The sequence below is a fragment of the Paenibacillus sp. FSL R5-0623 genome (genome assembly GCF_037974265.1).
In the GTDB taxonomy this organism is placed as follows: domain Bacteria; phylum Bacillota; class Bacilli; order Paenibacillales; family Paenibacillaceae; genus Paenibacillus.
The window spans coordinates 3402620-3460290 of the sequence record NZ_CP150233.1; the positions used below are offsets into that span (position 1 = coordinate 3402620).

The window sequence follows — 57671 nt, forward strand, 5'->3', positions numbered from 1 at the left end:
AAAGTTGTGAAGGATCGTGTAGCAGGAAAATGGTAATACGAACACTTTAAAACAAACTGTTACATGCGCAGGAGAAGACGAAAGAGCATAAACTCCGGCTTCTCCTCGCATGAATAACAGCACAGGAAAGGAGCAGGTTCATCGTGGAGAAACCTAATGTCTCCCTTAACTCGATGCCTCCAGCCTCGAGTCCGAAGGGAACCAGAGCACACTCGTTCTTTAAGCGACTTGTGCAGCAACGAACGCTTGCCTGGATGTGTATTCCTTTTGTCATCTGGGCTTTTATCTTCAAGTACCTGCCGTTATGGGGATGGACCATGGCTTTTCAGAATTTCAAACCGGCGAGGTCCTTCTCCGATCAGCAGTGGGTCGGCTGGCATCATTTTAGTATCTTGTTTGAGGACAATACCTTCTACCGGGTGCTGCGAAACACACTCGTTATGAGTTCCATCAAACTGGTGTTGGGATTTGTGACAGCAATTACACTGGCCCTTTTGCTGAATGAGCTGAAAAATGTCATATTTAAACGTTTTGTGCAAACCGTCAGTTATCTGCCTCACTTTATCTCGTGGGTTGTTGCTTCCAGCATTGTATTAACAGTCCTGTCACCAGACGGAATTATCAATCTGCTGCTGATGAAGCTTCACCTGATTGACAGTCCGGTACTATGGATGGGGAAAGGTGAATACTTCTGGGGTATTCTGGGGGCAACTGAGGTTTGGAAAGATGTCGGTTGGAACACCATTATCTATCTGGCAGCGATTACGGCAATTGATCCGGCGCAATATGAGGCTGCCGAGATTGATGGAGCCAGTCGCTTCAAACGGATGTTATATATCACCCTGCCCGGCTTGAAACCGGTTATTGTAATCTTGTTGATCATGAACATGGGAAGTATTCTTGAATCCGGATTCGAACCACAATATCTGCTGGGTAACGGGATGAATATGGACTATTCGGAGAATCTGGACATCTTTGTCCTGAAATATGGATTAGGGATGGGGAACTTTTCCTTAGGTACAGCAGCTGGCATATTCAAAACTGTGGTCAGCTTCATCTTCCTTTTCTCAGCGAACTATATAGCGAAAAAAATGGGAGAGAGCAGACTATTCTAAAAGGAGGCCTATGCCATGCGTAAAGGAAACACATCCCGCTTGCGTAATAGCAGCACCGGGGATCGAGCGTTTGACACCATTAACATCATCTTCATGATATGTCTGATGATTGTGACGATCTATCCCTTTGTTAATATGATTGCCGTATCCTTCAATAATGCAAACGATGCCATTCGGGGTGGAATATATCTATGGCCTCGTGTATGGACACTGGACAACTACAAATACATTTTTGGCGAATCTGATATTTATCACGCAACTCTGATCTCGGCGCTGCGTACGGTCATTGGAACCGTGGTGTCCGTCTTCTGTACAGCCATGCTCGCGTATACGGTTAGTCGTCAGGAATTTGTGCTTCGCAAGTTTGTTACGATGTTTTTTGTCTTCACCATGTACTTTAGCGGGGGGTTGATCCCCGGTTATCTGCTAATTCGAGACCTTGGATTGATTGGTTCCTTCTGGGTATATATCATTCCGGGTGTAATTGGAGTCTTCAATATGATTGTCATCCGTTCATTTATTGAAGGTCTTCCTGAAGGCATTCTGGAGTCAGCCCGTATTGACGGGGCAGGGGAGTTCACGACATTTATCCGCGTTGTCCTGCCGCTAACGATTCCCGCAATGGCAACCGTATCACTCTTTGTAGCTGTGGGACAATGGAATTCCTGGTTCGATGTATTCCTGTACAACTCTTCCAATAAAGAATTGAGCACGCTGCAATACGAGTTGATGAAGATTCTGCAAACTTCAACGACCTCAGCGACTTCATCAGCAAGTGATGCTTATCAGTCTGCCGAGAGCAATGCAACGGCGGTCACACCAACCTCGATTCGAGCGACCATGACCATTATTGCAAGTGTTCCTATTCTGATGGTGTATCCGTTCTTACAGAAATACTTTGTACAGGGTATGACGATTGGTGGCGTGAAGGGTTAGTCATGACCTGAATAATTTTATAGAAGTATGAAAACGCAACAAACTGTACCGTAGTAACGTCTATTCATCCATAGAATACAACAGGAGTGAAACCAATGCATGTAAAATGGATGACGATGATTGGTGCCGTTCTTGGCTCTATGCTTATTGGGGTGGGAACGGCAGCTGCGGAAGAAACGTTTGTTGATCTAAAGTATTCCAAGTGGGCAGAGGATGGCATCACGTATATGGCGAAACGGGGAACAGTAGCCGGATATGGCAATGGGATCTTTAAGCCAGAGGCACTTGTGACAAGGGCACAAGCTGTCACTTTTATGGTGCGCGAGCTTTATCCAGATCAGCTTCAAAGAGCAGTGGAAGGCACAACCTATTCGGATGTTCCAACTACACACCCTTTCCATCGAGAAATCATGATAGCTGCTAAAAATGGACTTGCGAGTGGTTTTCCTAACGGAACCTTCCGTCCGGACGCACCACTTAGCCGCGCAGAGACTGCGGCCTTCCTTACACGGGCTTATTCACTAGAGGAAGATAAGAATCCTGCAAAATGGACTGATACGGACAAGCATTGGGCAGCAGCACCTATTCTTATTATGAGTTCAAACGGCTTGGTCGGCGGTTATTCAGATGCCACCTTCCGTCCGAATCAAGCTGTCACGCGCGCTGAATATGCCGTATTTATGGCGAGAGTAATTCGCTTCGAACGTGAAGCGGCCATTCGGACACAAGATTGGGATAAATTGATATCCTATATGACGGTAAGCGAGCAAGTTGGTCAGATGCTTATGCCCGACATTAGGCAATGGAATGGTAAAGCAACAACGACCGTGAATGAAGGACTGAAGCGCACGATCCATGATCAGGACTTGGGCGGACTTATTCTCTTTGACAAAAATATTGTAGACGCGACGCAGCTTACAACGTTCACAAATGATATCCAAAGAGAAGCAGGTGACATTCCTCTATTTCTTAGCATCGACCAAGAAGGAGGCGTTATTAAGCGGATACCAGGAGGCACGAACCTTCCCGGACAGATGGCGCTTGGCGCAACCGGAGATGCAACGCTAGCCAAAGCAGCCGGTCAGCTGACAGGGGAGGAGCTGAAGGCACTGGGGCTGCAGATCAATTTTGCGCCAGTACTGGACATCAACAGCAATCCCGATAACCCCATCATTGGTATACGGTCGTTTGGCTCGGATGCGGATATGGTGACACGGCTTGGTCTGGCAACGATAAAAGGGCTACAGCAATCAGGGGTGATGGCGGCAGTTAAGCATTTTCCGGGACATGGAGATACAACGGTAGATTCCCATCTTGGTATGCCTGTGCTTGCCCATAACCGAGAACGGCTTGATGCGGTAGAATTAAAACCGTTTCGGGCTTCAATCAAAGATGGTGTAGAGATGATTATGACCGCGCATATTGCTTTCCCTGCCATAGACAACGAGCATGTCACTTCCCTCAAGGACGGTGAACGTGTGCCGATTCCTGCCACCTTATCGAAAAAGGTACTGACAGGACTTCTTCGCGGAGAGCTGGGATACGAAGGTCTCATCGTGTCGGATGCCTTTACCATGAATGCAATTGCGGAGCATTTTGGGGAGAATCAATCGGTGGAACGCGCCGTTTCCGCAGGTGTTGATATCATCCTTATGCCAAAAGATTCAGCAGCGGCCCATCAAACGCTGGTGAAAGCAGTCAACAATGGAACGATCAAGGATGAAACCATACATGCATCTGTGAAACGAATCTTGGAGATGAAAGCGAAATATGGTTTATTTGAACGCAGTCAAACTCTTGCGCAAAAGCTAACTCAGCTTAACGGTATCATCGGATCGAAGGCGCACCGAGCAGTGGAGCAGACAATCGCAGAGCGGGCGGTCACTGTACTCAGCAGTCGCGAAGGTGTGCTTCCTGATCCAATGAAGCAAGGCGACCGGGTTGTTATTGTCGCAGCTGAGCAGGAACAGGCGAAACAGCTTGAGAAGCAGCTGTTGCAAGCGGCTAATAATCTGTCGTTAAAAACTGAAATATCACTTGTTGGACAAGGCAACATGAATGAAACACTTCAGGCGATTAGCAAAGCCAATTATGTCATTCTTGCTTCTTACCAGTTCCGCAATGTGGCCAGCCAGTTCGGTTGGGGTGATTATCAAACCTTGATTAATGCGATGAACAAGAGTAATCAGCGATACACGCTGTTCTCACTCGGTAACCCTTACGAGATGATCTATTTACAGAACGTGCGCTCAGGGCTTGCTGTGTATGGAAAGCAGGAGCCCAATACGTCTGCCGGGATCAAAGTATTGCTTGGTCAACTAAAAGCTGGAGGACAGTTGCCCGTGCTAACGGATTAACGTTTATTTAATGAAGAAAAAAACGGATTCCAATATACGGAATCCGTTTTTTATTTCAAACTTTTGTTTTATCGATCTATCTACCATGCCATCACTCGGGTATTTCTTCACTACAAACAAAATGGAGCAGCATCTTCACAAATTGCTCCGTCATTCGCATATCCAATGAATTATCATGAGCAGCACGAATAGTTACCATGCGCTGGAGCATGCCCATCATCGTTGTGAAGATAAACTGAGCCAGATCGAGAGGAGGGGACGGATTCTTAATACTGCCGTCAACAACGCCTTGGGATAAAGCGCCCATCAGGAAATGTTTTTCTTTCCCGTGCTGGTTGAACTTATCATACTTTTCTCTTAATTCAGGACTAAAATCATACATCTCATAGTTGATATCAAATAATTGAATAAACCGGATGTAGTCTGGATGATCCTGGGCAAACACAACCCATGCATTCAACATGACCTTGAGTTGTTCTCGCCCGTTCATGTCCTTCGTTGATGTACGACTAATCTCATTTGTTAAATGTTCGATCAGTTGCATCTGAATGGCTAGAAGAAGCTCATCCATAGACTGAAAATGTTTATAAAAGGTCACTCTACTAAGTTCAGCTTTCGTACATACATCCTTAATCTTCACCTGGAGCAATCCATATTTCAAAAAAAGCTCCTTACCTGCTGCAATCAAATCGTCACGATGTTTATTTCCCAATTGTTGATGCCAGTTTTCATTCACTTGTATACAGTTGTCCTTTCTTCGAACGAAATGCGTTCAAGGTCAGTCCGAGAGAAGCAAGCAGCATAATTGCACCAAAAATATACGGGAAGTTTATGTTTTTGTCAAACAATAGTCCTGCGATCAGCGGGCCAATCACCGTTCCGAGACTGGAAAATGTAGTATTCAGACCGGATGCATAACCTTGCCGATCTCCTGCATTCTTGGATATTAACGTGCTGACCGAAGGCCGCAAAAACGAATTAAAGGCAAAGAATAACGCAGAAGCGAACAACAGAAACACAAGGTTGACCTTAATTAACATTAACAATAAAGCTATGGGTGTGACTATTAAGGAGAGACGGATCAACTTAACTTCACCGATTCTCTGTACGAACCAATCCAAAAGCCAGATCTGCACAACGATACCGATAATCGCGCCCAAGGTAATAATGATGGAGATTGTTGCAGCGTCGAATCCGTATTTTTGCTCTGCAAAAAGAGCAAATACCGTCTCATAACTCATGAGGCCAAAGGTCATGACAAGCAACACTATCAAATATTTGAAATAGGGGACTTTAAAAGAACTCCAGATTTTCTTGCCCAAGTGATCTCCTTTTTGAAGACGGATGGAGACCGTTCTTTTCTCCGGGGGAAGTGTCTCAGGCAATAGCAGTGTCATCAGGGCCGCAATCAGTCCCAGACCCGCTGCGAAGAAATAGGGCATGCGAATGCCCATCTCGGCAATGATACCGCCCAGACCAGGTCCCAGAACCATCCCCAAGTTCATAGCTGCACCGAAATAGCCCATGCCTTTTGCACGTGTCTCTGGCGTTGTAATATCGGCGACATATGCGAGGTTGGCAGGAACCATTAAACCAAGACTGATTCCACCGATAAACCGTGCGACATAGAGGAACGGCAATGACGTCGACAGCGCAAAGATGATATCTGAAATGACTGACAGAAACATACCTGCGATGATCAACTTTTTGCGTCCAAATCGATCAGACAGTTGTCCCCCGAGAGGGGAAAAGAAGAATTGAGCGGCACCGAAGGCTGCAACTAAAAATCCTGCTACTGTGCCTCCCGCATGAAAAAGCTTCAAATACTCCGGCAATATGGGGATAATCATCCCTTGGCCCAATAAAGCGATAAACAGATTTAACATCAGAATGAACAGTGGAAAGCGAACTGATTTTGGTAATGTACTCATGTACGTCATTAATCCCTTCATTTACAACTTGTTAACCTTTACATTGTGTAAACCATTTTAAATGATTTGAAGGAAATATGTAAATCTTTTTTTAGTGAGTAGAGTTATAATTGAATTCATATGGAGGTGCGAACACGTGAATTTAGAGGAAGTGTTTACGGTACATGTGAACATTGAGAAATCATTTGATTTACAGAATAGCGAAGATGATTCGGTTGTCATGATTACTTTTACAGGCAGCGTAACCGGAAAGTACTTTGAAGGAATCGTGCTGGGTGGAGGAGTGGATACGCAGATCATCGGGAAGAATGGTGGTCCGCATACTCTATCGGCAAGATACATGCTCCAAGGCAAGGACTACACAGGGCATACATGCAAAATTTATATCGAAAATAACGGAATCATCGATACAACGCTGAAAACTGCTTTATTTCGTACTTCCCCCAAGATGATTACAGACAGCAAAGCCTTATCCTTCTTGAACCGTGAGACACTTGTTGGAGAAGGTCATCCGACGGAGTCAGGGATAGATATAAAAATATACAGGGCGCCATGATAATGCGAGACATGCGATAACTATTTTGTTCATGTGTCTCGGAGCAAGATAGCCTGTTATGCTGATTCAGAGTCGCTAAATAAGCGGCTCTTTTTGTCGTATGAGACTTTACGTCAATTTTTATATGTATTCTTTTACAATCAATTAACATAGGATGGATACTGCGCAGACACTTCTCACCTATAGTATGATGAGCGAAAATAAAACTAATACGAGCATATCAAGGGAGAAAACGATTCAATATGATGATCAAAAAAATCGGGATTTCAGTAGCATCACTCGCCATGTTAACGTCTGTAAGTGTGTTTGACGTATATGGTGCAGGCTCCAAACGCATGATCGAAGTTTCTGAACAATCGGCTAATGTGGTCGTGAACGGACAAAGGGTGGAAGGAGAGTCGTTTCTCTACAATGGAGTTACTTATGTACCGGCAAGAGCTGTTGGGGAGGCCCTGGGACAAGAGGTAGACTGGGATAACAACACCCAATCGGTATTTGTTGGAGCAAAAATGAACGATGAGCAGGGATACCGCGGTACCAAAACGCCATATCCTTTTAAGGCTACAAGTTATACAAAAGCTCCTAATGGATATGAACCCGTATTTATTAACTACATAGGGAGACACGGTTCCAGACATCTATCCAGTTCCAAGTACGACAAGACCCTCTTTGAACTGCTTGACATCGCTGAGAAGGATGGGCAGATCACTAATCTGGGCAAAGAGCTGATGAAGGAAATTGGCAATCTGATGAAGGTTGAAAAAGACCATTATGGATTGTTATCCACTACGGGTGGAGAAGAACTGAAAGGAATAGGAACCAGAGTGGGGCAGAATTTCAGAGAACTATTTACATCAGATAAAAAAGTAATCGCTCAAGCGACCTTCAAAGATCGAACGCCCCAGAGCAGAGATCAGTTTATTGACGGCTTAGAGGAAAGCTTGGGAGATAACAAGGTAGACATTCTGGCTTCAGCCTTTGAAGAAGGGAAAGACCCCTATCTACGGCCCTACGACCTGGCTACGAAGTATAACGAGTACGTAGAAGATGGAGACTGGGTTGAATTATACGAGGATTATGTCACACAGAGGACTGGAACGCGTTATGCAAAAGAGGTCCTTTTGCAATTTTTCTCTGAAGACTTTTATGAGAGATTGAATTCTGGAGATTTCGAGCTGAAGGATGAGAAGGGAAAAGTGAAGCTTAGCAACCCTACTGAGGCTGCTTCTAATTTATACGAACTGTACATCATTTCTTCAAATATAAAAGGAGAAGGTGACTTCGAATTCGGGCGGTATTTTACAACCAATCAGTTAAGTTGGTACGAGAGCGTTGATAATATCAATGACTTTTATGAAAAAGGTCCATCTTTAACGTCAACAGATCTGCCGCAGAATATCATTGCACCTCTGGTCAAAGAGTTGATCGTGTCTACCGAACAGTCCATTCAGCAGAAAGACACGGCTGGTATATTTCGTTTTGCTCACGCAGAAACCATCATTCCATTATCTTCATTCCTGGATATCGCCGGAGCTAATGTGAGTATTGATAAACCGCAGGACGTGACCCAAAACTGGAATGGCTCGGTTATCTCACCGATGGGGGCAAATATCCAATGGATTCTGTATTCCAATGGTAAGGATATTCTCGTAAAAATGCTTAGAAATGAAGAAGAGATTGCCTTCCCGATTGAAACAAAGACCTATCCGTACTATAAATGGGAAGATGTGAAGACATATTACGAAAACAAACTGCAGAAGGTAGGCGTAAGCTTGGACAGCAGTTTGGAAGACAATATCGAGATTTTACAGAAGAATTTCTAATTGGTTGGATGAAGAAAGCAACTCCTCTCCATGGAGTTGCTTTCTTTTTTTTGCATTTTGAATGAAATGGACCAATAAAAAATCTTAAAACAAAATGTGACCAAATGCCGTCCGTAAGAGTGTTAGAGGTATAAAGGAGGGCATACAACCATGCAGCGATCAGTGCCCCAGCTGGGCGATCATGTGATGAAAGTCTATGAGACATACGCGGATACGCTGTTCCGGATTGCCATGGTGCACCTCGGCAGACGAGAAGACGCGGAGGAAGCCACTCAGGATACCTTCATCAAACTAATAGAAAAAGCACCTACATTCAACGATGCGGAGCATCAAAAAGCATGGTTGATTCGGGTCATCACCAATCATTGCAAATCCTTATTAGGCAGAGGCTGGCGTAAACGGGAGGTTAAGCTGGAGGGAGTCGATCCCCTTACAACAGACAACCCTGAAGATCACGCGCTGATCGAACTTGTGCTGTCACTGCCCGTCAAGTATAGATCGGTGGTTCATCTGTATTATTACGAAGATTATCCGATCCGAGAAATCAGCGAGATCCTGGAGATTAGCGAATCAGCAGTGAAAATGAGATTAAAACGAGGCAGACAGCTGTTAAAACTGGAGCTGGAAGGAGAGGAACTGTAATGAACGAAGAACAATTCAAACAAAACTATAAGAAAGCGGTGGATCATATGAAAGCAAACGAACAAATGAAGAAACGGGTAGAGCAATCCTTAAACACGCAACATCAGGGACCAAAACGTCAACGTAAACCATTATACATTGCAGCAAGTGTCGTTATCGCTGCCAGCATTGGCTTGGCTGCGCCGAGTGTATGGCAACAATTCAATGGACCAGCCGCACCAACTCCACAGGTGGTAGAGGTGACTCCAGGCGCATCGTTCGATCCGATCGTGATTCCGAAGATGGAATTGCCGGATTCACAGGGCAAAGGCGCGATGGCTGATATGGTGCAATTGGTCGTGTATGGAGGAAATGTCTATACACAGTCCCCAACATTGCTTGAAGGCACCAATGCGCTCAGCCTGCGGGGGGATAAACTGGGGACCACCACTGGCGGCATTGATGAGCTGAGCGGCCAGGATAAATACACTGAACTTGCTTCCAACATTGGCGAAGCTGACATCTATGCGGTTAATGGCTACGATAAGGACTTCCGCATCATGTCTTACACCGAGATCGATGGTCAGGTGTATGCTCAACTATTTGACAAGAACAACGGAATCACCATTGGTACGGGTGCCGACCTGATCGGCAAGCTTCATCTCGAAGGCAACATCACTTCTGCGCAATGGGAAACGTTTGACAGCTGGAATAACGGATTGCAGCAGTTTCAGCCGTTAGCAATGGGTGAATCGTTGGAAAGTTTCATCTCGGCGTTATCTGCTGCCAAACCGATTGCAACGAGCCCGGAATTGGAAGAGAATCTCTACGGCAAGGAAAATCGCAAGATCATCTATCTCACGCTGGAAGACAAAACGCAGGTCCCACTGGTTCTGTTTGGTGAAGGTCTGGTTCGTTACGGTAATGTTCCGGCATTCCTGGAAGTGGAGAAAGGCGCATTTCAATCATTCTGGAACAGCTTGGGCGAGTAAGGTGAAGACAGTAATATGGTTTCATGAAGAAGAGCGAACATGGCACGCAAGTGCTTTGTTCGCTCTTTTGATTATTGGTGGGGTTAGATTAATTAGAATTTTTGTAATACACCAAGTGATCGGTCCATTCATTATTTTCGTGTATAAACCCTTTACGTAGACATTCAAATTCCATACCAACACTCTCTGCTAGTTTCATGGAAGGGGTGTTATCCACATTGATATGAGCTTCTATGCGGTGGAATTTCAGATGTTCGAATGCACTCCTCTGTATTGAATGTATGCTCATGGCATAGAACTGAAGTAGTCCATAACCACGCTGCGAAACTCTAAAGCGGCTTTTGAAATATACCTGTTTTTGTGCGAAAGTAGAGCGATTTCCCGAACGAGTCTGTGCTCCTCTACCTGAAGATATCTAATGCACTCATGCGGGTTTCTGGCTGTGCTAGGTATAAACGTGAGACCGATCTCCGCTTCAACAAGGGCTGTTAATCTTGCAGGCTCATCACCTTCATATACATACTTCGGTACAAAACCAACGGATTGACATACGGAATCTACCATATCACGAACCCCATACCCTTGCTTCACCCCAACAAACCGCTCGTCCTTAAGCTCGGTTAATTGAATGCTGCTTCGATCTGCATATCGATGACCCATAGGAACAGCGACTACAATCGGATCGTCATATAGGATCTGACATTCGATATCGTCACCATGAATCGGAGGGGAGGAGAGACAAAAGTCCACCTCGCCCCGATGTAGAAGTCTGGACATGTTTTCTAACGAAACCATTTGCACATGAAATTGAATGTCCGGTTTGTTTTTCCGGAATTCCCGTAGTATACCTGGCAAAGTACTTGCCGTAGTCACCGCCAATTGCAGTGTACCCTGATCCGGGTTGGAGAGGTCAGCGATTTCCCGCTTTCCTTGTTCCAATTCAAATAAGGCTTTTTCAGTTCGCTGAAGAAATGTTCTTCCAAAGTCGTTTAATCGCAGCTTTCTCCCGATTCGATCAAATAAAGGGACTCCGAGGTCGTCCTCTAATCGTTGTATCGTTTTGCTCAGGGAGGATTGCGTGACATGCAGCTTTCCCGCAGCTTCCGTAACATGTTCGCATCGGGCCACCGTCAGGAAATATTTTAGTTGAAGAAGTTCCATTTGCACCATTCCTTCATTCCTTCTAGTTCATCAAATCATAACATATAATGCGTTGGAATAAATGAATGTTTTCAAGTAAGATGACAGCAGAAGAAGGAGTGATGCACCCATGAACGTTCGAAATAAAGGATTGATGTTAGCTGTTGGACTCGGAATTATGTTGAATCCGTTGAATTCCTCCATGATTTCTGTGGCAATCTCCAGGTTACAACAAGTGTATCAACTTAATTTTACAGCCGTCTCGTGGATTATTTTATCATTTTACATTGCCAGTGCTGTCGCTCAACCCGTCATGGGCAAGTGTAGTGATTTGTTTGGCCGCAGGAAGATCTTCCTCATGGGTCTTATTATTGTTTTTGTATCGTCCATGCTAGCTCCGTGGTCTCCCAGTTTTTCGTGGCTCATCGTATTCCGGATCATTCAATCGATTGGCACAAGCATGATGGTGGCCGTCGGAATGGCGATTGTCAGAATTAACGTGACTGACAAGCAAGCCTCCGCCTTGTCCACCTTGGCTATATTCCTTTCTGGAGCGGCTGCGATCGGGCCCTTTATTGGTGGAGTATTGATTCATTGGTGGGACTGGCATAGCATATTCATCGTTAATATTCCGTTTGTCATGGCAAGTTTTTGGTTCGCCTGGAAAACAATCCCGAAGGACGAGCAATCCCCGTCTATCTCTGGTGACATATCCATTCGGAAATGGCTTGCGTTAATTGACGCACCAGGCATCCTGATGTTTACGGTAGCCTTGGTAACTCTGCTCATCGGTTTACGTTCAGTAAATTCCACAGGAGATATTTCAACATGGCATCTGCTGACAGGAGCGATCGGGTTAATCGCACTCGTTATGTTCATTCGACATGAATTAAAAGCGGCCACGCCTTTCATCCCTTTGCGAACCTTTGCCACATATCCCGAGATGACTTGGGTGAATGTGCAATACATGCTGGTAAATATCCTGTTTTACGCACTATTTTTTGGAGTTCCTACGTATTTGAAGCAGATACGACATCTCAATGAAGTTCATACAGGAATGAGTATGCTAGCTTTGGGGTTATGTTCAGTCATTATTGCTCCGATTGCAGGGCGCTGGATTGACAGATCAGGATCACGGCCAGCTCTGATCGTATCCGCTTCTTTAATGACATTTGGCTCTATATTAATCGTTGTTATGAATGAAACTTCTCCAATCTTCATAATCATTGTTGCTTTAGCTTTATTTGGAATAAGTAACGGCCTAAACGCGGTCGGCATGCAAGCAGCACTGTTTAAAAGCACACCGAAAGAAATGATTGGAGTGGCATCGGGTATTTTTAATACATCACGCTACTTGGGGACCATTTTATCGTCGTTATTGATTGGAATTGTTATGGGGGATACATTCAATGTGACAGGATTTCAGATGCTTGGAATCATCCTTACGGTATTAGCTGCATCACTGATCATCATGAGCATACGTCGCGAGGCAGGTTTGGTGAGTCCGGAGCAAGGAAGCAAGTAAAATAGAGAATCTGCCTTGCAATAACACGTTTACACCCAATGAATCAATAGCTCCATTGGGTGTATTTTTTGATTTTCACCAAGTTGTCAGAAAGAGTTGATCCTTTCTTGAACGTTTAGGGTAGAAGCCGTGTCTTTGATTGAATTAGGTAAAAATAAAGATATAATAATTTTGATTAATAGGCTTGGTTGGTACATTAAGTGCATCAATATCAGATTTTAATAGGCACCCAATGCTTCTTATTATCGGGGGCCTACAGGAGTAAACGCATTATAGGTGTGGCAAGATATCGTCATACCTAACTTTGTGAAATTTTTCGCAACTCTGCATTGAGCTTGGCCAAATCTGATATTGAATGTTTCTAAATTGAACAGAGTTTGAAAGGAGGCAACACAAAGAATGGCTATTGATACGGTTTTATGGAGCAGGCTAGTGACTGGTTTGACGCTCGGGTTCCACGTTATTTTTGCAACGCTTGGTGTCGGCGTACCTTTGATGATTGCTATTGCAGAGTTCATCGGCATTCGGAAGAAGGATCACCATTACATACTTATGGCAAAGAGGTGGTCCAGAGGGTTTGTCATTTCTGTGGCGGTTGGTGTTGTGACAGGTACAGCGATATCACTACAGTTGGCCCTGGTATGGCCGAATTTTATGAAGCTGGCCGGGAATGTCATTGCACTGCCACTATTTATGGAAGTATTCGCATTCTTTTTTGAAGCCATCTTCCTGGGAATTTACTTGTATACGTGGGATCGGTTCAAAAATCCGTATATCCACTGGTTGCTGACCATCCCAATTGTCGCCGGGGCAGGCATGTCTGCTGTTTTTATTACAACAGTGAACGGATTCATGAACCAGCCTGAAGGTTTTGTCATGGAAGCAGGTCAATTCATGGCAGTGAACCCCGTGCAAGCGATGCTGAATACGGCGACGTTCTCCAAAGTGTTCCATGTATTAAGCTCGGCTTATCTGACAGGAGCTGCCCTGTTAGCAGGAATAGCAGCCTTTGCGATGTTGAGAAAAGGAGTGTCCGCCTACCACAAAAAAGGCCTGAACCTCATGATGGCCGTTGTGCTGGTATTCAGTTTATTAAATTCCTTAGCTGGAGATGTATCTGCCAAGTTTTTGGCTGAGCATCAGCCGGAGAAGCTCGCAGCTGCCGAGTGGCATTTCGAGACGGAAAGCGGAGCGGATTTGATTTTTTTGGGATGGCTGAATGCTGAACATGAAATTATAGGCGCACTACATTTGCCGAAGGTGCTCAGTTTCCTTGCCTTTGGAGACTTTAACGCCGAGGTAACCGGGCTGAACGAATTTCCACCAGATGAACACCCGCCCTTACTTGTGCATTATTTGTTTGATCTAATGGCTGGAATCGGATTCGCTCTGCTTGCGATCTCATCTCTGTATTTCCTGTTTGTGTTTTGGAAGAAACGTAATCAGTTTAACAAGTGGATGCTTCGTATGGTTGCACTCAGTGCACCGCTCGCTTTTCTGGCCGTTGAGATGGGCTGGTTCTATGCAGAGATCGGGCGGCAGCCATGGATCATCCGAGGTTATATGCGAGTGGAAGAGGCCACTACTTCTTCACCGAGTGTAAGAATTTTATTTTTCGTGTTCTTGCTTCTATACATCGTGCTCGGCGTCATCTGTGTTCTCGTATTGAGACGTCTGTTCAATAATAATCCTGCTGAGCTTGAGATGGAGAAATGGTTGAAAGAGAAGCATGAACAATCAGCCAAGAAAGGGGATCAGGCCTGATGAGTTATGAATTGATTGGTATATCTGTACTCTGGCTGTTCTTATACGGCTATCTGATTGTAGCTTCCATTGATTTTGGAGCAGGTTTTTTCGCCTTTTATGCACGCCTGACAAAGCAGGATCACCTGATTAATCGTCTGATCTCCCGTTATCTATCACCGGTTTGGGAGATCACCAATGTATTTTTTGTCTTTTTCTATATTGGCATCGTTGGATTTTTTCCGGATACCGCTTACTATTATGGCTCTGCGCTGCTTGTTCCGGGAAGTATTGCCGTCATTTTACTTGCTATTCGTGGTTCATTCTACGCCTTTGAGAACTATGGATCCAAAAATAACATCGTATATCTGTTTTTATACGGGGCTACCGGGTTGCTTATTCCAGCGTCATTGTCTGTGGCACTAACATTGTCTGAAGGTGGCTTTATTTTGAAGCAGGCAGATACCGTTTCCCTAGATTACTGGGCGTTATTTACCAATCCGTTATCATGGAGCATCGTTGGACTGGCAATTGTATCCGTATTGTTCATTAGCGGGTCATTTCTCACATTTTACGCTTCTCGGGCAGAGGATCATTCGGCATTGAAACTGATGCGGAACTATGCTTTGTTCTGGAGCACACCGACCATTATTCTCGCGCTGACTGCATTTATATATTTGGGTCAACACAATGAGCGTCATTTTCAAAACATGATGGATTTATGGTGGCTACTGGCGCTTTCCGTTGCGTTTTTCATGATCGCCATGTGGCTGTTATATAACGGACGCCGTTACGGTTTAGCTTTTATATGTATCATGCTGCAATTTTTCACAGCCTTTTTCGCTTACGGGATTGGGCAATATCCTTACATTCTTGATCCATACATCACGATTCAGAGCAGCGCCACATCACCTGCAATGGGCTTTGCACTCGTCGTAGTGTTTATCGGTGGTCTGTGTCTGTTAATTCCTTCTCTGATTCTGGTCTTCAAACTGTTCCTATTTGATGCGGATTATGTGAAAGGGAAAAAATAAAGGAGGAGCGTTCAATGAAGAGGAGAGCCAAATCCAATCTGATCTCGCAGCAAATGTCTTTACAACGAAAAAACAGACTTCTCCTTGCGATCATTTCGCTAGCCCTTGGTGTAGCTATTATAAGCCAGGCCACCTTGGTGGCTGAAGCAGTCCAGCGAATCTTTGTTGAGAAAGCTTCCTTTTCATCAGTGATCCTGTTGCTTGGCCTATTACTGGTTGTTATGGCTGTACGCTCACTGTTGTCGTATGGTAATGGGAAAGTGGGCTTGCATATGGCAGCCCGTGCCAAGACGAATATGCGAGCATCTGTGTTGCAAAATCTGACCCGCGCTTCCATGCCTTCAACCCTTCGTGGGCAGACGGGAGGAAAGGTCAGCGTTGCTTTGGATGCTGTGGATGAGGCTGACAGTTATTTCAGTCAATATATGCCTCGAATGATGGAAGCTGCGATGATCCCGATTCTGATTCTGGTTGTTACGTTTACGCAGCACGCCAACACAGGCTGGATTATGCTGTTTACGGCACCGTTTATCCCGCTGTTCATGATCCTGGTTGGGCTCCAGACAAAGAACAAATCAGAAGAGAAATACGCGCAACTTGCCGAGTTTTCCGGTACATTCCTGGATTCGCTTCAAGGGCTGGTTACGTTAAAAATATTCGGACGGGCTAAACGTCAGCAACAGGAGATTGAACGCAGCAGTCTGGGGTATCGTGATGCCACCATGGGCATTTTGAAGATTGCATTTACAAATACGTTTATGCTGGAATCGATCGTGATGTTAAGCATTGGTATCGTCGCGCTTGAACTGGCTATCCAGTTACTCGTGTTCAAATCGATGAGCTTCCATACAGCCTTTCTTGTGTTGTTACTCGTCCCTGAGTTTTACAGTCTGTTGAAGAATACGGGAACTGCTTTTCACAGCGGTCGAACCAGTATGGGGGCGATTCGCAAGGTGGAACAAATGCTTGAGGAAACAAGTATCAAGAGCATGCCAAGCGAGCATGAGAATGTTGAGAAGGCCACACATACCAGTGATACTAATGATCAGATCGTGCAGCAGACTGGGGTACACGCCCCTCTCGCCGAGTTGATATCAATGCCACCAACCATTGAACTGAATGATGTCCGATTCCAGTACACACCTGATTCCTTTGGACTTGAGACAGGACAGATCTCGATTGGACCAGGAGAACAGATCGCGATTGTAGGCAAAAGTGGATCAGGTAAAACCACGCTGCTTCATCTCATTGCCGGTTTGCTGAAACCAGATTCGGGAGCGGTTCTGGTTAACGGAAGCCAGCTTTCGCAACATGATGAGGCTGCATGGTTTGAACGTGTTAGCTATATTACACAGCATCCGTATATTTTTGCAGGTACATTTGCCGAAAATATCGCGATTGGCGCGGGTCGGAACGTCTCCAGAGCTGAAATTGAGCAGGCGGCAGAGGAAGCAGGGCTTGCTGGCGTTGTTGCTCAATTGGAGCAGGGCTTGGATACGTTTGTTGGTGAAGGTGGCCGGGGGCTGTCTGGCGGGGAAAAGCAAAGACTTGCTTTGGCACGTGCTTTTCTGAAGCGACCAGCTGTTATTTTATTCGACGAACCCACCGTTGGACTGGATCTGCACACCGAGCGGGTACTGCAACGATCCATTGCAGCGTTGGGTAAAACGGCGACGATGATTACGGTAGCTCACCGATTATACACAATTCAACATGCGGACAACATTTTGTTCATGGAGGATGGGGTATTGGTGGATTCGGGAAATCATGAAGCGCTTCTGGCGCGCCTGCCTCAGTATACGGAGATGGTGGATTTTCAACGGAAAGGAGGAATAGCATGAATGAGCTGACGATTCTGTCAAAGGCGATGATTCAGGAGCGCAATGATATTTTGCTTTCGATATTGGGCGGATTTATCGCCGGCATAGCAGGGGTAGCTCTCTTTTCCGCGAGCGGCTACATGATATCGCAAACGGTATTTGCGCCACCGCTGTATACCTTAATTGTACTCACTTCCATGGTCAAACTGCTCGGTTTCCTTCGAGCGGCAAGTCGTTACGGAGAACGCTTGTATTCCCACAGGGCGACATTCTCCATGCTGAGCCGCTTGCGGACGTCCTTTTTTGCCAAACTGATCCCGGTAACGCCAGGTATATTGAACAAAAACCGAAGCGGGGATCTGCTTGCACGGATTGTAGGTGATGTGGAAAGCTTGCAAAATTACTTTTTGCGGGTCGCGTATCCACCCATCATGGTTGTTATGGTATTTTTGGCTACCATGCTGTTCACTTCAGCCTTTTCAATCTGGATTGCGTGTTTGTTAGTACTAGGCATGCTGATCACGGCATTTGTTGTACCGGGTATTGTCTTGTTGGGTCAGCGAAAAATACATGGACGTGTTCGTCAGCAACGGGCTGTACTCTCCACGGAAGTAACCGAAGTGTTGTATGGTTTCAGGGATTTGAAAGTGTACGGCCAATTGGAACAGCGTGAGCAACAGCTTCAGCAGGCTTCCGCTGCATTGGCAACGGAACAGAAACAAGCCGCTTCGCACCTGTTGCGCGGGCAATCCATGCACGTTTTTGTGACGTATCTTGTTACATGGGGTGTGTTAGCACTCAGTGCCTTCTTAATTGTGAATGGAGCGTTTGCCGGTGTATTCCTCGCCATGCTGATCCTGGCCACGCAGACCGTATTCGAAGAAGCTGCCGCAATGGCTATATTACCTCTATATAAGCAGGATAGTGAACATGCTGCTCAGCGACTGGCGGAAACAGTGCCGACCTCTGATGTGCAACCTGTTCAGCCAAGCGGTGAAGTTTCAGCCGATCAGGCGGTTTCGATTGAACTATCCAGTGTTAACTTCCAATATGAAGGGGAATGGAGACCGGCGCTGAGGGAGCTATCCCTACAACTTGCAGCAGGCTCCAAAACAGCGATTGTTGGGCCGAGCGGGTCAGGAAAGTCAACGATTATCGATCTGTTACTCAAGCTGCGTGCACCAACGTCTGGCGACATACGATTAAACGATGTTCCGGTGAAGGAACTGAATGAAGAGAGCATTTGGCAAAGGGCGAATGTTGTGTTGCAGCAAAGTCATTTCTTCAGGGGAACCATCCGGGACAACCTGTTGCTGAATGGAGAAGGACATTCAGATGAACAATTGTCGGCTGTGCTGGATAAAGTCCAACTGCCGAATAAGTTGTTGAGTGATTTGGTGTATGAAAAAGGGGAGAACCTGTCGGATGGCGAGAGACAGCGGCTGGCTCTGGCACGAGCCATGCTGCGCAAAGGACGATTATGGCTTCTGGACGAACCAACTTCTTCGCTGGATTACGTCACAGAGCAACGTGTGCTCCAGCATCTTCTTGCACAAGCTGCCGAAGATACACTTCTCCTGATCTGTCATCGGCTGACGGGATTGGAAGAGATGGATCGGATTGTGGTCATGGACCAAGGCAAGATTGTGGAATCGGGTTCTTTCTCCGAGCTGATGGAGCAAAAAGGCTATTTTTATGAAATGAAACAAATTGAACGACAAATGATTGGAGACGTCGGGGCGTGAAAAGAATTTCAGTCTACTCAAGGTGTCGTTAGTACTTCATAAAAGACTAAAGAACGTTACTGATGTTATCATCAATTAGTCGTTCTTTAGTCTTTTTGTCTTTCTATTGAGAAGACTCGTTAAGCAGCAATGTTAATTTAGCATCACATAACAGCAGATGATTCAGCCGTTTTATTTTTCTTTGCAAGCGGCTTTTTCCGTAGTGTCCTATCATACAGATATGGTTTTCCGTGATATTCCCGTGCATGCTTTTGTTTCTGCTTTTTATGTATATCAACCTTGATCTCCAGATTGGCAACGTTATTCTGGAATTCAGAAGCAACTCGTTTGCACCATTTCAATCCACTTTCTTCAGATGCACTGAAATGCACGCGTAATAGATATCCGTTCACTGTTAATTCAAACTTGTATAAATTCATGATATGTATCCTTTCCAGGCTGGCATGTTATGCTACACCAAATACGATAATCTCATTATAACAGGAACATACGTTCTGTAGAAGTGTAATTTATGATACCCGCAATGTAATAAGGTTCGCTAGACATCTTTGCAAGAGTTCGTTTAATGGTAAAATATCTAAAAATGGTTCATGTTGGGGGATATCATGTATAAACTGATGATCGTAGATGATGAATTGCTCATGCGGGTTGGAATTCGTTCCATGCTGAATTGGGAAGAGTACAATTTCTATGTTGTTGGAGAGGCGGGAAATGGAAAAGAGGCCTTAAGCCTTGCGCTTGAAGTGATGCCTGATCTAATTATTACAGATATTAAGATGCCAATTATGGATGGGCTACAGCTTATACAAGAGGCCTCCTGCGTACTGAAAACCTGTAAGTATGTCATCCTGAGTAATTTTGACGAATTTCATTATGTGAAAGAGGCGCTAAAACTTGGTGCTTCAGATTACTTGATTAAAAGTGAGATCACCGAATCCTCCCTTATTGACCTACTGAGCACGGTTGGACAGAAACTGCAAAGTGAACATGTTCACCCAACCAATACACCCTCTATGACACAGGACTATTCCAAGAGCCTAAGATATCTAAAGGATAGTTTCTTCCAAGATATTGTAAGCGGATTCATTAGTGAGGAGGATATCATCACCAAAGCGGAAGAACTACATTTTCGTATACGTTCGGACCAGTTGGTTGTCATGAAGTTCATCGTGAACTATTACGAGGATGCAAAGCGGAAATATGTAGAGAAAGGGGAAAAGCTGCTCCGATTTTCGATTCTTAATATTATGGAAGAGATCATTCCTTCGAAATGGGAGAAGGAGATTTTTGTTGAAAGTTCCTCAGAATATTGGGTGATCGTCAATGTACTTCCTGAGAGCCAATCTGTACACGCCGACTTGAATAAACTATGTAATAAATTGCTGTCTTCAATCAAGGATTTTATGAATCTATCGCTCACGGCTGGGGTAAGTAGAATGACTTCCGGTTTCCTTCACATCAGGAAGGCCTGCCAAGAGGCAGAAACGGCTCTACGACAGGGTTTCTTCACAGGAAGCAACCAGGTGTTGTATTACGATGATATGGTTCAATCCCCAGATCGACATGAAGTTAAGGGGGCTTTAAGCCCGCAACAAGAACGAGATTTGTTGAAGTTGTGGGTAAGCAAAGACAACCAAAAGGCGGAAGAGTTCCTGGAAGGAATCCGATCCAATCTGGAACAGCTGCGAGCAGATGAGAATAGCATTCGCAAGCAATATATCATGGTAATGGAAACGATACATTCCCATCTATCCCGCGCTTCGGAAAGAGGTGCCCCTTCTTTAACAGAAAAGTCGCCCTATGAAATCGTTCTCAAGGGGGAGTATTGGGAGGATATCCACCAAGATATGCTTGCTCATATTGCGTATTACTTCCAAACTGATTCCCAAATTAAACAGGAAAGCACTTACACCGATCTCGCTACTGAATTGATCGACAAGTATTATGCGGAAGATATCTCATTGCAAAGTATCGCTAGCCAAATCAGTGTGAATCCGTCGTATCTCAGCCGCGTGTTCAAACAGGAACGAGGAGAGAACTTTATCACGTACTTGACCCGAGTTCGAATTGAACATGCGAAGGCGTATCTATTGAGCAGAGGAATGAGAGTGTATGAAATCGCAGAAAAGGTGGGCTACCATAATTACACGTACTTCAGTAAGATTTTCAAAAAATCGGTAGGTGTCACTCCTGAGGAATATCGAGAATTACAGCAGGGATGAATGTAATCGGTGAATAGAGGTGCAGCATATGAAGCATGTTCGGCCCTTCCGAATCAAGTACAAAATTATGGTGATCTGTATGACGGTCATTATCCTTCCGGTATTGGTGATGACAATCAATTCGTATTACTCCTCAGAGCGGTTGTTGGCACAGAACTATACAACGTTGCTAAACGATCTGGCCAAACAGACGAATATTCGCATTGACGAGTTCCTCAAGGAGATTGAGAAAATTTCGCTGCTCGCCAGCAATGGCCTTAGTGACAATCTGTCTGCGACTCATGAAGGGAGTTTTCCGATCCAGGATTTCCTGCGAGAGGGTGATGAACAACATGAGATTGCCGCATACAATATTCTGATGAATTATATCATGATGAAAGATCGCGTATTCTCCATCTACCTCTACAATATGAACGGGGGGCAAGACCTTTTTGTCAGTCCACATCAACCCATTGATCCAAACTTCAAAGTAGCAAACGAACTGTGGTTTAAAAAGTTCATGCATGATAAGGATCGAACCATTACCCTCACAACACGAATTGACGAGCAATTGGAGAATAAAATACTGGCAGTGTCACACGCTCGCAAAATTCATGATGTGACTAGTGGGAAACTGCTTGGCGTTATCGTTGTCAGCATTGATATCAAATTCATTGAAATCGTCAACCGCAACTTGCAGGAAGGGCTGCGCTCCAGATTCATGATCGTTGATGAGGATGACAAGATCGTATATAACGTGAACGAACGATTAATCGGGACACTGTTCCGGGACAACGTTCGTCCGCCTGAATCACTAAATGTCGTGGTGACCAGTCCCCTTAGTCAGCAAAAATGGACAACTTACTTATATATGCCTTTGGATGAACTGACTGCTGATGGCAAAATATTGGGCCGTAATCTGGTGACACTTGCCATAGTCATTGTTCTTTTTGCTGCCGTCATATCCATATTTTTATCTCACGTGATCACAACTCCCATTAAAAAACTGCTACGGAATATAGCTCTAGTCGAGAAAGGTCAGTTTGAACAAGTTGTACCCATTGTCTCCAGAGATGAGATTGGCCATTTATCCATTCGATTCAACAGAATGTCACACGAATTGAAACGGTTGGTCGAACGGATGCAGCAGGAAGAAATAGAGAAAGCCAAGGCCGAGATGCGTGCGCTCCATGACCAGATCAAGCCTCATTTTCTGTATAACACCCTTGGGTCGGTGAAATGGATTGCCTCGATGCAGCAGGCTGATAAAATCGTGGAAATGACGGATGCACTAATCTCGATGCTCCGCTATGCAACAAAATCTGATGGAACTCTCGTAACCATTCGTGAAGAACTCGATAATATAACGAATTACGTAACGATTCAGAATGTCAGGTACTATGGTTGTATTCAGATGAGATATGAGGTTGAGGATAGACTGCTGAATTATCGCATGCCCAAAATGATCCTGCAGCCGATTGTGGAGAATGCGATTTTCCATGGTCTAGCCGAATTGGAAGAAGACGGAATCATCACTATTCGGATTCAATCACAGCTGGATGAAGTTGTGATCGAGGTCTGCGATAATGGCGTTGGGATGGATCATCAAACGATGCAGAATCTATTGGAAGAGAAGTCCGGTGCACGTACGGGAACGAATGGAATTGGATTGCATAATGTGCAGCGGCGAATTCAGCTTCATTTTGGGAAACCCTACGGAATACAGGTGGAGAGTAAAATAGGTGAAGGTACCATTTTCTCCATTCTGCTGCCTGCCATTTCAGAGTTTAGATAGAACCAAAGGGCTTGCAGTATGAACTGCAAGCCCTTTGGTTTACCCCTTGACGCTTCCTAACACCAAACCTTTGGTGAAATATTTCTGTAGGAACGGATACACAAGCAAAATCGGAATGGCACCCAGGAACATCTGAGCGGCACGCCCCGTTCTGGCGTTCATCATGGACAACAGCTGTGTATAATCTGACCCCGATTTCAGCATGATTTGCTCAAAACTTTGCAGAAGGGTCTGCAAGTAACTTTGTAATGGATAATTGGCTGGATTGTTCATATAGATAATGCCATCGAACCACGAATTCCAGTGGGCAACGATACTGAACAAACCAACCGTAGCGAGAGCGGGCTTGAGAAGTGGGAGTAGAATACGAAGCAATACCTGTACAGGCCCAGCACCATCGATAATGGCTGATTCTTCAATCTCCTCGGGCAGCCCCCGAATGAAATTCATGAGGATAATCATACTGAATACGGGGAGGGCCCCAGGCAGGATCAGAGACCATATGGAATCGATCAGTCCCATTTTGACGACCACGAGATAGGTTGGAATTAGACCTCCACTGAATAACATGGTTATTATGAAAAATCCCATATAGATATTACGCCCCATCAATTTTTGTTTGGATTTGGAGAGGGGATAAGCGGTGAGTACGATCAGAACCAGATTCACCACCGTTCCGATAACGGTTCGTTGAATGGCTACCCAGAGAGAGGAGAAAAATGATCCTCCCGTTAATGCAAATTCATAGGCTTTTGTCGTAAATTCCACAGGCCAGAACGTAACACTCCCCGCAGATACAGCCGCGCTGCTGCTGAATGAAACAGCCAGCAGGTTGATAAACGGCAGGATACATAGGAGAGAGATTAGAAGCAATATGGTGTAGTTTATAATAAGAAATACACGTCTGCTCATACTTTTATCATAGATCATAAAGTGAGTTCCTCCTTCTTAGAAGATACGATAACCAGCCACTCTGTAAGCCAGGATGTACGACACAGCAACGAGAACACTGGAAATGATCGATTTGAATAACCCGACAGCGGTACCAATCGAATACTGTGCCTGTTGGATTCCCAACCGATATACATAGGTGTCAATAATATCACCGGTCTGATAGACAACAGGGGAGTAGAGATTATAGATCTGGTCAAAGCCAGCATTAAGTACGTTTCCAAGTGACAGTACAGTCATTAAAACAATGGTTGGCATGAGAAGAGGCAACGTAATGTAGATGGTTTGCTTCCACCGTTTCGCTCCGTCGATCACCGCGGCTTCGTAAAGTCCCGGATCAATACTGGTCAGAGCTGCCAAATAAACAACCGTTCCAAACCCGAAACCTTTCCATATGTCACTCACAATCATCGTCCAAGGAAAAATAGAGGGTGTGCCAAGAAAGGAGATCGGTGCAATACCAAATACACTTAGAAATGTATTGATAATGCCGTCAGAGCTAAGGATATCCAGCATGATGCCGGCCATAATGACCCAAGAGAGGAAGTTCGGAATGTAGACAAGGGTTTGAAATGTACGTTTGATTCCACTGTGTAGTACCTCGTTAAGCAATAATGCAAAAATTACGGGCACGATTATACCACCGATAATCTTAAATACAGACATGTACAATGTATTCCAGATCGTTCTTACGAAGTTCGGCTGATTAAATATGTGGGTAAAATTATCCCATCCTACCCATGGCGAGTTGAATCCGAGGCCCGGATTGTACTTCTGAAACGCAATAATAAGTCCGTAGAAAGGGATGTAACAAAAGATGAAGACCAAGACCAGGCTTGGAATCAACATGAGATGGTAAGGACTCTGCTGCTTCCATTTTCTCAACATTCATATTCCTCCGTTCCTTGTACGCCAAATGTAATCGCTATCAAATAAAGGGGAGAGATGACCCTCATCCCCTCTTAGTGACTAACGAGATTATTTCTTCCCGTAGGCTTCATTAACTGCCTGAGTTGCGTCATCGCCCCCGGCTGCACGCCAATTCTGGACAATAACATCGAAATAATCAATACTTTCGCTACCCATAATGATCTTGGTGAAACCTTCGGTCAGGATATCATCCAAGGTTGTGCCGTAGCTTGAAAGTATTTCTGGCGTTACACCCCACAAGGCCGTCTTTGTGTAGTTCTCGCTGTCCAGTACTTTCTTGGCAAGACCATACGCATTCTTTGGAGCCCCTTGTTGCAAATAATCACCAACTGCTCCTGGGGTTGCATTCTCTATGAATTCCACACTGTTATTATATTTTTGCCACATACCCGAAGTCGTGAGTCCACTGGTATCCTCGGATTGAAGGGCAGCGGAGACCGCCTCAAATTGCTCGTAATCGGAATTTGGATTAAGTACACGGAACGCTCCAACCACATGGGCAATATCATTATCCAGCAAGGCGGATAACGTTTCTGTGGATTCCTTGCCATTGCCTTCATCCACAATATAAGCATAGTCATTCAAAATTTTGATCACTTCTTCAGGGCTCTTAAATCCTTTTTTCATGACGATATAATTGTTGTTGGCGAAAAAGATGGATTGTTTGGCTTCTTTCCCATCAACGGTAGGGATGATATAAGGGTAGAAGATAGCGTCCTTACCCAGATTGGATACTGTATCGACACCCGGATTATAACCCCACCACTGGTAATAAGGTTGCATGCCCACTTTGCCGGCTACAATGTCCGCGTTCATCGCATTAAAGTCTTTGATTGCAAATTCCGGATCAATGATGCCTCGCTTGTACCATTCTGACCACTCAGCCAGCGCATTTTTCATCTCAGGCTGCACGGAGCCGTAGACTAGTTTTCCACTGTTATCCTCCATCCACATATCCGGATGTGCATTCCATGCAATAGCAAGCAGGTTGAGGTAATCCAATGATTGGTCTACCGCAATACCATAACCACCGTGCTTTTCCATGAATTTGAGTGCGATATTTTTGATGTCTTCCACAGACTTCGGATCCTGGACTCCCAATTCTTCTTTCCAGTCGTTCCGGATCCACATGAAGTCTGGTTGTTCTATTAATCCCCAATGCATCTGTGGTATCCCGTACAGCTTACCGTCTTTTTTTCCAGATTCGTAACTGTCCGCATCTGCTTCCATGTAACCTTTGAGACGATCTGAAGCGTGTTGATCAAAGACCTCGGAAAGGTCCATGACCATATCTGCTTCGACTAACTGTCTCAGTTGTGATGGATTAACTCTGAATACGTCAGGAAGATCGTTCGATGCGATAGCCAAATTAAGTTTTGTATCGTACTCATCGCTGACCCAGTCTGTTTTGACATCGATATTAAACTTCTCTTTGTAGCGCTTAATCCAAACATTGTTGGTGATATCGTCGCCCTTTGGATATTTTGCAGAGGAGTATTCTGATGTTACGGTATGAATGGTTGTCGTTCCAGCCTCGTTGGAATCCGTGTCCGTCGTTGAACCTTTATCAGCACCGTTTCCATTGCTACAGGCTGCGAGTAATAAGGTTGACATGCACACAGACAAGACTAGAGCTTTCGTTTTCTTGTTCATTTCTTTTCCCCCTTATCAGTCGTATTTCAATAGCGCTTTCTTGAAAATATTCTAAACGAGAAAGGGGGAATGTGATATAAAGGTTATTGACGAGAACCCGTATCTTTTTTTACTTTTGAGTTGTAGCGGAGAAAAGATAAATGAGCTTTGTGCACTTTTTTTACTTTGTACTCCTTCTTTTTTTACTCATGTCTCCAAAAATTGCTTTAGATGATGATCGATAACGATTGAATCCTCTTTGTTTGCTCCGATTCCAAAGCAGTGTCCCCACTTGGACTGTATAGGTTGATACACCGCGTTTGGCATATGTTGAACATCATACGCACTGTCTTCTGGTGTGAAGAACAAGTCACTTGATCCTGGCATAACGAGTGCAGGAGAGGTGATCTTGCTTAACGCCTGTTCGAAGTTGCCGTCATCTACGGGATTATCGCTAATGTCTCCATAGATTCCTGTACGCAGCATGGTAATCAAGTCGTTAGCATCGAAGGGAAGAAATACCTGATCCCAGTAATCTTCTACATAAGATTGCAAGGAGTCGTAACCCTCAGATTGATACAATTTCTCCAAATAGTACGCCTGCGAGAACCCCCATGGAGCATAAGCTCTTCCCATCGCTGCGAGACCGGCAACCGGAGGGCATTCATATCTACCATTTTTATAAACTGAATCTGCCTGTAGCGCCGCGATCATTGCTCCGAATACCAACTGTGTATGGGGTCTGCTCTTTGCCGTTCCGCCAAAGGGGGCAATACGCTCGACCATCTCAGGATAACTGGTTCCCCATTGATATACCTGCATGGCTCCCAGAGACCAGCCCACAACAAGTTTGATTTTGGAGATACCGAATTTTTGAGTGATGAGTTGATGTTGGGCACGCACATTGTCATACATGGAGATGTGAGGGAAGTTGTCCTTATCATATGGGGCAGGGGTATTACTTGGAGAGGACGATAATCCGTTACCCAACATATTGGGCACCACGATAAAATAACGACTGGGGTCCAGTGCTTTGTCTGTTCCAATTAACCATTCATTATCTGTGTGAATTCCAGCAAACCATGTTGGGACAACAATAACATTGTCCTTTGCTGCATTTAAGTTTCCATAGGTCTTGTAAGCTATAAAGGCTTGAGGGAGCTGTTGTCCCGAATGAAGTAATGTATCTCCAAGGTTATATGTTTCGTAATCGTTCATAGATGGATTCTCCTTATCAAATAGTAATAACTTGATTTCACTCTACAATACGTCTATTATCATTTCAACGAAACGTTATCGAACGTATCATTCATTTATTTTGAACAGAGGAGGTGCCTGAATCATGGAAATACGGCAGCTAAAAACATTTTGGACACTTGCATCGACCTGCAGCTTTAGTCAAACTGCTGAATTATTGAGCTATGTACCGTCTACCATAACCATGCAAATCAAATCGCTGGAAGAAGAGCTCGGTGTGAAATTGCTGGATCGACTAGGAAAAAAGGTCGTGTTAACGGATGCTGGCCAACAGTTTCTTCCATACGCCACTAAAATATTAAACGATGTAGAGGAAGCGAAGTGCATATCCAGTCAGCACGGAGAATTGGCGGGAACGGTTGTGATCGGAGCAGACGAAGTGCTGTGTGCATATCTTCTTCCAGCCTTGTTCAAACGCTTCCGAGCGGACTATCCTGGTGTGCGGTTATTGTTCCGCCCCTTGTCTGGGCAAGAGCTTAAATCGAGTCTGAGAGAAGGGCATGCCGATGTCGTTTTTGTATTGGATGAGCCTATGAATTCCAAAGACCTTCATTCAGAGTTTTTAAAGGATGAGACCTTTCAAATGGTGGTTTCTCCCGATCATCTGTTAGCATCGCGTTCCGCGTTAGTTGCTGATGACTTCCACAAACAGCATTTTTTACTGACCGAAAAGAACTGTTCGTATCGCACTCATTTTGACCAATCCATAACGAAGAAAGGTGTGGATGCTCTGACAGAGCTGGAGTTTCATAGTGTAGAAGCCATTAAACAATGTGTTGTGGCTGGTCTAGGGATCGCTTTATTACCTGAAATGGCTTTGAAGAAAGAGTTGAGCGAAGGGGAAGTGGTTGCACTGCCGTGGGATTTATCAGATGTATCCTTTTCTGCGCAAATGCTCTGGCATCGGGAAAAATGGATCTCTCCGTCTATGGCTGCTTTCATGGATGTCGCCAAGAGTGAGTTGATTTGATTGTTCAGAATTTGTTTAGATGTATGTGTTAAAATATTCTTCATGGAGATCGTGATGTTAAATGGAATCAACCTTCAACAACATGATACAGATATATATATGGGGGATTAGCAATGGAGAGAAAGATTAGAAATTCTGCAAAAGCATTGATCATTAAAGACGGGAGAATGCTTGCAATGAAGCAGGATGATAATGATGAAGTCATCTACATCCTGCCTGGTGGGAGCCAGAATGCAGGTGAAACCCTGACGGATGCTGTGAAGCGTGAAGTTGCGGAAGAAATCGGAATAGATGTAGAACCGTTATCACTGGAATTTGTCATTGAAGGGGTATACGGTGAAGCTCTTCATCGTGTAGATTTTGTTTTTTTATGCGAGTACATAGGTTTGGTGGACAATGACAGTTCTATTCTGCCTAATGACGAAAACCAGGTGGAATATGTGTGGCTCGAAATTAAAAATATAAATGAACAACCTTTATTTCCTTCAAAATTACGAAAGCAGATCATTAGATTGGTTGAGGGAGAAAAAACGGTTATGTATTTAGGAAATGAGGAAGATGACGACCTGAATAGTTAGATGTGTACACGTCGTAAACAAGCGGCCGTCTTGTATCTATAAATGAAAGGCTATTTCAAAGGACATGATGGTCCAGTGAAATAGCCTTTTTGTCGTTGAACAAAGTGTGCAGAGCGGTTTGTTGAGGTATACGGCCATTATTTTACGCTGCAAATCAAAATGGGTGGGCTACTGGCTAACTGGAATGGTTTCTCGGATAGCGCTAACGGGATTCAGAAACCTTCGGACGTTGCAGCGCATTGGAAGGAAGTAGGTGAGCATTCACGCATGCCCATCGACGGTTCCTTATGGCATGATAATCCAATACTTTCTTCCTATCCGCCATCTCGCGTATTTAAGGTCATTCAGAGTACACACCCTGGTAAAGAGCAGGACTTCTTAAGACGTGCGCGTGAAGCCGTGTTTGCATTTAATCGAAATATTGGAGAAGATGATGTGCTGATGGATATCGTCAATCAACTAGGCTTGAATGGAAAAGAAGTGGTTGAAGCGGCTGCACAGCAATCTGCACAAGAGTTATTAGAGGAAGACTTTGAGCGTGTCGCTAGTTTGGGAGTGAGAGGTTTTCCATCAATTATCATTGTGAATGAAGAGAACCAAGGGATGGAAATTGTCGGAGCGCGTTCTCTTGAAACATATGTGCAAGCACTTCAGCAGGTGCTTGGTGGTGATCTGAAACCCAAACAGATAGACTCGTTGGAGCAGAAAATCAATAAGGGACACCTTCTTTTTTCTAGAGAAATGGAAATCATGTACAATGTCGAAAAGACTGATATTGAATCATATGTGAAATCTGAATTGGCAGAGCACACATATCGTATGGGTCATATTTTGAATGAGTTATATATTGAGATGAGCCTCGATCCGGTATGATTTTAAATATTCGCAGGTTAGATGGAGTGAATCTAACGGGCAGGTCACATATGTGGCTTGCCCGTTTTGTGTATCATTGAGTAATAAATGAGTGGTGTTCTTTCCATCGCTATATACTAGCTTATCATGAGATTTCTGGCAGGCAGCGATATGATTTTCTATTTTGTACATCTGCGAAAAAAACTGATTTGAATTGAAAACGAGGCTTGACCTTGGGTCTGACCTTAGGTTTATGCTATGTACAGGAAGAACAGCGAAGGTGGAGATGACAGTGAATGCTGAAATTACAATTAGCGAATTGGCCCAGCTGATGCACGTATCGGTACATCAAATTCGTTATTTTGAGGAAAAGGGAGTGTTGCATCCGGCTTACACAGGTGATAATCAGTACCGGATGTATGGCATAGATGAAGTATACAGGCTTGCCCATATTTTATTGCTACGTAAGATGGGGCTGTCCGTTCAAGTGATCAAAGAATGTCTTACACGTCTGACTCCCGAAGAGATCACACGACTCTTTCATCAGGCACTGACCGATACCGAAGCCGAGATTAAGAAACTTCAGGAGACCAAGCATTTTATGGAGAAGTTATTGGAGGAAAAAGCACATCTTGCCGATCCGATGGAGGCAGCATATAACATCATTCAGCGCGAAGATACGCCGCTATCGCTATGGTTTGAGATGGAGGCTACTGCCACGCTGAATGCGCAGACACTTGTACAGCACAAAGGCAAGATCACCAATCTGTTTGAAGCAGATCTCCATTATTTGTACGATTCATGCGGTATTGTAGGCATGTACACTCCCACTCAGGAAGGAATGCATCATCTGATGCTGCCAGCGGGTACGTACCTGTCCTGTCATCTATTTGTGGAAAATGAAGAACAACTGACTGCTCACATTCAGCATTTTTACGCTAACGCCGAAGAGGTGGGGTATGTCTGTCAGGGACCGCTTCTCATGGTGGAAAAATCGTATTTATCGTTGTTCACACCCGACAAGCTTCATTATGAATTACTGTCACAGATTATAACAGAACAGGAGGTTTCCTTATGACACATCTCGTTCAGATTGAACACCTCCAGCCTGATCGTTACAAAATAGCCAGCGAACTGATGGCTTATGGATTTGGACATAAATTCCAGAGATCCACTGCAATGTCCTTGTCAGATCTGGCTACAGCCTTTGAGCAGATGCTGCATGATGTTCCCCAAGATACTGGTAATCTGCGCATGGTCGCACGAGAAGACGATGTCATTGTGGGCACGATGTCGTTGAAGTGGAAACCAGGCTCTCAAGAACAGATCTCTGGAAAGGTGAAGGGTTCCCAGGTGTGGGACGCTTGCAATCACATCGGCGCTTGGAGACGCCTTCTGCTGTTAACGGGAATTCATTTGCTGAAACACGAACCTGTGACGCAGGAATGTTACATCGAGGATATCGTTGTGCATCCACAACATCAGCGCAAGGGAATCGGCAGACAATTACTCGCCTGGGCGCAGCAATACATGCTGCAATCCCCGCAGATGTCGTATCTCAGTCTGCATGTGGCAAGTCACAACCTGAAAGCCATTCAGATGTACGAACGTCTGCAGTTTCACACACAAAACAGTACAAAAAGCTGGATGACCGGTATGCTTCTCGGTGAACAACAATGGAATTATATGACCCACAATGGAGACAATCATGCTTCAACGTAAAGGAATCTGGATTTCACTACTCGTCTTCATTTTATTAATTGTTAGTACAGGAACGTACATTATCGTGCAACAGGACTATAGTATGGTCGAACAACACATCGAAATTCAAACCCCACAAGGCAAACTGACAGGTACACTGTCTCTGCCTGAGAACGAATCAGGCAAGCTGGGACTCGTGCTTTTCATCCATGGTGATGGTCCGATTGATTCGACACATAGTGATGGATATAAGCTATTGTGGGAGCGCCTTGCTTCCATAGGATACGCTTCGTTGTCGCTGGACAAACGCGGCATAGGTGGTTCCGAAGGCAACTGGCTGAATCAAAGCATCGATGATCGCGTAGTTGAAGCCGAGCAAGCTATCGCTTGGGCGAAAGAGCAGCCGATGATTGATGGTTCCAAAATTGGTGTATGGGGAGCGAGTCAGGCGGGGTGGGTCATTCCCAAGCTTGCAGGCAAGGAAAATCTCGCATTTAGTATTCTCGTTTCTCCAGCGATCAATTGGCTGAGACAGGGGGAATACAACACAAGGAGTCAAATGGCCAAGGATGGATTTTCGGCGGCTGAGATACAAGCACAGGTGGATTACGATAACAAGATCAATGATGTGTTAAAACGTCATGGTTCTTATGAGGAATACATTAGGCTTGCACGTCAAGGTGAGGAGCAGTTGAACAAGGATCGTTGGAACTTTGTTAGTAAAAACTTCACAGTGGATGCAACGGAGGATTTGCACAATTTCAAAACACCAGTCCTGCTATTGCTTGGAGAAGATGACGTCAATGTCGATATCAAGGATACCGAGCGTGCATATCGTCAGGAAGTCAAGCCGTCGTATTTGCTTCACGAGAAGATTTTCCAAAACACAGAGCATTCGATGCTTCCTACATCCATTGCAGGCTCGGAATGGAGAATGGAGCTGAGATTCCTGTTTGCTCCAAGAAGTATTACCACCGCTGGGTATATGGACGAGATTGAACAATTCCTGACCAAATTGGCGTTATAAAGAGAACAGATTAAGCACCGATTTTATATCGATTCGAATTAGAAGGTATAATAAAGTTCTGGAGGTGAACGAGATGCTGGAATTAGTGTTTACTACTATAGAGGAGTGGGATGAAGCAATGTGGGCACGGATGGAGCGGATCTATCATGAGGCCTTTCAAAGCGGTGCGAAGACAAAAGTGATTCTGCGCAGTATGCTGGACCGAGGGGTTGGTTATTTACACACGGGCGTGCATCAGGGAAAAGTGGTTGCGATGGCTGTTACTGGACTAGAGGGGAAGGCTGTGGACCGCATTCTGATCATTGACTACCTCGCAGTTGATCAGAAGCTGCGCGGGTTGGGCATAGGAACCTGGATGCTGGAGCAGCTCAGAGCCTGGGCGTTAAGGGAACATGAGATCAAAGGGATCCTTATCGAGGCGGAGTCCGGGACAACGGGGGCTCATCAGGAACGCATTCAGTTCTGGCATCGCAACGGGTTCATCCTGACCTCCTATGTCCATCAATATAGAATGGTGCCAGAACCATATCAGGCAATGATGCTGCCATTGGATAGAAGTACGCATGTGCCTGATGATGGTGAGGCACTGTTTCGTTATATCAATGCTTTTCACAAGGTTGCTTACCGGAAGAGTTAGACCCCTCAAACGATTTTACTTTATCCAATAAAGCGCTGGTCATTTTTCAATTTCGGCACACGGATGTACTATCGCACAGGCAAGTCGTCCACCCATTGCGTAGACTGAAGTAGATCAAGTCAAGTGAGGTGAATTCCATGGCTAAAACCAATGAAATACACGTCCGGATGAAACGGCTCAAGGATCGCCCAGTCTGCGTGACTCTTCATAATGGCGAAACGTACGTCGGGTACATCTCTGGCGTTAACAGCGAAGGCGTAGTGCTGACCGGGGGCGGAAAGCTTACTCAGGCTGCAATCACAGCAACCTCATCTGAAGGCAGTGCTCGCAAAACCAAACCTAAAGCAGGGGTGAAGAGAAAAACAGCTTCCTCTCGGAACCGTAAACGGGTGAACAGCACTTGTAAGTCGCAGGTGCGATCTCGGTCGATGTCTCGTTCAACGTCTCGGCCAGCTCAGGTATCCTCTTTCATGCCTATGCTAGGCTCGTTGTTAGGTGGCTTCGGCGGAGCTGGTGGTGCAGGCTCAATTGGAGGTATGTTAGGCGGTGGTATGCGGTTGTTTGGCATGATCCAGCGGTTTACACCTGTGGTCAAAATGGGGTATGGCATGATTAAGCAGATTCAGCCATTTATGGGGGCGGTTCAAGGGCTGATGACTCCAGCAAGCCAGGCTGCGGCAGAAGCCGAAGGTGAAGAGGAAGCACAACGAGGATAATACTTGAAATGAAAATCGTGAAATAGAACACAACCTTCTTTTCATTTGGGAAGGAAGTATTGCTAGTGTGTTGGGTGATTTGATCTCTTTCTGATCGATTCTGTTCCTTATATTCTCCGCTAGATGCTTAACTGCAAGCTGCTCTCCGTACGGCAAACGGAGGGTGGCTTATTTGCTTATGCTGTATACGAGAAAGAAACGAAGAGAGAAAACAAATAACCTAAATACACCCCGTACAACTTCTCTGTACGGGGTGTGAAAACAATGTTGATCTTACAGAGTAGAAGAAAACTCTATTCATCTACTATTAAGCTTGTTTAGTTTTCAGACGAATGACGTTCCACGACGCCTTATTCAGTACAGCTTGCACTTTACCCTGGTCAACCGTTGTATATCCGCCGTTGTGAGGAACAACGTTGCGCGGGTTTTCTTTCGTATTGGTTGCTTTCAGATCGTTGTTCTCCAATACGATATGTTCCACGAATGTCGTTTCTCCGAAGGAGCGCAGGTCTACGTTGAGTTCCAACTGCTCATCCAGATGTCTGTTCACCGCAAAGATTGTGATCGTGCCGTTTTCTTCATCATGCACACTGATTGCTTCGAGATAAGGCACATCTGTGAAGTCTTTGGAATCATATTTAGGTGAAGAGGTGATGGATCGCAACACCGTACCACGACCGAAGTTGGATGCATGCATGAACGGGAAATAGGTCGTCTGGAACCAGATCGCTCCGTTATTTTCCGTCATGATTGGTGCAATGGTGTTAATCAACTGAGCAAGGCAAGCCATTTTTACACGGTCGGCGTGCTTGAGTATGGTAATCAGATAACAGCCCACAGCCAGTGCATCTTCATGTGTATACACATCTTCAAACTCTGGAGGCGCAATCTGCCAGCGTTCTTCCATGCGGCTTGTGCCAATAGATTTCCAGACATTCCATTCATCCAGAGACAGCATTAATTTCTTTTTGCTGCGTTTCTTGGCTTGTACAAAATCACAGATTGAAGCCACACTATCAATAAATTGATCCAGATCCAGCGATGTCGCCAGGAAGTCATACGTGTTGTCTTTATTGTTGTTGTAATACTGATGCAGGGACAGGTAGTCCACATTTTCATAGGTGAGATCCAGCACGGTTGCTTCCCAATCTGCAAATGTACTCATGTCACGGCTGGAACTGCCGCAAGCCACAAGCTCGATATCCGGGTCTACCCATTTCATCGCTTTAGCGGTCTCATTGGCAATACGCCCATATTCATATGCAGTCATTGCACCAATCTGCCAAGGGCCGTCCATTTCGTTGCCTAGACACCAGGTTTTGAATTTATGCGGGTCCTTGTAACCGTGAGAGACCCGTAGATCACTCCAATATGTGCCAGATGGGTGGTTACAGTATTCGATCAGGTTTCTGGCCGCATCAATGCCGCGAGTACCCAGATTTACAGCCATCATCACTTCGGTTCCAACGAGTTTGGCCCAATCTGTAAATTCGTTTGTTCCAACTGCATTCGTTTCAATCGTCCACCAAGCGAGTTCAAGTCTGCGTTTGCGCTCCGCTACCGGGCCCACACCGTCTTCCCAGTTGTAACCGGATACGAAATTGCCACCTGGGTAACGAACGATGGGTACGTTCAAAGCTTTAATCGCTTCAATGGCATCCTGACGGAAACCTTGAGCATCTGCAGTAGGATGACCTGGATCATAAATACCGCCGTATACGGCCCGTCCCAGATGTTCTATAAATGAACCATAGACACGCGGATCTACTTCAGCAATCTGAAAGTCTTTATCGATAAGCATTTTGGATGTAAGCATGGTATGTACCTCCATTGGATGAATTCATATTTTTGAAAGAATTAACTGTGGTGTTGAATTCGCTTAAAAGCAAAATCAAATCATTGATTTGTTATCTAATATGTATCATAATGCTTATATATTGAGCAAGTTCATTTTGATGAGTTCGCAAAATAACGAATCCTGAAATTGAAATAGATCGATTTCACTCAAAAAGGAAGTGAACATCATGATGCTTGGGACAGATGCAGCTTCATTGCTAATTTACGAGGCACTGGCAAGTGAAGCCCGTTTAAACATTGTGCGCCTGCTGCTACAAAACAGGGAAATGCATATCAATGCGCTTGCCCAAGAGCTTTTTCTGAGCAAAGCTATTGTAAGTACACATGTCAGCAAGCTGCAAAAAGCCGGAATTGTCGGCAGCCGAATGAAACGGGAGAACGGCGGAACCTATAAGTACTGTTTTATCGTACGAGAGTTCATGACTATTAACCTGTCACCAGAACCTGTTGACGCTCCTTACCATGAAATATCCATACCGGTAGGTCAATATACAGATTATGAAGCATGGCCGACCTGCGGGATTGCGACAACTACGCAGATGATTGGACAGTACGACACACCTGCCTGTTTTATGGACCCGGATCGGGTGAACGCGGGAATCCTTTGGATGGCACGAGGTTTTCTTGAATATAAGATTCCCAATTATCTGTATAATGATCAGCATCTTCGAGAGATTGAAATTTCCCTTGAACTAAGCTCGGAAGCGCCAAAGGTGAACGAAAACTGGCCGTCTGATATTCGCTTTACCCTTAACGGCAGTGATCTCGGTACTTGGACAAGCCCTGGCGATTTCGGGGATCGGAAAGGTAAACATACGCCACAATGGTGGAAGCTGGATGTCAACCAGTATGGTGTATTGAAAATGCTGCGTATTAACGGGGAGGGCACGTTTATTGATGGTCAGCGCATCTCGGACGTGTGCGTTAAAGACCTGAATCTGGGTGCATCCACCTATTGGACCTTTGGATTGAAGCCGGAAGAGGGAGTAGCTGGCCGAGGCGGACTTACGTTGTTCGGGAAAGGGTTCGGCAACTACGATCAGGATATTTTGATTCGATATTATTATGATGCTCAGGAAAATATAACTCCAGACGAATAGGATTTTCGTTTTGATGTCAGTTTATAGAGGGAAAGTTCCACGATGAACCACCTGCAGAACAATTCCAGAGTAATGGTATTGACAACGATTACATAGCTGATATAAGATACAGCTATATAAGGAGTGTCACTGATTCGATCAGGCACCACCAAAGTCTGGATTCCACAAGTTTGTTTATTACTTGTGAATTGGACATTGGTGGTGCTTTTTGCATACTGGGGGTGATTGCATCATGAGGTTTAAAAAATCGTTAAATAACAACATTGCACTGGCCGAAGACGCCGAAGGTTGCGAAGTCATTGTCATCGGAACGGGTGTTGGCTTCAAAAAAGTAAAAGGACAGCCGATTGAGCAGAGCCAGATCCAGAAAATGTTCCGAATTGGCTCGAATGATAAATATCAGCGAGTTGAACAATTTCTCAGTGATATCCCACTGCAAGTCATCGACATTACGGATCAGATTATTGAAGAAGGCAAGACAATGATCGGAAAAAAGCTGAATGACTCGATCCTGTTAACACTTGCGGACCATATTCATTTTGCGCTGGATCGTTTCAAAAAAGGTGTGGATGTGCAAAATCCGCTTCATTGGGACATTCGCCATCTATATCCTGCCGAATACCGTGCCGGAGAATGGGCAGTTCAAAAAATCAATGATGCTTTTCTAGTCTCACTGCCATCTGGTGAATCAAGCTCTATTGCCCTTCATTTCGTGAACTCACAATTCGACTCGGGCAGTATGAACCAAACGATTAAAATTACACAGATGATTAACGACATTTTAGGTATCATGACAGAACATTTTAGGATGACACTGAATCAGGAATCTGCTGATTTTTCCAGGTTCATCACCCATCTGAGATACTTCATTGTTCGTCAGTTGAACCGGGAAGTGCTCTCGTTCAAAGATCAGCAATTTCTATATGATGTATTGTCGGAGCGATATCCTGTCAGCTTCCAATGCGCACTCAAAATAAAGAAGGCGATGGAGCAGCAACGCGGATTCATGATTACTCCCGATGAGATGGTATATCTCATGATCCACATCGAGAGAGTGACATCCCGTACCGATACGGATTGATCTCCATACAACCTGTTTGAAGTTATACCATCATCAATATGAATTGAATATGGAGTGTTACTGATTCGATCAGGCACCACCAAATGTTTCCGACTCCGCATCTGCGGCGGGCCGGTATTACATTTGGTTTTTTTTTCGCCAAAAAAGGAGGAAGCAACATGAATCATCGGGAGTTGTCCAAAGAAATTATTCAGTTAACAGGAGGGCAAGAGAATATTAGCCAAGCCTGGCACTGCATCACACGGCTTCGTTTCAACGTTCGAGAGCAAAACAAAGTTCAACTGGAACAGATTAAAGCACTTGATGGCGTGCTCGGCGCACAGTTTCAGAACGATCAGTTTCAGGTGGTTATTGGTAACCAGGTTGCAGCCGTATATGAGCAGATCGAGGATCAGATGAAGCAGAATGGCATATCGAAGCCCGAAACAGACGCACCACGCTCTAAAGGGATTAATGCTGTTTTGGATACGATCTCCGGCATTTTCACTCCGATTCTGCCTGCCATCGTGGGTACCGGGATGTTAAAGGGGATTCTGGCACTGCTCGTTACACTTGGAGCGATACAGGAGAACAGCGGTGAGTATCAAGTTCTGTCTTCCATCGCAAATGCGGCCTTTTATTTCTTGCCTTTCCTTCTGGCTCTATCATCAGCCCGAAAGTTCAAAGTGAATGAATATATCGCCCTGACGCTTGCAGGTACTTTATTGTATCCTACGATTCTGAACGCTTATCTGGCAAACCAGCTTGAACCGATTCGTTTTCTCTCGCTGCCCGTGTCCATTGTGAATTACACCCAGTCCGTTATTCCCATTATTCTGGGTGTGTGGCTTCTGAGTTATGTACATCGCTGGGTGGATCGTTTTATTCCCGGTCCGGTCAAAGTCATCTTTACCTCGATGATTGTGCTAGTCATCACGGTGCCGATTCTATTAATTGCGATTGGCCCCCTAGGGAATTACATGGGCATCTATCTGGAAATGGGCACTTCTTGGCTCTTTGCCCATTCGGGTCCGTTAACCGGCATTATTCTTGGCGGCTTCATGCCTCTGATTGTTATGACGGGAATGCATTATGCGTTCTTCCCAGGCACCTTGCAGAATCTGAGCAAACTCGGATATGACGTACTTTTGCTGCCGATCAACCTGATAACTAATATGAGCCAGGCTGGTGCAGTCACAGCTGTTTTCCTCAAGACGAAAGATAAAAGAATGAGATCCATTGCTTTATCCAGTGGCATCTCCGCCTTGCTTGGTATTACTGAACCTGCACTGTACGGTGTCACCTTGAAGCTGAAAAAACCATTTTACGCTTCACTCATCGGTGGAGCAGCAGGGGGCGGCTTTATTACCGCAGTGGGTCTGAAATGCTTCGGTTTTGCTGTACCAGGATTGCTGTCACTTCCGTTATACATTGGCCCGAATGGTGGCATGTCCAATTTCTGGTATGCATTAATCGGAATTGGCATCAGCTTTAGCGTTTCCTTCGTGGTGACTTTGCTGCTCAAGTGGGATGAGCCAAATGCACACAATTCTGCCATGTCCGACTCAGCACAAACATTAACCGAACAGGAACAGGATACAACCACTGCCTTTTCTCAAGAAACGGTGGCACCTGTCACTGTACATTCCATTGAGGATAAAAAAGGGGAGGTGTTCAGCCCGCTCACTGGTGAATTGGTGCCGCTCGCAGAGCTTCCGGATCAAACGTTTGCCGAGGAATTGACCGGGAAAGGTATTGCCATTCGTCCGCAGGATGGACGTGTTACAGCTCCTTTTGACGGAACCGTCACGTTGGTTGCCAAAAGTAAACATGCGATTATGCTGACCTCTTCCAGTGGAATCGACATTCTCATTCATGTTGGACTAAACAGTGTGTCGCTCAAAGGGAAATTTTTTGACGTGAAGGTTGTTGCAGGACAAGAAGTGAAGAAGGGTGACTTGCTTCTGGAATTTGATATGGATGGCATTCAGGGTGCGGGTATTGACCTTGTGACACCAGTCATCGTAACCAATACGCCGGATTACCTCGATGTAGTACCTATTCAGGTGAAGGGGGTGATTCCAATGAATGAATTGCTTCTCCTCACCGTTCGTTAACAGCTTCATAAATACCATATACAACAAAAGGAGAGAAACAACATGACAAAAACAAATAAACACTTATTTCCTGAAGGATTTTTATGGGGCGGAGCTACCGCTGCCAATCAGCTGGAAGGTGCATATGACGTAGACGGCAAAGGACTCTCTACCTCAGACATGGCTCCATTCGTTCCACATGAGGAGCGCAATGGCAAGGATTTCACCTTCGACGTGGATTCTATTCAATTAGAAGAATATCTGAGCGGTAACACCAACGTATATTTCCCGAAACGCAACGGCGTGGATTTCTATCATCGCTACAAAGAAGACATTGCCTTGTTTGCAGAGATGGGTTTCAAAGTGTTTCGTCTTTCGATCGCGTGGACACGGATCTTCCCAACAGGAGAAGAAGCAGTTCCCAATGAAGCTGGTCTTGCCTTCTATGATAACGTGCTCGACGAACTCTTGAAATACGGCATTGAGCCGCTCGTAACGATCTCTCACTACGAGATGCCCGTTGAGTTAACCCGCAAATACAACGGCTGGGAAAGCCGCGAGATGATCGATCTGTATCTGAAATTTGCCAATACGCTGTTTGACCGTTACAAAGACAAAGTGAAATACTGGATTACCTTCAATGAAATGAATATGATGCTGACAAGTCTGTATACTGGCGGCGGCATTCTGGAAGATAAAATAAAGGGAAACCCGGAGCAAGTGGCTTATCAGGCAACGCATCATCAGTTTGTAGCTAGTGCACTGGCTGTCAAAAGCGGAAAAGAGAAAATGCCAAATGCTCAGATTGGCTGCATGATCTGCCGTCTGGAAACGTATGCTGCTTCTAGTAAACCGGAGGACGTTCTGCAGACGCTGAAGGAAGATCAGATGAACCTGTTCTACCCAGAGGTACAGGCACGGGGCGAATACCCATCCTATATGCAAAGATATTTTGAGGAAAACGGCATTGAACTGGTTAAAGCTCCTAACGACGATGCCATTATCCGGGATAATACCGTGGACTTTATTGCTTTCAGTTATTACATGACGTATATCGGAAAGTATGACCCGAATGACAACAGCAACTCAGGTATGCTGGTAAGTCAGATCAAAAACCCTCATCTGAAAGCTAGCGAATGGGGATGGCCTATCGATCCGATTGGTCTTCGCGTCGCGCTGAACCGATTGTATGACCGCTACCGGATACCGCTCTTCATCGTTGAAAACGGGCTGGGTGCTATCGACACACCGGAAGAGGACGGGGCAGTGCATGACCCTTATCGCATCAATTACTTGCGCAGCCACATCGAACAGATGAAAGAAGCTGTCGCTGACGGCGTTGAATTGATGGGTTTCACTAGCTGGGGACCTATCGATATCATTAGCTGCTCCACTTCTGAAATGGGCAAACGTTATGGTTTCATTTATGTAGATCAAGACAATGCCGGCAATGGTTCGCTTGAAAGAACTCGCAAGGACTCCTTCTACTGGTACAAACAAGTTATTGAAACGAACGGAGAAATCCTGTAATTATACAAAATTCTTACACGCCGCCCGTATGGGCGGTTCTTTATTTTACACTAGGGCGTGTCTTCAAACTTAAGCAAGCCACACCATAATGGATGCCAGGGCCAAAAAAGACTTGAACGTACACGCTAATTTATCAAAACGAGTCGCTAAACGACGATAATTCTTTACTTTAATAAAGAAGCATTCCACCAAATGGCGCTCTTTGTAACATCCCGATCATATTTTAGGGTTACTCGGCGATTTTCTTTCCGGGAATCACCGGTATGGCTTGTTGTTCCTTCAAAAAGGTCCGAATGGCATTCGTATCATAGCTCGCTGTTACGCCAGCCTGGAAGTCACTCACGGCCTACAAGTGTATTTTGCAGATCCGTATTCCTCCTGGCAACGGGGCTCGAATGAGAATGCCAATGGTTTCTTGCGAGAGTTTTTCCCCAAGGGAACAGATTTCGCACAAATCACAGATGAAGCCTTGGAGACCGCTCTGAGCTTGATCAATCACAGACCACGAAAATGCTTGGGGTGAGAACCGCTCACGAATCTTTCTCAGAGGAACTGTCGCACTTGGCTTGACAATCCGTCATATGAAAAAAAAATCAGAGAATATATTGAAAATAGTGTAATATAATGATAAATTAAGAGATTAGTTGTATATATTTGTAAAACAACTACAAAATTCTATTAGGAGGTAATGCTGTTGATTAATCAGACTTATGCAACACCTAAGTTAGTAAAGTTCGGTAAATCCAAGGACCTAATTCAGGGTGACTGTAATTGGGGGATAGAGAACTTTACAGTGGATAAAACAGGCTTTTATGAGTATATCCAGAGAAATTGCGTGGACCGAGCTAACTGTAATTATGAAACTGTTTGCGCAATTAAAGATCCGCCGGATACGTGTGCTAATCATGATAACTGTTAATGTTTAGTACCGAAGGATTATCGTGGATTTAATCTCGGTAGTTCAACAATTCATTCCTTAAATTTTGTGTGCGTACATCAACCCAGGTATTTACAAAGGGTTGCTAAGAGGAGCCGGTTGCCTGAGTACGATCTGGATCGTTGGCAAGGGTAATTCCCTCATACATAATCGCTCACAATGAGTTATCGAACCATTTTTATACGAAGTAAAACTGCTTACTTCTGTTTACATTTTGCCGTAAGATTCAGGTAGTTTGATTGACACATGCAAGTTTGATTAACTTGCATGTGTCAACTTATTATTGAATTTAATAATTTCGGGGTGGGAGAAAACAGTGAAGATTAATCCACACGTTAGAACAGTAGATGAAGATGGAGAGAAGGTACTATTTGATACCAAACGTGGCCTATTTTACGGCATAGATGAGATAGGTTCTGATATTTGGATGGGAATCGAATCTGGTCTAAATGTTAATGCTATTCTCACACTAATGCAGCACAAATATGCAGATGTTTCTAGACAACAACTATATATAGATATAGAGAATTTTATCGCTGAACTGAAACGAAATAAACTCATTAAGAAGAAATGAGGTAATTATCGTGAGTAAGTTAGAACTCGCTAAACTTTACATCTCACTATTTAGAATTGATCTAAGTTTACAGCTATTCGGATTCGAAAAATTGTTTCAAAGATATATGCAGCTGTATTCACTAGATAAAGTCAATTCACAAAAAACAAGGGGAAACAATTACATAGAAGATATCAATAAAATGTTGGAGAGCATTGATTATATTTGCACGGTTTACCCACGTTCAGCTCAATGTATGCATCGTTCTTTTCTCGGCTATCAATATTTGCGAAAAAAATTTCATTTGCCTGTAGAGTTAGTTGTTGGCGTTCGAAAAATGCCATTCAGTGCTCATGCATGGTTAGTGCTTAACGGTCAAAATATCAATGAAGATTCTCAGTATACTGATCAATTTCAAATTATCCTTTCAACGGAAGAAGGAGCACTATAGATGAAGTGGTTTGTTGTTGCTATTAATTTGGATGGGGCTCCTATATCCCCTTTTAATGAACATTCTCTTGTAGAAACGATACGCACTCCTTATAACGGAATTTGTTCTAAGCTGCAGCATGAATCAGCAATGTGTGCACTAATCATAGAGTCGACCTCGACTATTATGCCACAGCACATGTATACAATTCGCCGTCATCAGACCATCATAGGTGATATTCGTTTAGATAATAGAGATGTTCTACTAACGCGACTCAAAGATTTACATACAAGCAGAACGGAAATATTCAATGATTTGGAGCTCGCTTTAGAACTTATACAATTGAATGGTATTAGTATAGTCAACGATTTCGTAGGTGAGTTCAGTTTTGTTATTTGGGATGAACGTGAACGCAAGGCAATTGCTGTACGAGATCATACAGGAATGCGCACGTTATTCTGGACAAGACAACAAAATACCTTATGGATATCAAGTGATCTCTGTCTATTGAAGGATGTCTTTTCTCTTGAAAATGTAAATACTGAATATTTGATGGATTTCTATTTATATAATGGCCATATGGATGAATTAAATACACCCTATAAAGACGTGTACCGCTTATCAAGTGCATCTTGGTTGGAGATAAGCGTTGGTATGGTGAATATACATAAATACTGGAATTTATATGATCGATGTGATCAATTGCAATATCGCAATACTGAGGATTATCAATCACATTTTCGAGAGTTAATGGTGAATGCTGTGAAACGCAGAATGCTTCCTCCGGTTAAACATGCGGTTATGATGAGCGGTGGTCTTGATTCAACATTACTGTATGGCATTGCCAGAACGGAGATGCCAACGGTAAATACAATTCCAGTCAGTGGAGTTTTTGACCGCTGGCACGAGTGCGATGAGCGTGAATATATTTATGCTGTACTTGACTATTATAATAGTCGAGATGATATTTCCTTTGAAGTTTGTGATGATTACGGGACTTTCAACCAATTTCCAAATGGATATTTGTGGACATATGAACCGACTGTCACAGCAGCCTCTGCAAGTTTTACAGGAGCACTTATTCGTTGTGCTTCTGATACTGGAGCCAAGCAAATTTTTACTGGTTACGGAAGTGATCATCTGTTAACAGGTTCATTTCCGGTTTTAGCTGATATGTTAAAAAAAGGAAGAATATCCTTTGCGTTTAAAAAAGCATCAGAGTTAGCTGGTAGATTCAGACTCTCAACTCCAAAGCTACTGGTTCATTATGGTATAGGGCCTTTAATAGGCAGCGGATGGGCTAAAGAACTGCGTAGTAATAAACATAGCCAGTTCATAAAAGAACTTAAGCAAATTCCATCATACAATCAACAAGAGTACTACCAGCAGTTTAAAGGCACTACGGCTCACTTGTTCATGGACCGAGTGCTGGCTGCAAAGTATGGCGTCACAATGCAGCACCCATTTCTTGATCGCGATTTAGTCGAGTTTTTATTCCGTGTGCCAGGAGAAGTGAGATTTCAAAGTGATATGACAAAGCCCTTATTACGGAAATCAATGGGGAAGTATCTACCTAAGCAAATTATTGATCGTAAGAATAAAACGGGACACCTCCCACTTACACATGAGGGATTGAAACAAGTATGGAACAAAGTCATTCATGTAGCATCTAAAGGAAGGATACGAATATTGAATATATTGCCCCATGAAGAATGGTTACAAACATTGTATAAATTTCGACATGGAATGGTAGTGCGAGAAGATATGTGGGTTTTGCTCACACTTGAGTTGTGGTTAGCTAAACTGGAGGAGCAACTCAAAATAGATCTAGTGCATTAAAATTCAAGTAATAGGAGATGAGCAGGTGCCAGTAGCAATTTTAATTGTAATAACGGGTGTGTGTTCTGTTCTGTTATATTTTGTTCTAATACTTAAGATAAGGAGACATCATCGATATCTGATGGATTTACCGTCAGCAGAAATTATTCAAAATAAGTTGAAAACAGGATTTCGGGGGTTTATTTTTTGCCTAGACGTGGTTGGTTATCCTCAGTGTGCCAAGTGGATAGAACCTTTACAACAACTAATTAAAGAACAGGGATTGGAATTATTGATATTTGACGGACAGATTATCTTTACTGAGCGAATGGAGATTGCTCAAATGTTAAAAATTGAAAAGTACCCTTGTATCTTAGCAGTCAATACGTATGATCAATACAAAGAACAAATGTTTATTTATCAAATGCATATTGATCAGGATATTACTGCTATTCAACATTTTATATCGAATAAGTTGGGTGTGATAGCATCGTGATTATCAGTATTCTGATATGGTTGGTTTCGGTCGTTTTAGCTGCTTTATACTACAAAAGCTCTGTGCAAAAATTACGAACACCATATACTTTCAGTTACATCGTAAGTGAATATCAATTAGGCGCCTATCACATGCCACTAGCTATAGCAACAAAATTGGCACCATTACTGATTATAATTGAACTATTGACAGCAGTCTGGATTTTATTACCTTGGACACGGATTTATGGTTTCGTTTTAGGGGCCGCCTTACAGTTTGTTTTTTTTATTTTGATGTTTGCGAATAAAGGGAGAAGTTTCCCTTATGGTTGCGGTTGTTTTAAGATGAATGCGCCAAGCGTAATCTCAATTCGACATGTATGGGGGAATTTTGTGTTGTGTATTGTGCAGTTAATAATTACATGGATACTTGTTGTAGGCTAAAAGTTTTCAGCTTAAGAGGAAAACAATTTAACGTATAAAAAAGATGACTAGGTTAGTTGTAGTTTTATTGCGTTTAAGCATATGAGCTTTTCCACCCGCTTTGAGCAGCTGATACATTAATGATACTGATCAATACAACTCGCGTACGAGATGATACGCTGCTAGGCTTCATTTTAATTGTAAAGTCTGAGATTGATTAAATAATGAGCGAAGTGCTAGACATAGTTCAGTGTAGCGTTACAGATGTTAATATGGTGAGTAACATTTTTTAGAGAATCAATTCGAATTGATTATTAAGTCAGTAAGGAAGCTAGTATACGGTAACAAATAATGACAATTGGGATCTGGTTCTTAATCCAAGGCATAGCCGCACCAGAGTTAGGTAAATGAAATCCTTGAAATAAACAATTACCTTTTCTTTTCCTCGCACTGTTGGGTATTAGTAGGGTTTGTCAGGGACATCCTTTATCACTTGAAAAGGAGAAACGATTTCGTTTTCTTTAAATTGTTTTAGTCAACTAAGAAATAAGCCAAAACTCTAGCAAGTATGATTATATTGGAGGTCAGTGATGAAACGCTCTATTTTTGGGATTACGATGAGAATGTTATTTGCTAAGAAACAGCGACTCATTCTGACTTGTATCGGTATTGGTATTAGTTTCGGCCTAATTATCGTTGTAAGTTCTTTGTACGTTTCTATGGAGCGTTCTGTTCAAAAGACTATAGATAAGAAATATGGTACGTTTGATTTAATGGTTGGATACAGTCCGACAAATGGTGCGAAAGAAAAGAAATTCCTCGATAAAGATGAGATTTACAAATTAAGAAATCTAGATGGTGTCATTGATTCAGGTATAGCTATTATATTTCCAGAACTTGCAACAAATAGGTATAATTACCAAGATCGAAACAATGACGCTATCAACTATGTTGCAATTGAACCTAATTCATTAACTCGGAATTTTTATGGTTTCACCACAACTTTGGAACCTGATGACATGGTGATTACTGAAGAGGTAGCCAAAAAATGGGGAGTAAAGCAGGGAGACTCGAAGGAGTTCTCCATGAATAATGACATCGTTCTTGAAAAGACTGTCACTGAGATTATTCCTGAGTATGAATCAGGTTCAGCAGTGATTCTCAATATAGATGCCATACGCGAAGCATATTCATTAGGAGAAGTCGCCAATACCGTATACCTTGATGTAAAAGACGGAATATCTGATAAGGCTGTTGAGGAAACGATTCGATTAGAAATTGATCCTGATATGGATATATCTCTTCAGTCACAGGACAATGGTGTGATAAAGCAACGTATGATGTTTAGAATTATGACTATCGGATTAGGAGGTATACTGATACTAGTCAGTATATTGTTCTTGTCTAGTAGCTTTAAACTGATGTTGCTTGGACGAATACGGGAATTATCCACATTTCGGATGGTTGGCGCTAGTCGTAGGGTTATCTATAAAATGGTTATGATGGAAGCGGCAGTGATAAATGTGTTAGGTATTGCGCTCGGTGTTGGTATAGGTGTTTTATTCTGTAGTGTTTCAACAAAATTTATTGACTCGATGATGGGGTTTACCGTGGATAATGTAGAAATAAACCCTAAATTAATCACTACCATCGCTGTTGTCGGATGGTTAGTTTTGACATTGTCTGTTATGAGAGTTGCAGTAAATGCTGCTGCAGCTGCTGCTCCACTTGTTGCTGTTCGGCATAGCGAACAACAGGGATTAAGTAGATTAAATGCCTGGTGTGCAGGAATTCTATTCGTTATCGGATGTTTAATTTTAGTTCTATCCGGACTAGGCATTATTGGTAGCGATGTACGGTTGCTCTTTACACTTATAGGAGGACTATTAGCAGCTGGAGGATGTATCGTTGGTACAGGTTATTTGATACCTATCGTCTCTCACTGTAGTGGTTGGTTCTTTCGTAAGTTCGTAATTGCTGAGGCTTTTTATGCAGTGAAGCAATTCGTAGCGTTACGTAGGCAAAATTCGTTCATCGTTATGTTACTAGCTAGTATCGTAACTGCATTCATTGCCATTCCAACTTTTATTGAAAATTTCAACCGTGCAAATGTAGAACAAGTTAGGCGTGAGCATATTACACCTATCGTGATTGAGAAGAAACGTGATGTAATGTCTTCTAACATAGTAAAACAAGTGCGTCAAGTGAAAGGCGTTAGTAATGCGCTGCCCGTGGGATCTTTCCATGCTGTGCTTCTTGGGGATATGAATTATGAGCGAGCGGATCCAAACTGGTTAAAGCAGAACAGCAGTTCACCAGAATATTATAAAAAAGGTACACCATTATATGATACGTATGGTTATCAGTGGTTAGGAATTGCACTGACCGATTTAAAGCTGATGCAGCAAATGGGTTTACTAAAAATCGATTATAAAGAACTACCATCGGGGATAGTCATACAACCAGAGTATGCTGGGCATATGGGAATAGGCTTAGGTGATAAGGTGTCTTTGCAAAGAACTAAACTAGGTGAAAGGTTGGAACAATATGAATTGCCCGTAAGCGGAGTGACAGAGCTAACTTTTCTTACAGAAGAAACACTGGTTTTGTTAGATATTAACAATCCAAAGGGATCATGGATTGAAGGCGATAACAAAAATAATTCTAAAGGGATTTCGCCCAAAAAGATTTATGTGCAAGTTAGCGAAGGTAGTGATATTACAAGTGTAAGGATTTTGTTACAGGAATTACTAAAAGATGATCCGTTGATTAAGGTTACTGATCTAGATTCAGAGTTATTACGAATTGCAGAACAATCCAGAGAGCAATATACTATTTTATGGACAGTAATGGTGATATTTGTAATTGTGGGTATTGTGGGCATAATGAATACACTTGGTGCAACATTTCATTCACAACGTAGGGAGTACGCCATACTTCGAGCAATTCGGTTAACCACAGCGAAGCTTAGATCTGTGATTATCGTACAAGGCTTATTGTATGCAGTTACATCCATTGTTATAGGAATTATATCCGGAGGTTGGATTATCGTTGGATTATTTACTGGAACGGATGAATTCAATGGATGGACGATCAGGTGGTATACTATTGCTTTGCCTATTATCGTTGTTGGCGTTATTTCGCTTCTTATTTCGTTCTTATATGCTAGACAGATTGGACTGAATTCTATTACTGAGGAATTAAAGGTCGAGTAGTCGGAGGTAGCTTGTATGGATTATTTAGCACTTATTATGCAAATTGCACTTGGCTTGATGTTGCTGTTATCTGCGATGTTGAAACTATTATCGCTAGGAAGTCTGCTGGATATTATGAACTTACTAAGGTTAACTCCTAATAAGTTAAATAAATTGATTGCTGTTTTACTCGTCTGTACAGAACTTGTAACGGGTAGCTTGGTGCTATTTGGATTTCTAGCTCGATTAGCAGCGATTGTAGGTAGTTTGCTATTTGTCGGCTTTATTGGGTTGCATTCGTATGCATTAGTTCGAAAGATAGATATGACTTGTGGTTGTCATGGAAAATGGATGAGTACAAGGCTGGGTAAGGCAGGTCTTGTGCAGAATAGTATCTATCTTATATATGCTATACCAATTATTATCTGGTCAACTCAACCATCGTTGTCTCTATTGAATGCTATCTCTGTTCAACAATTTTTTACATTGATATTGTTACCTGCGCTGTTGTTACTAGTTATTAGTATATGTACAACTGTGTATTCATTTGAGAGGCCAACCAAGTAGCAGAAGCTTAGTGAGGTGGATACTACTGTGAAGATGGAATGGAAGGAGGATACTTTATGCCAATTTGGCAGCAATCAATGTTAGCGATTTGGCTAGGAATTGCTATTTTATTCATGTTGTTTTTCCGATTATGGAGGTTATCACATCGAGAATTTTCAGAAGAAGGTTTATTACCTGGGTTGTCTATCCCTCCAGTACCTGTTTATTCACTTACTAATGATGAGCTGCAGCCGTTTTCTACTATCTATGAAGCAACAGAAAAGCGTCATACTGTTTTGTTAGTTGTTGATTATGGATGCACATTTTGCCGTGAAATGATGGCGATTGTACCTAGGATAGCAAAGACATATTCCCACATGTCAATTAGATTGATAATTATGGATAACGATGTAGAGCAGTCGGAAATGATGTGGACTTTAGCAGGACGAGTGTTGCCAGCTGTTAGAGTAGCCTCACAAATTGAAATCATAAAGAAATGGCGTGTACACCGCTTTCCATTTGCTTATGTAATAAATGAACAAGGGGTCATAGTAGCACGCCAGTCAGTTAACAAGGAGAAAGTTGAACACTTCTTAGATCAACTTGTAAAACAAGAGACCAAAATTGTATCGGGGCGTAGCCATTATGAAGTCAAAAACTGATCTTAACAAGGTGGGTCTAAGAACCTCTTTGTATAACTTATGGAAAATTACCAGTGTCATGTGGCAAGTACGACCTGTGGGAGTAACATGCTGGGTACTACTATTGATGTTAATTTCAACAATACCTGCAATGCAAATTTGGTTACAGAAGGTATCAATAGATGCCATTAGTACATCTACTGCATATGCTGCAAATTTATTGCCAATATTAGTACTCGTTGCTTCGATATACGTACTAAATATTATTAATAGTATTTTGTCGGAGACAAGTGAATATTTGTTTAATATTGCAAAGGAAGATACGAACTTTCACCTTAAACGTAGCGTCTTACACAAGTCAATAAATATTCCTTATTACTATTATGAAGATGCTCGATTTTATGATGAATTAAGTATGGTGTCACAAGCATTAAGCCGAAGCGGGGCAGAGGTTATTCGCAGTGCCTTTACTTCATTAAGTAACGTTGTTTCGTTAATTACAGTAGTAGTGATGTTAAGTATTGTTCATTGGAGTCTGCCTCTGTTGCTCATTGGCTCTACCCTTCCTGGTATTATCATTTTACTAATAGCCAAGAAAAGACGGTATCGTTTAGCGGTGGTGACGACTCAACAAGGAAGGGAAATTGACTACACGTTTAAACTTATGCTGTCCAAACAAGGGGCAAAAGAAATTCGAGTATTCCAGTTAGGGGATTTTTTAATCGAACGTTGGGCGAATTTATTTATTAATGTTCGAAATAAAGTCTTGAAACAGTACGCTAAAGAAGGGAAAGGACGCATTGTAGGTGTACTCATATTGCAATTATCTGCATTAGCCGTAGCCATTATGCTTGTGATGCAAATCAATAAGAACGTGTTAACACTCGGAGATTATGTGGCGTTAATGAGTGCAGTTTTAATTGTGCAAGGAACAATGGGAAGTATTGGTGCGAATCTAGGTCAAGTGTTGGAAATGAGCTCATTCATTAATCATATTTATCAATATTTAGCTCTTCCTGAGATTCCTAAAACAGCGGGCGAATTAGAGTTCCCGAAGGACTATAAACAACTAAGTGTGAGCGGATTACATTTTACTTATCCGAACACAGAACATAAGGTACTATCGGATGTTTCTTTTACGATTAAACGCGGTGAAACAATCGCTATTGTTGGAGAAAATGGTGCAGGTAAGACAACACTCATGAACTGTTTACTCGGCTTATATTCGCCATCACAAGGAAATATTTATATTGACCAAGAACCATTGCAAAGTTTCAGTAATGACAGTTACCTGAAACATGTATCGGCAGTTTTTCAACAGTTCGTACAATATAATTATTCTGTCCATGATAATGTTGCTTTTGGAGCAATGCATAAACATTTAAGTCAAGATGAGACGTTAGATGCACTGACAGCAGTAGGGTTAACCGAGATGGTTCATCGCTTGTCCGAAGGAATGGGTACGCGTCTGGGATCGGAGTTTACTGGTGGAGTTGAATTATCAGGAGGACAGTGGCAACGCATAGCGATTGCACGTGCTGCTATTAGAAATGCTGAAATATTGGTTCTTGATGAACCCACATCAGCACTAGATCCTTTAGCAGAACTGGAGATATTTCGAACTTTTCAAAATTTAGCATGCGGTAGAACTGCATTTATGGTCTCTCATCGCTTAGGTCCGGCACGTCTGGCAGATCGTATCCTTGTATTGAAAAACGGTGTATTGGTTGAGCAAGGAAATCATGATGAATTGATCCGATTAGATGGTGAATATAAAGCGATGTTTCAGGCACAGGCAGAGTGGTATCAAGAAGATAGCGTTTATGATGTTGTTGGTTAGACATTGATATCGATGAAAAAGATACAATGGGGGGGGAGTACTCGTGGGAAATTCAATATTAGCTGTAAGAAATCTTGCAAAAGTTTATGGGCAAGACGACAATCAAGTCGTCGCGCTAGACCATGTAGACTTAGATATGTCAGCAGGAGAGATTGTCATGTTAATGGGACCAAGCGGATCAGGTAAGACAACGCTGTTACAACTCCTAGGAGGGCTTGAACCGCCTACTGAAGGTAAGATCAAGGTTAAGGATGGAGAATGGCAGAACTTCTATCGCGAACCAGAAGTCTCCCATTATCGGAGAGATATGATTGGATTCGTGTTCCAATTCTTCAATCTAATTAGCGCCTTAACAGCAGAAGAGAACGTAGCATTACCGCTCATTCTGGCAGGACAACCCAAGAAGAAAATTAATGCCCTAACAGAGGAAATGTTGCATCTAGTAGGATTGTCAGAACGAAGTAAGCACCGTCCAACGGAGTTATCTGGAGGGCAGCAACAGCGCGTTGCTATTGCGCGTGCATTAATTAATAAACCAGCTATACTGCTTGCAGATGAGCCAACAGGCAATCTGGACTCTCGTAATTCAGCAGACATACTAGATTTGCTTCTCAGTATGCGAGAAAAGCTTGGCCAATCAATGCTCATCGTTACTCACGATCCGTATGTTGCTACATATGGTGATCGCGTTGTTCTATTCCGCGATGGTCGAATTGTGGATGAGTATGGAGCTAAAAATATTGTTGGAGAAGATCGAAGTGCGCGTTCATTATATATTATGGAGCGTCTACAAGCAATTACTAATGACCCACGCAGTAAGCAGATGTAAATAAATAGAGATAGGCTGAAAAGCAAAGTTAATTATTGGGGAGGACGTAATTATGGGGAATGTTGTGTTCTTTTTAAAGACAGTCCGCTGGATAACTGTTGTTATAGCTACAACAGTTATTGTCAGTTTGTTGACGTCTTGTTCTATGGGCCAAGTCAATATTGATGAACAAATTCATTCAAGGGCCAAGAATATTCAACAATCTATGGACCATCCAGCATCCTGGGAATCCATCGTTTCTTCTGGTCTGCATGAAGATTTAATAATTAATAAAGATTTTGAAGCGATTGTAGCTTTGGGAGTCGCTGCGTTGCCTGAACTGATACGGTTTTTAGAGCATTCAGATCAAGATATCTTCATTGAGTATATCTATGCCTTAGCTCTTGAACGCATATCAAAAGTGGATTTAAAAAAAGAGATGGATTGGCACTCCAGAAAAGAATTTCTAACAACATATAAGGCCTATCTAAAAGAAATCCCCAACAAGGTACAGAGGATTGCTGATGAACCAATCAGTGATACTAAAAAAAATGATCAATTAAAGGCTTTAGGCGCTCCAGCTATTCCATATCTGTTTGATGTCATTGATAATGGACATCAGGAATTATCTCCAGCATTCAATTATTTAACAAACAATGAATCGAAGGGTGATATTCAGAAGTGGGGCATTGATAATGTAGATCAGCTGAATTTGCTTATCAATTTCGTCGAAATGTACAAACATTGAATTTGAGCAATCTGCTAAATTGGAGCAACTTAATTGTATATTCAGATAGTTTTTTTATTAAACCGATTAAGTCAAGCGGTTATTTAAACCTCATCGTAAGGTTCATGAAATTGGTTAACAAGCCTTGAGCATTAATTCTTTTAAATGTTGGGGTTTGAAAGGATGTAGTGAGTGTTTTTTCGACGAGCAATTCTATGATAGTCGGCGTTCTACTACGCTTCAACTGAGATAGGGTCTGAGGCAGGTACAGTTACAAAAAGGCTTCAAATGAATCCCATAGCGAAAGACAAGTAATCGTTATGAATAACCATTGAGCTACTGAAATATAGCTCGATTTATTACTTGGTTACAAACTTACCACCAATGACAGCAGAAAAAGTATTTTTTAATGCGAAGGGGAAAGACCGGAGCAGTTTCATCACTGGAAAGGCTACGTTTAATTCAAAAGGAACCGCGAGCTTTACATATAAGGACGATTATAACAATGGGAAAATGACGATAAGCGTGAAAAAGGAAAGCATTACCGTGACTTGGTCCGGAAAAGAAACATCGGATTACTCTTTTCCTAAGGGAACATTTAAGTTAAATAAGAAGGTGGATCTTTCATCTGAGGAGTCCAAGAAATTAGGGGGGGTTCTTAGCAACTTCACTGAACTACAACTTTACAAATTTGATGCGAAGAAAGTAAGTAATCCCGATCTCATTCGCTTCGGGTTATGGCATAACTACATCAACAATTTCAACTCCAGAATAAGTTCATTGAACGGAAAGCTCTATATATCTAAATCATCTGTGGAAAGCTCCATATTAAAGTATTTCAATATCACATTCAAAAATCATCGCTCTGTACTCAATCTGAAATACAATGGAAAAGGGTACGTCTTTGATGGTGCAGATGGAGAAAAAGTCTTATATGTTCAGGTAGATGAACTTTACGATATGGGAAGCAACCAATACAGAGTGAATGGACATTTATATGATCCGGAAGATTCTAATGACATGAATGTCAGCCGCGTTGATGCTACGGAGAAGAAAGTAAAGACAGGTAAGGAGCCATTCCTGTAATGAATTAAATTGAGGTTTGATTGAAAAAAGCACCAACTGTATACTGAGAAACGTTCCGTCCAAAGAACAATTCCAGCACAGGAGGCCTCTATCATGAAGTATAAGCAATCGAAGAAACAGAATCAACGGATTACACGAATTTCCGACAAGACCCTTGTCGTAGGCGCAGACACTGCTAAAGAAACCCATGTGGCCCGCGCCATCGACTTTCGGGGGATTGAGCTCAAATTGTAACTCGGCAATCTCATTTAGTATGACTCGAATAGCGCCTGTGCTTCCCGCCGTATTAAGACCAATATCCCCCACTGCTGTAGGGATAGAAGCTGGGAGAGTGACTGATATAGACCCTCCATAGCTTGCATTTTGACTTGATCGTGCAGCAAGAAATAGAGTCATATAGAATACACCTCCAATATGTTCTGATCATAGTTTATGAGAGTATTCGCTAAGTTCTTCCTCAATATGGTAATTATCTATAACAGATTTAAGAGCATTGAAGTTCGGTCTGCAAATAGCAGGTGCAGGGGCTAACCCTAGACTGCGATTGAAAGGAACTGTTGCTGTACAGTTACCGCTGACTCTGGTTGGTACTACAATTACCATAGTAAGAGGGACTTTGGCCACAGATCCGGTTTTATATACTCAGCAACATCCACATTCGGGTTGAGCATGCTGCACCTCCAATCATCACATTCTCAGAAGTTGATTTTCGATCCACCAAAATTACCCAGCAAGTTAACCTATACTGCATTTGTCAGCTCAACTTGCTGGGTACAGTTCGTGTAGGTCCTGAGAACTATGATGGACTTTTTGTTTCCGACCGATTTGCACATGTGATATTTCTTAGTTCCCTAGAAGCTTCATACCAGTAGGGCCTTTTTTTAGTTTGTTTTGTACAGATATTGAATTGATGCATATCATATTAAGGTAGACATTGAGTCTACCTTCTGTGGTAAAGGGTTATCCCGCCGATTCACCCCCGGCGGGCGATGTTATTGTACAAGCTAATCTGGTGAGCAGCTAATTGCGGCAGCCAGCTACTAGTCAGTTGTCTTTTCATTAAGCTAACGGAAACGTTAGCTTAATGAAAAAAAGAATCAACGTGATCAACTGCGGTTTACAACTAACGATGACAATAGGGATCGTTGCAGAAATGCTAACGATCCTTTTTTGTATACCTTTACGGAGGTTAAAGACAATCCCACGCTTTATGAAAATATGAAAATAAGTCAAACAAGCTAATGATACCCAGTGAACTCCCTCTACATCATTAGCTTGTTTTTATCTAGAAAAGTTTCACTCAAAAAGAAAATAAATACACATAAAACCAATATATAATAGAATAATCTTAGATAAATAGTTATTATTGTTTTTTTTGTAATTTAAACAATAAATTTCATTTATCAAATTCTAAAGTATATTGAAAGGACTGATGCCATGTTATAAGCGAGAATTCACTACCTCGTGATTTTTGTTCTAATTATGTACCATGCTATATTATCGCTAAAAGAGCTTAGTATGGAGGATATAAATGTTAATTTTAAAAAAAAATGAACTTACAGGACACGATGTCTTTGAATTTATGCAAGGGCAACTAAATAGAACACATTGGCTAGAAAGTTCAATTTACATGACAGAAGAAGTAATAGGTGAAACAGGGTTTGTTGAAGTATTGACCACTACTTTAGTGGATTTTAACTATTACGGTCCCACAGAAGTTAGAAAAAACGATTGGGAAAATATCAAACAAATTGTACTGTCATCTGATTCTATATCAATGAAACAACTATTAACAGAAATTGATGAATGGGCAATTGTCTGCTTCAAGAACTACCCTTGCTTCACTATATGCGGAGTGTAATCTAAAATTAAGAAGTGTTCTATGAATGAATAAAAAAATTATTAGTTCTCTTTTGGCGCTTATATTGTTATTTTCCATCAGCACATCTGTATTTGCAGAGGATCT

General features: G+C 43.1%; 49 protein-coding genes and 4 pseudogenes (2 of these 53 running past the window's edge). 42 read left to right on the forward strand and 11 right to left on the reverse strand.

The genetic code is table 11. The features are described 5' to 3' along the window. The 4 genes from MKY92_RS14900 to MKY92_RS14915 form a co-directional block, all read left to right on the forward strand. Window positions 1-36 carry the 3' portion of an ABC transporter substrate-binding protein gene (locus MKY92_RS14900; RefSeq protein ID WP_339301531.1) on the forward strand. Its footprint begins 1641 nt before the window's first position, so 36 of the gene's 1677 nt are visible here — the last part of the coding sequence; the start codon falls outside the window, past its left edge; the stop codon is at window positions 34-36. A gap of 137 nt (window positions 37-173) precedes the next feature. Beyond that, window positions 174-1115, forward strand: a complete 942-nt coding sequence (locus tag MKY92_RS14905) for an ABC transporter permease subunit (protein ID WP_051153902.1) — start codon at window positions 174-176, stop codon at window positions 1113-1115. 15 nt (window positions 1116-1130) lie between these two features. Beyond that, complete coding sequence (locus tag MKY92_RS14910; RefSeq protein WP_339301532.1) at window positions 1131-2051, forward strand: carbohydrate ABC transporter permease; 921 nt, start codon at window positions 1131-1133, stop codon at window positions 2049-2051. A gap of 95 nt (window positions 2052-2146) precedes the next feature. Further along, window positions 2147-4408, forward strand: coding sequence for a glycoside hydrolase family 3 N-terminal domain-containing protein (locus MKY92_RS14915; RefSeq protein WP_339301533.1), 2262 nt, complete (start codon window positions 2147-2149; stop codon window positions 4406-4408). 91 nt (window positions 4409-4499) lie between these two features. Here the strand turns inward: MKY92_RS14915 and MKY92_RS14920 are convergent, their stop codons facing one another. Together MKY92_RS14920 and MKY92_RS14925 are read right to left on the reverse strand one after the other, a co-directional pair. Next, the gene (locus tag MKY92_RS14920; RefSeq protein ID WP_339301534.1) at window positions 4500-5144 is read right to left on the reverse strand and encodes a TetR/AcrR family transcriptional regulator; all 645 of its coding nucleotides are present in this window, start codon (window positions 5142-5144) and stop codon (window positions 4500-4502) included. Beyond that, window positions 5137-6339, reverse strand: coding sequence for an MFS transporter (locus tag MKY92_RS14925; RefSeq protein ID WP_339301536.1), 1203 nt, complete (start codon window positions 6337-6339; stop codon window positions 5137-5139). The genes MKY92_RS14920 and MKY92_RS14925 overlap by 8 nt, the downstream gene beginning before the upstream one ends. A gap of 136 nt (window positions 6340-6475) precedes the next feature. Between MKY92_RS14925 and MKY92_RS14930 the strand changes: the two genes are divergently transcribed. The 4 genes from MKY92_RS14930 to MKY92_RS14945 all read left to right on the forward strand — a co-directional run bounded on the left by MKY92_RS14930 (window position 6476) and on the right by MKY92_RS14945 (window position 10331). Beyond that, window positions 6476-6895 (forward strand): DUF3237 domain-containing protein, encoded by a 420-nt coding sequence (locus tag MKY92_RS14930; protein ID WP_339301537.1) that lies wholly within the window; start codon window positions 6476-6478, stop codon window positions 6893-6895. 242 nt (window positions 6896-7137) lie between these two features. After that, window positions 7138-8718, forward strand: a complete 1581-nt coding sequence (locus MKY92_RS14935) for a histidine-type phosphatase (protein ID WP_339301538.1) — start codon at window positions 7138-7140, stop codon at window positions 8716-8718. A 150-nt stretch (window positions 8719-8868) separates the two neighbouring features. After that, the gene (locus tag MKY92_RS14940) at window positions 8869-9360 is read left to right on the forward strand and encodes a sigma-70 family RNA polymerase sigma factor (RefSeq protein WP_036615805.1); all 492 of its coding nucleotides are present in this window, start codon (window positions 8869-8871) and stop codon (window positions 9358-9360) included. Next, entirely contained in the window at window positions 9360-10331 is a 972-nt protein-coding gene (locus MKY92_RS14945; RefSeq protein WP_339301539.1) for a hypothetical protein, read from the forward strand. Before MKY92_RS14940 ends, MKY92_RS14945 begins: the two co-directional genes overlap by 1 nt. Before the next feature lie 88 nt (window positions 10332-10419). Here the strand turns inward: MKY92_RS14945 and MKY92_RS14950 are convergent, their stop codons facing one another. Together MKY92_RS14950 and MKY92_RS14955 are read right to left on the reverse strand one after the other, a co-directional pair. Then, window positions 10420-10620 carry a GNAT family protein gene (locus tag MKY92_RS14950; RefSeq protein ID WP_339301540.1) on the reverse strand — a complete coding sequence of 67 codons (201 nt, stop codon included), beginning with the start codon at window positions 10618-10620 and terminating at the stop codon, window positions 10420-10422. Beyond that, window positions 10617-11492, reverse strand: coding sequence for a LysR family transcriptional regulator (locus MKY92_RS14955; protein WP_339301801.1), 876 nt, complete (start codon window positions 11490-11492; stop codon window positions 10617-10619). Before MKY92_RS14955 ends, MKY92_RS14950 begins: the two co-directional genes overlap by 4 nt. 109 nt (window positions 11493-11601) lie before the next feature. Here MKY92_RS14955 and MKY92_RS14960 point away from each other — a divergent pair, with 109 nt between their 5' ends. The 5 genes from MKY92_RS14960 to cydC all read left to right on the forward strand — a co-directional run bounded on the left by MKY92_RS14960 (window position 11602) and on the right by cydC (window position 19338). Further along, the gene (locus tag MKY92_RS14960) at window positions 11602-12996 is read left to right on the forward strand and encodes an MFS transporter (protein ID WP_339301541.1); all 1395 of its coding nucleotides are present in this window, start codon (window positions 11602-11604) and stop codon (window positions 12994-12996) included. A gap of 399 nt (window positions 12997-13395) precedes the next feature. Next, on the forward strand, window positions 13396-14760 hold the full coding sequence (locus tag MKY92_RS14965) for a cytochrome ubiquinol oxidase subunit I (protein WP_339301543.1): 1365 nt from the start codon (window positions 13396-13398) through the stop codon (window positions 14758-14760). Next, on the forward strand, window positions 14760-15773 hold the full coding sequence (locus tag MKY92_RS14970; RefSeq protein ID WP_339301544.1) for a cytochrome d ubiquinol oxidase subunit II: 1014 nt from the start codon (window positions 14760-14762) through the stop codon (window positions 15771-15773). Before MKY92_RS14965 ends, MKY92_RS14970 begins: the two co-directional genes overlap by 1 nt. Window positions 15774-15787: 14 nt before the next feature. Beyond that, the gene (cydD, locus tag MKY92_RS14975; RefSeq protein WP_339301546.1) at window positions 15788-17614 is read left to right on the forward strand and encodes a thiol reductant ABC exporter subunit CydD; all 1827 of its coding nucleotides are present in this window, start codon (window positions 15788-15790) and stop codon (window positions 17612-17614) included. Beyond that, on the forward strand, window positions 17611-19338 hold the full coding sequence (gene cydC, locus MKY92_RS14980) for a thiol reductant ABC exporter subunit CydC (RefSeq protein ID WP_339301548.1): 1728 nt from the start codon (window positions 17611-17613) through the stop codon (window positions 19336-19338). The genes cydD and cydC overlap by 4 nt, the downstream gene beginning before the upstream one ends. 143 nt (window positions 19339-19481) lie before the next feature. On the opposite strand, the gene MKY92_RS14985 is transcribed toward cydC, so the two are convergent. After that, window positions 19482-19757, reverse strand: coding sequence for a hypothetical protein (locus tag MKY92_RS14985; RefSeq protein ID WP_047842994.1), 276 nt, complete (start codon window positions 19755-19757; stop codon window positions 19482-19484). Window positions 19758-19943: 186 nt separating this feature from the next. On the opposite strand from MKY92_RS14985, the gene MKY92_RS14990 reads away from it, so the two are divergent. Then, the gene (locus MKY92_RS14990) at window positions 19944-21560 is read left to right on the forward strand and encodes a helix-turn-helix domain-containing protein (RefSeq protein ID WP_339301549.1); all 1617 of its coding nucleotides are present in this window, start codon (window positions 19944-19946) and stop codon (window positions 21558-21560) included. 28 nt (window positions 21561-21588) lie between these two features. Further along, window positions 21589-23334 carry a sensor histidine kinase gene (locus tag MKY92_RS14995; RefSeq protein ID WP_339301550.1) on the forward strand — a complete coding sequence of 582 codons (1746 nt, stop codon included), beginning with the start codon at window positions 21589-21591 and terminating at the stop codon, window positions 23332-23334. Window positions 23335-23373: 39 nt separating this feature from the next. Here the strand turns inward: MKY92_RS14995 and MKY92_RS15000 are convergent, their stop codons facing one another. The 4 genes from MKY92_RS15000 to MKY92_RS15015 all read right to left on the reverse strand — a co-directional run bounded on the left by MKY92_RS15000 (window position 23374) and on the right by MKY92_RS15015 (window position 28065). After that, window positions 23374-24264 (reverse strand): carbohydrate ABC transporter permease, encoded by an 891-nt coding sequence (locus MKY92_RS15000; protein ID WP_047842997.1) that lies wholly within the window; start codon window positions 24262-24264, stop codon window positions 23374-23376. Between the two features lie 18 nt (window positions 24265-24282). Next, window positions 24283-25173 (reverse strand): ABC transporter permease subunit, encoded by an 891-nt coding sequence (locus MKY92_RS15005; RefSeq protein ID WP_036615758.1) that lies wholly within the window; start codon window positions 25171-25173, stop codon window positions 24283-24285. 90 nt (window positions 25174-25263) lie between these two features. Then, window positions 25264-26868, reverse strand: coding sequence for a hypothetical protein (locus tag MKY92_RS15010; RefSeq protein ID WP_339301552.1), 1605 nt, complete (start codon window positions 26866-26868; stop codon window positions 25264-25266). 186 nt (window positions 26869-27054) lie between these two features. Next, window positions 27055-28065, reverse strand: coding sequence for an alpha/beta fold hydrolase (locus MKY92_RS15015; RefSeq protein ID WP_339301554.1), 1011 nt, complete (start codon window positions 28063-28065; stop codon window positions 27055-27057). A gap of 124 nt (window positions 28066-28189) precedes the next feature. Between MKY92_RS15015 and MKY92_RS15020 the strand changes: the two genes are divergently transcribed. From MKY92_RS15020 to MKY92_RS15055, 8 genes and pseudogenes are all read left to right on the forward strand, one after another. Further along, window positions 28190-29074, forward strand: coding sequence for a LysR family transcriptional regulator (locus tag MKY92_RS15020; protein WP_339301555.1), 885 nt, complete (start codon window positions 28190-28192; stop codon window positions 29072-29074). Between the two features lie 113 nt (window positions 29075-29187). Beyond that, window positions 29188-29652 carry an NUDIX domain-containing protein gene (locus tag MKY92_RS15025; RefSeq protein ID WP_339301556.1) on the forward strand — a complete coding sequence of 155 codons (465 nt, stop codon included), beginning with the start codon at window positions 29188-29190 and terminating at the stop codon, window positions 29650-29652. 126 nt (window positions 29653-29778) lie between these two features. Next, window positions 29779-30525 (forward strand): annotated as a pseudogene (locus MKY92_RS15030) (DsbA family protein); the annotation flags it as partial. A gap of 265 nt (window positions 30526-30790) precedes the next feature. After that, window positions 30791-31582: a MerR family transcriptional regulator gene (locus MKY92_RS15035; protein ID WP_339301802.1), complete on the forward strand. Its 792-nt coding sequence runs from the start codon at window positions 30791-30793 to the stop codon at window positions 31580-31582. After that, the gene (locus tag MKY92_RS15040) at window positions 31579-32226 is read left to right on the forward strand and encodes a GNAT family N-acetyltransferase (RefSeq protein ID WP_339301557.1); all 648 of its coding nucleotides are present in this window, start codon (window positions 31579-31581) and stop codon (window positions 32224-32226) included. The genes MKY92_RS15035 and MKY92_RS15040 overlap by 4 nt, the downstream gene beginning before the upstream one ends. Further along, window positions 32213-33232 (forward strand): CocE/NonD family hydrolase, encoded by a 1020-nt coding sequence (locus MKY92_RS15045; RefSeq protein WP_339301559.1) that lies wholly within the window; start codon window positions 32213-32215, stop codon window positions 33230-33232. The genes MKY92_RS15040 and MKY92_RS15045 overlap by 14 nt, the downstream gene beginning before the upstream one ends. Before the next feature lie 73 nt (window positions 33233-33305). Next, entirely contained in the window at window positions 33306-33869 is a 564-nt protein-coding gene (locus tag MKY92_RS15050) for a GNAT family N-acetyltransferase (RefSeq protein ID WP_339301561.1), read from the forward strand. A 137-nt stretch (window positions 33870-34006) separates the two neighbouring features. Next, window positions 34007-34585, forward strand: a complete 579-nt coding sequence (locus MKY92_RS15055; protein ID WP_339301563.1) for a hypothetical protein — start codon at window positions 34007-34009, stop codon at window positions 34583-34585. A 307-nt stretch (window positions 34586-34892) separates the two neighbouring features. Here the strand turns inward: MKY92_RS15055 and MKY92_RS15060 are convergent, their stop codons facing one another. After that, window positions 34893-36401 (reverse strand): alpha-N-arabinofuranosidase, encoded by a 1509-nt coding sequence (locus tag MKY92_RS15060; RefSeq protein ID WP_339301565.1) that lies wholly within the window; start codon window positions 36399-36401, stop codon window positions 34893-34895. 208 nt (window positions 36402-36609) lie between these two features. Here MKY92_RS15060 and MKY92_RS15065 point away from each other — a divergent pair, with 208 nt between their 5' ends. The 4 genes from MKY92_RS15065 (at window position 36610) to ascB (ending at window position 42228) form a co-directional block, all read left to right on the forward strand. Next, window positions 36610-37542 carry an ArsR family transcriptional regulator gene (locus tag MKY92_RS15065; protein ID WP_339301567.1) on the forward strand — a complete coding sequence of 311 codons (933 nt, stop codon included), beginning with the start codon at window positions 36610-36612 and terminating at the stop codon, window positions 37540-37542. Between the two features lie 232 nt (window positions 37543-37774). After that, a complete protein-coding gene (locus MKY92_RS15070; RefSeq protein ID WP_339301569.1) occupies window positions 37775-38623 on the forward strand; it encodes a PRD domain-containing protein in 849 nt (282 codons plus the stop codon). A 158-nt stretch (window positions 38624-38781) separates the two neighbouring features. Beyond that, window positions 38782-40719, forward strand: coding sequence for a beta-glucoside-specific PTS transporter subunit IIABC (locus MKY92_RS15075; RefSeq protein WP_339301572.1), 1938 nt, complete (start codon window positions 38782-38784; stop codon window positions 40717-40719). A 42-nt stretch (window positions 40720-40761) separates the two neighbouring features. After that, the gene (gene ascB, locus MKY92_RS15080; RefSeq protein WP_339301574.1) at window positions 40762-42228 is read left to right on the forward strand and encodes a 6-phospho-beta-glucosidase; all 1467 of its coding nucleotides are present in this window, start codon (window positions 40762-40764) and stop codon (window positions 42226-42228) included. Between the two features lie 69 nt (window positions 42229-42297). Here ascB and MKY92_RS15085 read toward each other — a convergent pair. Continuing rightward, window positions 42298-42449, reverse strand: a pseudogene (locus MKY92_RS15085) (transposase); the annotation flags it as partial. A gap of 128 nt (window positions 42450-42577) precedes the next feature. Between MKY92_RS15085 and MKY92_RS15090 the strand changes: the two are divergent. The 15 genes and pseudogenes from MKY92_RS15090 to MKY92_RS15160 all read left to right on the forward strand — a co-directional run. Next, window positions 42578-42798, forward strand: a pseudogene (locus tag MKY92_RS15090) (IS30 family transposase); the annotation flags it as partial. A gap of 683 nt (window positions 42799-43481) precedes the next feature. After that, window positions 43482-43739, forward strand: coding sequence for a PqqD family protein (locus MKY92_RS15095; RefSeq protein WP_339301575.1), 258 nt, complete (start codon window positions 43482-43484; stop codon window positions 43737-43739). Between the two features lie 10 nt (window positions 43740-43749). Then, on the forward strand, window positions 43750-44169 hold the full coding sequence (locus MKY92_RS15100) for a lasso peptide biosynthesis B2 protein (protein WP_339301576.1): 420 nt from the start codon (window positions 43750-43752) through the stop codon (window positions 44167-44169). Continuing rightward, entirely contained in the window at window positions 44170-45987 is a 1818-nt protein-coding gene (locus MKY92_RS15105) for an asparagine synthase-related protein (protein ID WP_339301577.1), read from the forward strand. A gap of 25 nt (window positions 45988-46012) precedes the next feature. Then, entirely contained in the window at window positions 46013-46462 is a 450-nt protein-coding gene (locus tag MKY92_RS15110; RefSeq protein ID WP_339301579.1) for a hypothetical protein, read from the forward strand. A 991-nt stretch (window positions 46463-47453) separates the two neighbouring features. Continuing rightward, window positions 47454-50078 (forward strand): FtsX-like permease family protein, encoded by a 2625-nt coding sequence (locus MKY92_RS15115; RefSeq protein ID WP_339301580.1) that lies wholly within the window; start codon window positions 47454-47456, stop codon window positions 50076-50078. A gap of 15 nt (window positions 50079-50093) precedes the next feature. Beyond that, window positions 50094-50624 (forward strand): MauE/DoxX family redox-associated membrane protein, encoded by a 531-nt coding sequence (locus MKY92_RS15120; RefSeq protein ID WP_339301581.1) that lies wholly within the window; start codon window positions 50094-50096, stop codon window positions 50622-50624. Window positions 50625-50680: 56 nt separating this feature from the next. Further along, a complete protein-coding gene (locus MKY92_RS15125) occupies window positions 50681-51265 on the forward strand; it encodes a hypothetical protein (RefSeq protein ID WP_339301583.1) in 585 nt (194 codons plus the stop codon). A 106-nt stretch (window positions 51266-51371) separates the two neighbouring features. Further along, window positions 51372-53084, forward strand: a complete 1713-nt coding sequence (locus MKY92_RS15130) for an ABC transporter ATP-binding protein (RefSeq protein ID WP_339301584.1) — start codon at window positions 51372-51374, stop codon at window positions 53082-53084. Window positions 53085-53127: 43 nt separating this feature from the next. Further along, complete coding sequence (locus MKY92_RS15135) at window positions 53128-53913, forward strand: ABC transporter ATP-binding protein (RefSeq protein ID WP_339301585.1); 786 nt, start codon at window positions 53128-53130, stop codon at window positions 53911-53913. A gap of 52 nt (window positions 53914-53965) precedes the next feature. After that, window positions 53966-54640 carry a hypothetical protein gene (locus MKY92_RS15140; RefSeq protein WP_339301586.1) on the forward strand — a complete coding sequence of 225 codons (675 nt, stop codon included), beginning with the start codon at window positions 53966-53968 and terminating at the stop codon, window positions 54638-54640. Window positions 54641-55144: 504 nt separating this feature from the next. Further along, the gene (locus MKY92_RS15145) at window positions 55145-55705 is read left to right on the forward strand and encodes a hypothetical protein (protein WP_339301587.1); all 561 of its coding nucleotides are present in this window, start codon (window positions 55145-55147) and stop codon (window positions 55703-55705) included. Between the two features lie 93 nt (window positions 55706-55798). After that, window positions 55799-55930 (forward strand): annotated as a pseudogene (locus MKY92_RS15150) (IS110 family transposase); the annotation flags it as partial. A 1306-nt stretch (window positions 55931-57236) separates the two neighbouring features. Beyond that, entirely contained in the window at window positions 57237-57566 is a 330-nt protein-coding gene (locus tag MKY92_RS15155; protein ID WP_339301588.1) for a hypothetical protein, read from the forward strand. Window positions 57567-57591: 25 nt separating this feature from the next. Then, window positions 57592-57671, forward strand: the 5' portion of a protein-coding gene (locus MKY92_RS15160) for a hypothetical protein (protein WP_339301590.1). 637 nt of this gene lie beyond the right edge of the window; 80 of the gene's 717 nt are visible here — the first part of the coding sequence; the start codon lies at window positions 57592-57594; the stop codon falls past the right edge of the window.

What these genes read in the sequence shown, in the direction of transcription:
- MKY92_RS15140 (WP_339301586.1), top strand. Translation starts at nt 53,966, where the DNA reads ATGGGGAATGTTGTGTTCTTTTTAAAGACAGTCCGCTGGATAACTGTT.
- MKY92_RS15065 (WP_339301567.1), top strand. Translation starts at nt 36,610, where the DNA reads ATGATGCTTGGGACAGATGCAGCTTCATTGCTAATTTACGAGGCACTG.
- MKY92_RS14910 (WP_339301532.1), top strand. Translation starts at nt 1,131, where the DNA reads ATGCGTAAAGGAAACACATCCCGCTTGCGTAATAGCAGCACCGGGGAT.
- MKY92_RS14965 (WP_339301543.1), top strand. Translation starts at nt 13,396, where the DNA reads ATGGCTATTGATACGGTTTTATGGAGCAGGCTAGTGACTGGTTTGACG.
- MKY92_RS15045 (WP_339301559.1), top strand. Translation starts at nt 32,213, where the DNA reads ATGCTTCAACGTAAAGGAATCTGGATTTCACTACTCGTCTTCATTTTA.
- MKY92_RS15120 (WP_339301581.1), top strand. Translation starts at nt 50,094, where the DNA reads ATGGATTATTTAGCACTTATTATGCAAATTGCACTTGGCTTGATGTTG.
- MKY92_RS15010 (WP_339301552.1), bottom strand. Translation starts at nt 26,868, where the DNA reads ATGAACAAGAAAACGAAAGCTCTAGTCTTGTCTGTGTGCATGTCAACC.
- cydC (WP_339301548.1), top strand. Translation starts at nt 17,611, where the DNA reads ATGAATGAGCTGACGATTCTGTCAAAGGCGATGATTCAGGAGCGCAAT.
- MKY92_RS15125 (WP_339301583.1), top strand. Translation starts at nt 50,681, where the DNA reads ATGCCAATTTGGCAGCAATCAATGTTAGCGATTTGGCTAGGAATTGCT.
- cydD (WP_339301546.1), top strand. Translation starts at nt 15,788, where the DNA reads ATGAAGAGGAGAGCCAAATCCAATCTGATCTCGCAGCAAATGTCTTTA.
- MKY92_RS14985 (WP_047842994.1), bottom strand. Translation starts at nt 19,757, where the DNA reads ATGAATTTATACAAGTTTGAATTAACAGTGAACGGATATCTATTACGC.
- MKY92_RS15075 (WP_339301572.1), top strand. Translation starts at nt 38,782, where the DNA reads ATGAATCATCGGGAGTTGTCCAAAGAAATTATTCAGTTAACAGGAGGG.
- MKY92_RS15015 (WP_339301554.1), bottom strand. Translation starts at nt 28,065, where the DNA reads ATGAACGATTACGAAACATATAACCTTGGAGATACATTACTTCATTCG.
- MKY92_RS15070 (WP_339301569.1), top strand. Translation starts at nt 37,775, where the DNA reads ATGAGGTTTAAAAAATCGTTAAATAACAACATTGCACTGGCCGAAGAC.
- MKY92_RS15105 (WP_339301577.1), top strand. Translation starts at nt 44,170, where the DNA reads ATGAAGTGGTTTGTTGTTGCTATTAATTTGGATGGGGCTCCTATATCC.
- MKY92_RS15055 (WP_339301563.1), top strand. Translation starts at nt 34,007, where the DNA reads ATGGCTAAAACCAATGAAATACACGTCCGGATGAAACGGCTCAAGGAT.
- MKY92_RS14960 (WP_339301541.1), top strand. Translation starts at nt 11,602, where the DNA reads ATGAACGTTCGAAATAAAGGATTGATGTTAGCTGTTGGACTCGGAATT.
- MKY92_RS15060 (WP_339301565.1), bottom strand. Translation starts at nt 36,401, where the DNA reads ATGCTTACATCCAAAATGCTTATCGATAAAGACTTTCAGATTGCTGAA.
- MKY92_RS15155 (WP_339301588.1), top strand. Translation starts at nt 57,237, where the DNA reads ATGTTAATTTTAAAAAAAAATGAACTTACAGGACACGATGTCTTTGAA.
- MKY92_RS14955 (WP_339301801.1), bottom strand. Translation starts at nt 11,492, where the DNA reads ATGGAACTTCTTCAACTAAAATATTTCCTGACGGTGGCCCGATGCGAA.
- MKY92_RS15050 (WP_339301561.1), top strand. Translation starts at nt 33,306, where the DNA reads ATGCTGGAATTAGTGTTTACTACTATAGAGGAGTGGGATGAAGCAATG.
- MKY92_RS14940 (WP_036615805.1), top strand. Translation starts at nt 8,869, where the DNA reads ATGCAGCGATCAGTGCCCCAGCTGGGCGATCATGTGATGAAAGTCTAT.
- MKY92_RS15115 (WP_339301580.1), top strand. Translation starts at nt 47,454, where the DNA reads ATGAAACGCTCTATTTTTGGGATTACGATGAGAATGTTATTTGCTAAG.
- MKY92_RS15020 (WP_339301555.1), top strand. Translation starts at nt 28,190, where the DNA reads ATGGAAATACGGCAGCTAAAAACATTTTGGACACTTGCATCGACCTGC.
- MKY92_RS14990 (WP_339301549.1), top strand. Translation starts at nt 19,944, where the DNA reads ATGTATAAACTGATGATCGTAGATGATGAATTGCTCATGCGGGTTGGA.
- MKY92_RS15005 (WP_036615758.1), bottom strand. Translation starts at nt 25,173, where the DNA reads ATGTTGAGAAAATGGAAGCAGCAGAGTCCTTACCATCTCATGTTGATT.
- MKY92_RS15130 (WP_339301584.1), top strand. Translation starts at nt 51,372, where the DNA reads ATGTTAATTTCAACAATACCTGCAATGCAAATTTGGTTACAGAAGGTA.
- MKY92_RS14905 (WP_051153902.1), top strand. Translation starts at nt 174, where the DNA reads ATGCCTCCAGCCTCGAGTCCGAAGGGAACCAGAGCACACTCGTTCTTT.
- MKY92_RS15040 (WP_339301557.1), top strand. Translation starts at nt 31,579, where the DNA reads ATGACACATCTCGTTCAGATTGAACACCTCCAGCCTGATCGTTACAAA.
- MKY92_RS14945 (WP_339301539.1), top strand. Translation starts at nt 9,360, where the DNA reads ATGAACGAAGAACAATTCAAACAAAACTATAAGAAAGCGGTGGATCAT.
- MKY92_RS14970 (WP_339301544.1), top strand. Translation starts at nt 14,760, where the DNA reads ATGAGTTATGAATTGATTGGTATATCTGTACTCTGGCTGTTCTTATAC.
- MKY92_RS14995 (WP_339301550.1), top strand. Translation starts at nt 21,589, where the DNA reads ATGAAGCATGTTCGGCCCTTCCGAATCAAGTACAAAATTATGGTGATC.
- MKY92_RS15000 (WP_047842997.1), bottom strand. Translation starts at nt 24,264, where the DNA reads ATGATCTATGATAAAAGTATGAGCAGACGTGTATTTCTTATTATAAAC.
- MKY92_RS14915 (WP_339301533.1), top strand. Translation starts at nt 2,147, where the DNA reads ATGCATGTAAAATGGATGACGATGATTGGTGCCGTTCTTGGCTCTATG.
- MKY92_RS14950 (WP_339301540.1), bottom strand. Translation starts at nt 10,620, where the DNA reads ATGAGCATACATTCAATACAGAGGAGTGCATTCGAACATCTGAAATTC.
- MKY92_RS14935 (WP_339301538.1), top strand. Translation starts at nt 7,138, where the DNA reads ATGATGATCAAAAAAATCGGGATTTCAGTAGCATCACTCGCCATGTTA.
- MKY92_RS14925 (WP_339301536.1), bottom strand. Translation starts at nt 6,339, where the DNA reads ATGAGTACATTACCAAAATCAGTTCGCTTTCCACTGTTCATTCTGATG.
- ascB (WP_339301574.1), top strand. Translation starts at nt 40,762, where the DNA reads ATGACAAAAACAAATAAACACTTATTTCCTGAAGGATTTTTATGGGGC.
- MKY92_RS15025 (WP_339301556.1), top strand. Translation starts at nt 29,188, where the DNA reads ATGGAGAGAAAGATTAGAAATTCTGCAAAAGCATTGATCATTAAAGAC.
- MKY92_RS15035 (WP_339301802.1), top strand. Translation starts at nt 30,791, where the DNA reads ATGACAGTGAATGCTGAAATTACAATTAGCGAATTGGCCCAGCTGATG.